Annotated in this window: 54 protein-coding genes, 1 tRNA gene, 1 other RNA gene and 1 pseudogene; 28 read left to right on the forward strand and 29 right to left on the reverse strand. The window is 57.6% G+C overall.

The window, feature by feature from the left end:
• Positions 1–244 precede the first annotated feature (244 nt).
• On the forward strand, positions 245–1,201 hold the full coding sequence (locus ACVWZU_RS04770) for an NAD-dependent epimerase/dehydratase family protein (protein ID WP_457443628.1): 957 nt from the start codon (positions 245–247) through the stop codon (positions 1,199–1,201).
• 103 nt (positions 1,202–1,304) lie between these two features.
• Here ACVWZU_RS04770 and cobW read toward each other — a convergent pair whose 3' ends face one another.
• From cobW to psbD, 3 genes are all read right to left on the reverse strand, one after another.
• Complete coding sequence (gene cobW / locus ACVWZU_RS04775) at positions 1,305–2,363, reverse strand: cobalamin biosynthesis protein CobW (RefSeq protein WP_457443630.1); 1,059 nt, start codon at positions 2,361–2,363, stop codon at positions 1,305–1,307.
• 131 nt (positions 2,364–2,494) lie between these two features.
• On the reverse strand, positions 2,495–3,874 hold the full coding sequence (psbC, locus tag ACVWZU_RS04780; RefSeq protein WP_457443632.1) for a photosystem II reaction center protein CP43: 1,380 nt from the start codon (positions 3,872–3,874) through the stop codon (positions 2,495–2,497).
• Between the two features lie 187 nt (positions 3,875–4,061).
• A complete protein-coding gene (psbD, locus tag ACVWZU_RS04785) occupies positions 4,062–5,120 on the reverse strand; it encodes a photosystem II D2 protein (photosystem q(a) protein) (RefSeq protein ID WP_414332488.1) in 1,059 nt (352 codons plus the stop codon).
• Between the two features lie 476 nt (positions 5,121–5,596).
• On the opposite strand from psbD, the gene petM reads away from it, so the two are divergent.
• From petM to ACVWZU_RS04815, 6 genes are all read left to right on the forward strand, one after another.
• Positions 5,597–5,704: a cytochrome b6-f complex subunit PetM gene (gene petM, locus ACVWZU_RS04790; protein WP_011432492.1), complete on the forward strand. Its 108-nt coding sequence runs from the start codon at positions 5,597–5,599 to the stop codon at positions 5,702–5,704.
• Between the two features lie 113 nt (positions 5,705–5,817).
• The gene (locus ACVWZU_RS04795) at positions 5,818–6,792 is read left to right on the forward strand and encodes a ketopantoate reductase family protein (protein WP_457443634.1); all 975 of its coding nucleotides are present in this window, start codon (positions 5,818–5,820) and stop codon (positions 6,790–6,792) included.
• Positions 6,793–6,985: 193 nt separating this feature from the next.
• Positions 6,986–7,753, forward strand: coding sequence for an SDR family oxidoreductase (locus tag ACVWZU_RS04800; protein ID WP_457443636.1), 768 nt, complete (start codon positions 6,986–6,988; stop codon positions 7,751–7,753).
• A 72-nt stretch (positions 7,754–7,825) separates the two neighbouring features.
• The gene (locus tag ACVWZU_RS04805) at positions 7,826–9,085 is read left to right on the forward strand and encodes a sensor histidine kinase (RefSeq protein WP_414419099.1); all 1,260 of its coding nucleotides are present in this window, start codon (positions 7,826–7,828) and stop codon (positions 9,083–9,085) included.
• A gap of 154 nt (positions 9,086–9,239) precedes the next feature.
• Positions 9,240–9,503, forward strand: coding sequence for a photosynthetic electron transport-dependent transcriptional regulator PedR (gene pedR, locus ACVWZU_RS04810; protein WP_011432496.1), 264 nt, complete (start codon positions 9,240–9,242; stop codon positions 9,501–9,503).
• 281 nt (positions 9,504–9,784) lie between these two features.
• On the forward strand, positions 9,785–10,045 hold the full coding sequence (locus ACVWZU_RS04815) for a hypothetical protein (protein WP_414343320.1): 261 nt from the start codon (positions 9,785–9,787) through the stop codon (positions 10,043–10,045).
• 79 nt (positions 10,046–10,124) lie between these two features.
• On the opposite strand, the gene ACVWZU_RS04820 is transcribed toward ACVWZU_RS04815, so the two are convergent.
• The gene (locus ACVWZU_RS04820) at positions 10,125–11,009 is read right to left on the reverse strand and encodes an acyl-CoA desaturase (protein WP_414383804.1); all 885 of its coding nucleotides are present in this window, start codon (positions 11,007–11,009) and stop codon (positions 10,125–10,127) included.
• 310 nt (positions 11,010–11,319) lie between these two features.
• Here ACVWZU_RS04820 and ACVWZU_RS04825 point away from each other — a divergent pair, with 310 nt between their 5' ends.
• On the forward strand, positions 11,320–12,009 hold the full coding sequence (locus tag ACVWZU_RS04825; RefSeq protein ID WP_457443639.1) for a TetR/AcrR family transcriptional regulator: 690 nt from the start codon (positions 11,320–11,322) through the stop codon (positions 12,007–12,009).
• A 20-nt stretch (positions 12,010–12,029) separates the two neighbouring features.
• On the opposite strand, the gene rnpB is transcribed toward ACVWZU_RS04825, so the two are convergent.
• From rnpB to ACVWZU_RS04840, 3 genes are all read right to left on the reverse strand, one after another.
• Positions 12,030–12,460, reverse strand: an RNA gene (gene rnpB / locus ACVWZU_RS04830) — RNase P RNA component class A.
• Between the two features lie 32 nt (positions 12,461–12,492).
• Positions 12,493–13,716: a C45 family autoproteolytic acyltransferase/hydolase gene (locus ACVWZU_RS04835; RefSeq protein ID WP_457443641.1), complete on the reverse strand. Its 1,224-nt coding sequence runs from the start codon at positions 13,714–13,716 to the stop codon at positions 12,493–12,495.
• A gap of 21 nt (positions 13,717–13,737) precedes the next feature.
• On the reverse strand, positions 13,738–14,091 hold the full coding sequence (locus ACVWZU_RS04840; RefSeq protein WP_414343313.1) for a rhodanese-like domain-containing protein: 354 nt from the start codon (positions 14,089–14,091) through the stop codon (positions 13,738–13,740).
• A 220-nt stretch (positions 14,092–14,311) separates the two neighbouring features.
• Here ACVWZU_RS04840 and ACVWZU_RS04845 point away from each other — a divergent pair.
• Both ACVWZU_RS04845 and ACVWZU_RS04850 read left to right on the forward strand, forming a co-directional pair.
• Positions 14,312–14,712, forward strand: a pseudogene (locus ACVWZU_RS04845) (BMP family lipoprotein); the annotation flags it as partial.
• Between the two features lie 249 nt (positions 14,713–14,961).
• Positions 14,962–16,482 (forward strand): right-handed parallel beta-helix repeat-containing protein, encoded by a 1,521-nt coding sequence (locus ACVWZU_RS04850; RefSeq protein WP_457443643.1) that lies wholly within the window; start codon positions 14,962–14,964, stop codon positions 16,480–16,482.
• 333 nt (positions 16,483–16,815) lie between these two features.
• Here the strand turns inward: ACVWZU_RS04850 and ndhI are convergent, their stop codons facing one another.
• The 4 genes from ndhI to ACVWZU_RS04870 are packed head-to-tail and all read right to left on the reverse strand — an operon-like array spanning position 16,816 to position 20,082.
• The gene (ndhI, locus tag ACVWZU_RS04855; RefSeq protein ID WP_414331863.1) at positions 16,816–17,448 is read right to left on the reverse strand and encodes an NAD(P)H-quinone oxidoreductase subunit I; all 633 of its coding nucleotides are present in this window, start codon (positions 17,446–17,448) and stop codon (positions 16,816–16,818) included.
• 38 nt (positions 17,449–17,486) lie between these two features.
• Positions 17,487–18,608, reverse strand: a complete 1,122-nt coding sequence (gene nuoH / locus ACVWZU_RS04860; RefSeq protein ID WP_414331864.1) for an NADH-quinone oxidoreductase subunit NuoH — start codon at positions 18,606–18,608, stop codon at positions 17,487–17,489.
• Positions 18,609–18,664: 56 nt separating this feature from the next.
• Positions 18,665–18,868, reverse strand: coding sequence for a hypothetical protein (locus ACVWZU_RS04865; RefSeq protein ID WP_414331866.1), 204 nt, complete (start codon positions 18,866–18,868; stop codon positions 18,665–18,667).
• A gap of 29 nt (positions 18,869–18,897) precedes the next feature.
• Positions 18,898–20,082: an NAD(P)H-quinone oxidoreductase subunit H gene (locus ACVWZU_RS04870; protein WP_041437160.1), complete on the reverse strand. Its 1,185-nt coding sequence runs from the start codon at positions 20,080–20,082 to the stop codon at positions 18,898–18,900.
• Between the two features lie 170 nt (positions 20,083–20,252).
• Here ACVWZU_RS04870 and ACVWZU_RS04875 point away from each other — a divergent pair, with 170 nt between their 5' ends.
• Entirely contained in the window at positions 20,253–20,576 is a 324-nt protein-coding gene (locus tag ACVWZU_RS04875; protein WP_457443645.1) for a DUF3288 family protein, read from the forward strand.
• A gap of 57 nt (positions 20,577–20,633) precedes the next feature.
• On the opposite strand, the gene ACVWZU_RS04880 is transcribed toward ACVWZU_RS04875, so the two are convergent.
• Entirely contained in the window at positions 20,634–21,191 is a 558-nt protein-coding gene (locus ACVWZU_RS04880) for a carboxymuconolactone decarboxylase family protein (RefSeq protein WP_457443647.1), read from the reverse strand.
• Between the two features lie 165 nt (positions 21,192–21,356).
• Positions 21,357–21,611: a hypothetical protein gene (locus ACVWZU_RS04885; RefSeq protein WP_041436298.1), complete on the reverse strand. Its 255-nt coding sequence runs from the start codon at positions 21,609–21,611 to the stop codon at positions 21,357–21,359.
• Between the two features lie 60 nt (positions 21,612–21,671).
• On the opposite strand from ACVWZU_RS04885, the gene ureG reads away from it, so the two are divergent.
• The 5 genes from ureG to ACVWZU_RS04910 all read left to right on the forward strand — a co-directional run bounded on the left by ureG (position 21,672) and on the right by ACVWZU_RS04910 (position 25,935).
• A complete protein-coding gene (gene ureG / locus ACVWZU_RS04890) occupies positions 21,672–22,334 on the forward strand; it encodes an urease accessory protein UreG (RefSeq protein WP_011432513.1) in 663 nt (220 codons plus the stop codon).
• Positions 22,331–23,134: an urease accessory protein UreD gene (locus tag ACVWZU_RS04895; protein WP_457387743.1), complete on the forward strand. Its 804-nt coding sequence runs from the start codon at positions 22,331–22,333 to the stop codon at positions 23,132–23,134. Before ureG ends, ACVWZU_RS04895 begins: the two co-directional genes overlap by 4 nt.
• Positions 23,135–23,185: 51 nt before the next feature.
• Positions 23,186–24,700 (forward strand): hypothetical protein, encoded by a 1,515-nt coding sequence (locus ACVWZU_RS04900; RefSeq protein WP_457405756.1) that lies wholly within the window; start codon positions 23,186–23,188, stop codon positions 24,698–24,700.
• A gap of 58 nt (positions 24,701–24,758) precedes the next feature.
• A tRNA-Leu gene (locus ACVWZU_RS04905) sits at positions 24,759–24,838 on the forward strand.
• 485 nt (positions 24,839–25,323) lie between these two features.
• Positions 25,324–25,935: a Ycf51 family protein gene (locus ACVWZU_RS04910; protein WP_457443649.1), complete on the forward strand. Its 612-nt coding sequence runs from the start codon at positions 25,324–25,326 to the stop codon at positions 25,933–25,935.
• On the opposite strand, the gene ACVWZU_RS04915 is transcribed toward ACVWZU_RS04910, so the two are convergent.
• Together ACVWZU_RS04915 and ACVWZU_RS04920 are read right to left on the reverse strand one after the other, a co-directional pair.
• Positions 25,863–26,780, reverse strand: coding sequence for an alpha/beta fold hydrolase (locus tag ACVWZU_RS04915; RefSeq protein WP_457443651.1), 918 nt, complete (start codon positions 26,778–26,780; stop codon positions 25,863–25,865). The genes ACVWZU_RS04910 and ACVWZU_RS04915 overlap by 73 nt on opposite strands.
• Positions 26,781–26,810: 30 nt before the next feature.
• Complete coding sequence (locus ACVWZU_RS04920) at positions 26,811–27,476, reverse strand: Crp/Fnr family transcriptional regulator (protein WP_011432518.1); 666 nt, start codon at positions 27,474–27,476, stop codon at positions 26,811–26,813.
• 416 nt (positions 27,477–27,892) lie between these two features.
• Between ACVWZU_RS04920 and surE the strand changes: the two genes are divergently transcribed.
• Positions 27,893–28,690: a 5'/3'-nucleotidase SurE gene (gene surE / locus ACVWZU_RS04925; RefSeq protein ID WP_457443653.1), complete on the forward strand. Its 798-nt coding sequence runs from the start codon at positions 27,893–27,895 to the stop codon at positions 28,688–28,690.
• A gap of 169 nt (positions 28,691–28,859) precedes the next feature.
• On the opposite strand, the gene ACVWZU_RS04930 is transcribed toward surE, so the two are convergent.
• The 5 genes from ACVWZU_RS04930 to hisH form a co-directional block, all read right to left on the reverse strand.
• Complete coding sequence (locus tag ACVWZU_RS04930; RefSeq protein ID WP_457443655.1) at positions 28,860–34,517, reverse strand: DEAD/DEAH box helicase; 5,658 nt, start codon at positions 34,515–34,517, stop codon at positions 28,860–28,862.
• Between the two features lie 43 nt (positions 34,518–34,560).
• Complete coding sequence (locus ACVWZU_RS04935; RefSeq protein WP_457443657.1) at positions 34,561–35,358, reverse strand: hypothetical protein; 798 nt, start codon at positions 35,356–35,358, stop codon at positions 34,561–34,563.
• Between the two features lie 540 nt (positions 35,359–35,898).
• Positions 35,899–37,476, reverse strand: coding sequence for a hypothetical protein (locus ACVWZU_RS04940; protein ID WP_457443659.1), 1,578 nt, complete (start codon positions 37,474–37,476; stop codon positions 35,899–35,901).
• Positions 37,477–37,667: 191 nt separating this feature from the next.
• The gene (locus tag ACVWZU_RS04945) at positions 37,668–38,129 is read right to left on the reverse strand and encodes an EVE domain-containing protein (protein WP_457443661.1); all 462 of its coding nucleotides are present in this window, start codon (positions 38,127–38,129) and stop codon (positions 37,668–37,670) included.
• Between the two features lie 22 nt (positions 38,130–38,151).
• Positions 38,152–38,796, reverse strand: coding sequence for an imidazole glycerol phosphate synthase subunit HisH (hisH, locus tag ACVWZU_RS04950; RefSeq protein ID WP_457443663.1), 645 nt, complete (start codon positions 38,794–38,796; stop codon positions 38,152–38,154).
• A gap of 68 nt (positions 38,797–38,864) precedes the next feature.
• Here hisH and hemW point away from each other — a divergent pair, with 68 nt between their 5' ends.
• Entirely contained in the window at positions 38,865–40,082 is a 1,218-nt protein-coding gene (hemW, locus tag ACVWZU_RS04955; RefSeq protein ID WP_457443665.1) for a radical SAM family heme chaperone HemW, read from the forward strand.
• A gap of 187 nt (positions 40,083–40,269) precedes the next feature.
• Here hemW and ACVWZU_RS04960 read toward each other — a convergent pair whose 3' ends face one another.
• The gene (locus tag ACVWZU_RS04960; RefSeq protein WP_011432526.1) at positions 40,270–40,761 is read right to left on the reverse strand and encodes a YajQ family cyclic di-GMP-binding protein; all 492 of its coding nucleotides are present in this window, start codon (positions 40,759–40,761) and stop codon (positions 40,270–40,272) included.
• Between the two features lie 117 nt (positions 40,762–40,878).
• Here ACVWZU_RS04960 and ACVWZU_RS04965 point away from each other — a divergent pair, with 117 nt between their 5' ends.
• Entirely contained in the window at positions 40,879–41,715 is an 837-nt protein-coding gene (locus ACVWZU_RS04965) for an SDR family oxidoreductase (protein ID WP_457443667.1), read from the forward strand.
• 128 nt (positions 41,716–41,843) lie between these two features.
• Complete coding sequence (locus tag ACVWZU_RS04970) at positions 41,844–42,209, forward strand: FHA domain-containing protein (RefSeq protein WP_011432528.1); 366 nt, start codon at positions 41,844–41,846, stop codon at positions 42,207–42,209.
• On the opposite strand, the gene ACVWZU_RS04975 is transcribed toward ACVWZU_RS04970, so the two are convergent.
• Positions 42,196–43,464 (reverse strand): lipopolysaccharide biosynthesis protein, encoded by a 1,269-nt coding sequence (locus tag ACVWZU_RS04975; RefSeq protein WP_457443669.1) that lies wholly within the window; start codon positions 43,462–43,464, stop codon positions 42,196–42,198. The genes ACVWZU_RS04970 and ACVWZU_RS04975 overlap by 14 nt on opposite strands.
• 125 nt (positions 43,465–43,589) lie before the next feature.
• On the opposite strand from ACVWZU_RS04975, the gene mrdA reads away from it, so the two are divergent.
• From mrdA to ACVWZU_RS05000, 5 genes are all read left to right on the forward strand, one after another.
• Positions 43,590–45,491 carry a penicillin-binding protein 2 gene (gene mrdA, locus ACVWZU_RS04980; protein ID WP_457443671.1) on the forward strand — a complete coding sequence of 634 codons (1,902 nt, stop codon included), beginning with the start codon at positions 43,590–43,592 and terminating at the stop codon, positions 45,489–45,491.
• Positions 45,492–45,806: 315 nt separating this feature from the next.
• Positions 45,807–46,112, forward strand: a complete 306-nt coding sequence (locus ACVWZU_RS04985) for an HU family DNA-binding protein (protein ID WP_457443673.1) — start codon at positions 45,807–45,809, stop codon at positions 46,110–46,112.
• A gap of 35 nt (positions 46,113–46,147) precedes the next feature.
• Complete coding sequence (gene cobD, locus ACVWZU_RS04990; protein WP_457395125.1) at positions 46,148–47,281, forward strand: threonine-phosphate decarboxylase CobD; 1,134 nt, start codon at positions 46,148–46,150, stop codon at positions 47,279–47,281.
• A 25-nt stretch (positions 47,282–47,306) separates the two neighbouring features.
• Positions 47,307–47,966, forward strand: coding sequence for a hypothetical protein (locus ACVWZU_RS04995; RefSeq protein WP_457443675.1), 660 nt, complete (start codon positions 47,307–47,309; stop codon positions 47,964–47,966).
• Between the two features lie 282 nt (positions 47,967–48,248).
• Positions 48,249–49,130 carry a hypothetical protein gene (locus ACVWZU_RS05000; protein WP_457443677.1) on the forward strand — a complete coding sequence of 294 codons (882 nt, stop codon included), beginning with the start codon at positions 48,249–48,251 and terminating at the stop codon, positions 49,128–49,130.
• Positions 49,131–49,139: 9 nt separating this feature from the next.
• On the opposite strand, the gene ACVWZU_RS05005 is transcribed toward ACVWZU_RS05000, so the two are convergent.
• Together ACVWZU_RS05005 and purN are read right to left on the reverse strand one after the other, a co-directional pair.
• Complete coding sequence (locus ACVWZU_RS05005) at positions 49,140–49,943, reverse strand: PIN domain-containing protein (RefSeq protein ID WP_457402108.1); 804 nt, start codon at positions 49,941–49,943, stop codon at positions 49,140–49,142.
• A 26-nt stretch (positions 49,944–49,969) separates the two neighbouring features.
• A complete protein-coding gene (gene purN, locus ACVWZU_RS05010; protein ID WP_011432536.1) occupies positions 49,970–50,632 on the reverse strand; it encodes a phosphoribosylglycinamide formyltransferase in 663 nt (220 codons plus the stop codon).
• A 406-nt stretch (positions 50,633–51,038) separates the two neighbouring features.
• On the opposite strand from purN, the gene ACVWZU_RS05015 reads away from it, so the two are divergent.
• From ACVWZU_RS05015 to ACVWZU_RS05025, 3 genes are all read left to right on the forward strand, one after another.
• The gene (locus ACVWZU_RS05015; RefSeq protein WP_457395133.1) at positions 51,039–51,491 is read left to right on the forward strand and encodes a hypothetical protein; all 453 of its coding nucleotides are present in this window, start codon (positions 51,039–51,041) and stop codon (positions 51,489–51,491) included.
• 17 nt (positions 51,492–51,508) lie between these two features.
• Positions 51,509–52,087: a leucyl/phenylalanyl-tRNA--protein transferase gene (gene aat / locus ACVWZU_RS05020; RefSeq protein WP_457443702.1), complete on the forward strand. Its 579-nt coding sequence runs from the start codon at positions 51,509–51,511 to the stop codon at positions 52,085–52,087.
• 320 nt (positions 52,088–52,407) lie between these two features.
• Entirely contained in the window at positions 52,408–52,908 is a 501-nt protein-coding gene (locus ACVWZU_RS05025; RefSeq protein ID WP_457443679.1) for a low molecular weight protein-tyrosine-phosphatase, read from the forward strand.
• Between the two features lie 354 nt (positions 52,909–53,262).
• Here ACVWZU_RS05025 and ACVWZU_RS05030 read toward each other — a convergent pair whose 3' ends face one another.
• The 5 genes from ACVWZU_RS05030 to ACVWZU_RS05050 form a co-directional block, all read right to left on the reverse strand.
• Positions 53,263–53,535: a hypothetical protein gene (locus ACVWZU_RS05030; RefSeq protein WP_414347213.1), complete on the reverse strand. Its 273-nt coding sequence runs from the start codon at positions 53,533–53,535 to the stop codon at positions 53,263–53,265.
• A 47-nt stretch (positions 53,536–53,582) separates the two neighbouring features.
• Entirely contained in the window at positions 53,583–53,921 is a 339-nt protein-coding gene (locus tag ACVWZU_RS05035) for a HepT-like ribonuclease domain-containing protein (RefSeq protein WP_414343083.1), read from the reverse strand.
• Positions 53,911–54,201 carry a nucleotidyltransferase family protein gene (locus ACVWZU_RS05040; protein ID WP_414329506.1) on the reverse strand — a complete coding sequence of 97 codons (291 nt, stop codon included), beginning with the start codon at positions 54,199–54,201 and terminating at the stop codon, positions 53,911–53,913. Before ACVWZU_RS05040 ends, ACVWZU_RS05035 begins: the two co-directional genes overlap by 11 nt.
• A gap of 203 nt (positions 54,202–54,404) precedes the next feature.
• The gene (locus ACVWZU_RS05045; RefSeq protein ID WP_414329508.1) at positions 54,405–54,740 is read right to left on the reverse strand and encodes a putative toxin-antitoxin system toxin component, PIN family; all 336 of its coding nucleotides are present in this window, start codon (positions 54,738–54,740) and stop codon (positions 54,405–54,407) included.
• Complete coding sequence (locus ACVWZU_RS05050) at positions 54,730–54,954, reverse strand: hypothetical protein (RefSeq protein WP_457443682.1); 225 nt, start codon at positions 54,952–54,954, stop codon at positions 54,730–54,732. The genes ACVWZU_RS05045 and ACVWZU_RS05050 overlap by 11 nt, the downstream gene beginning before the upstream one ends.
• Positions 54,955–55,401 lie beyond the last annotated feature (447 nt).

A 55,401-nucleotide genomic window follows, 5' to 3' on the forward strand; every position in this document is an offset into this window, starting at 1 on the left:
TTTGGCTCATAAGTTCATTGTACTTCATCAAAGCGCATTCCTCCCGGCACTGACCCTACGGGTACAGTGCGGGGCTCCTGCGATTTCTAGCTGACATCCTTGCGGCCAGATTTCCAGTGTGGGGTTTGCCAAGTCGAGCGGCTCTCTTGCAGGGGAATTGAGGGCTCAGGCAGTCCGGCAGACAGAAGCTGAAGCGGTACACTAGTCAGAAGCTTTTTTCATCGAGTCCCGTTGGGAAGACCTCTTGCGAAATCTGTTTCTTACCGGCGCTAGCGGCTGCCTGGGGCACTATGTGTTGGAGCGCCTGGCCCAGCAAAGGGATCCCGAGTTTCCTGAGCAGCCCGCCTACCACCTGTACGTTCTCATCCGCGAGACCAGCCGCCTGCGGCTGCCCCTAGAACGGTTGCCCGCCCCTATCACCCTAGTACCCGGCGATCTCCTGCGCATCCGGGAACACGCCGCTCTGCTGCGCCAGATGGATGGGCTGATCCACATGGCAGCGGCTTGGGGGGATCCCGCCCTGGCTTGGGCCGTGAATGTTACCCACACCCTGGAGCTCTTTCAGTTGTTGGATCCGGAGCGCTGTCAGCAGGTGATCTACTTTTCCACGGCCAGCCTTTTAAACCAGGACCTGGAGCCTTTGGCCATCGCCGGACGGGCCGGCACCGACTACATCCGCAGCAAGTACGAGATGCTGCTGCGGCGGCAGGAAAGCGGCTTCTGGCCGGAGCGCCTGCTCACCCTTTATCCCACCCTGCTCTTTGGCGGCAGCCCCCACCACCCCTACTCCCACATCACTGCCGGCCTCAAGGACGTTCTCCGCTGGCTGGATCTGATCCGCTTTTTGCGGGTGGATGCCAGCTTCCACTTTATCCACGCTGCCGATGTGGCCGAGATGGTCGCCCACTGGGTGGCCCATCTGCCTGGTGGTGGCGATTGGGTGTTGGGCAATCCCCCCCTCTCCTGGGATGAATGTGTGGAACAGATGTGTGCTTATTTCAAAAAACGGATCTATTTCCGAGTGCCTCTGCCCCCGGTTCTCGTTCGCGGCTTGGCCTTTCTATTTCGGGTGCGGCTTTCAGCCTGGGATGAGTTCTGTCTGCGCCAGCGCCATTTTGTTTACCCGGCCATTTCCCCAGAAACCCTGGGTTTGCGCTGCCACTTCCCCACCGTGGCCTCTCTTTTGGATACCTACCTCTAGACCACCTTTGAGTAACAGTAGAACTGGACGCTGCTTCCTTTCCCTCTGGGACGGGGGGATGAGAGCCGAGGACCCAAGGGATCCCACTCGCCTCCGACAGGGATCAGCCGGTGGGGGCCACCGTTTCTCTGATGGCCAAGGCCTGGAGCTGGGCGGCAATGCGCTCTCGGTTGAGGTTTTGCCCAATCAGCACCAGTCGGGTCAAGCGCGGCTCCTGGGGTTGCCAGGGGCGGTCGTAGTAGGTTTCAAATCGGGATCCCACCCCCTGCAGCACCAGGCGCATCGGCTTGTAGGGGACGGCCACAAACCCTTTTATCCGGTAAAGACATTCCTCTTGGGCCAACTGGCGTAGCTGAGCCACCAGGGATCCCGGCTCATAACCTCCCTCCAAGCTGAGGTAGAAAGACTCAAAAGCTTCGTGCTCATGCTCCTCCCCGTGATCGTGGTGGCTGGGGCGGCGCTCGAGCTGGTCTTCCACCGCTGCATTAAAGCCCAAGAGCACTTCTGGGGGAACCTGCCCCCGCTCACAAGGGAGGATTTGAACCTCAGGGCGCAAGTGGTGCCGCAGCCAGCTTTCCACCCGAGCTTGCTCCTCTTGGGTAATCTGATCCACCTTGGTGAGCACCACCAAATCGGCACAGCTCAACTGATCCTCAAACAATTCCTCAAGCGGAGTCTCATGGTCCAAACTTTCGTCAGCCTGCCGCTGCGCCTCCAGGGCCGCCGGATCCCCCACCAGTTGCCCGGAGGCCAGAGCCTGACCATCCACCACCGTAATCACCGCATCCACCGTGGCGCCTGTACGAATGGTGGGCCAGCGGAAAGCCTGCACGAGCGGCTTGGGCAAGGCCAGTCCTGAGGTTTCAATCAAAATGCAGTCTAGCTCCGCCCGCCGCTGCAACAGAGCTTCCATGGTGGGCAAAAACTCCTCCTGCACCGTGCAGCAGAGACAGCCGTTGGCCAGCTCCAGAATGGGGATGGATCCCTCCCCCTCACACAGTTGGCAATCCCGCAGCAACTCGCCGTCGATGCCCACTTCGCCAAACTCGTTAACCAACACGGCAATGCGGCGGCCCTGGTTGTTGAGCAAAAGGTGACGGATCACCGTGGTCTTGCCGGATCCCAGAAATCCGGTGATGACGGTAACAGGGATCTTGTGCATCTGCTCTGATGACTCAGCGCTCTTCAGTTTCCACCCCAAACTTTCTTTCTGCCAATCCTTGAGGGGGGGATGCCCAAAAAAAGGCCCCCGGCAAGGGGGGCCAAAGGTACATTCCAGAGGGACTTATGCCCTTATCGGATCGGCTTCATCCGGTAAACCGGCTCGTTCTCGCGGTTGATACCTTTCTCAAAACCGGCAGCAGCGGCGCGGGCGCGACCGGCATGCCACAGGTGACCCACGAAGAACAGGAAGCCGAAGATGAAGTTGTGAGCGGCCAACCAGGTGCGCGGGCTGGTGAAGTTCACCGTGTTGATTTCAGTAGCCACACCCCCCACCGAGTTCAGGGATCCCAGCGGCGCGTGGGTCATGTACTCCACTGCACGGCGGGCTTGCCAGGGCTGAATGTCGTTTTTCAGCTTATCCAGATCCAACCCATTGGGGCCCAGCAGCGGCTCTTTCCAGGGAGCCCGCACATCCCAGAAGCGCATCGTCTCGCCGCCGAAGATGATCTCGCCCGTGGGGGAGCGCATCAGGTATTTACCCAGACCGGTGGGACCTTGGGCTTGGCCAATGTTCGCCCCCAGGCGCTGGTCGCGCACGATGAAGGTGAGGGCTTGCGCTTGCGAGGCTTCTGGGCCAGTGGGGCCGTAGAACTCGCTGGGGTAGACGGTGTTGTTGAACCAGATGTAGCAGGTGGCAATGAAGCTCATCAGGGAAACCGCCGCCAAGCTGTAGGAGAGATAGGCCTCCCCAGACCAGATGAAGGCGCGGCGGGCCCAACCGAAGGGCTTGGTGAGGATGTGCCAGATCCCACCGGCAATGCAGATAATGCCGATGTAAATGTGGCCACCGATTACATCCTCCATGTTGTCAACGCTGATGATCCAGCCTTCCCCACCAAAAGGAGATTTAAACAGGTAGCCGAAGATCACAGCGGGGTTCAAGGTGGGGTTGGTGATCACCCGCACATCGCCACCCCCTGGAGCCCAGGTGTCATAGACACCGCCAAACCACATGGCCTTGGCCACCAACAAGAAAGCCCCCAACCCCAACAGGATCAGGTGGATCCCCAGGATAGTGGTCATCTTGTTCTTGTCTTTCCAGTCGTAGCCGAAGAAGGGGAAAGACTGCTCCAGAGTTTCTGGGCCGCGAATGGCGTGATAAATGCCCCCCAACCCCAGCACGGCGCTGGAGATCAGGTGCAGCACCCCGATGACAAAGTAGGGGTAGGTGTCAATCACCTCGCCGCCGGGACCAACCCCCCAGCCCAGAGTGGCTATGTGGGGCATCAAGATCAGGCCCTGCTCATACATAGGCCGATCCGGCGTGAAGTGAGCCACCTCAAACAGCAGCATCGCTCCCGCCCAGAAGACGATCAGGCCAGCGTGGGCCACATGGGCGCCCAAAAGCCGACCGGAGAGATTAATCAAGCGGGCATTCCCAGCCCACCAGGCAAATCCGCCTTGGGTGCGATCTTGCACCACTGCAGAACCAAATGTTGTCGAGGTCACAGAGACCAACCTCCAATGATAGTCAGGAACAAGAGACACCAAAAAAAGTTTAATTAACGCGAGCGCCTGCCGTTGGGCTCCCTGTCCACTGGGATCCGCGGCAGGGGATCCCTTGGGCAAGCGCTCATCCTCACAGAGCAGATCTCTAGGGATCTACCGCAGCTAAAGTCGAGCGAGCTCAGTGGGTTTAGAGCGCATTGCCGCGGGGGAGGACTTCTTCAGGGAACTCAAAGCGCTCATGGGGCTGGTCCTGCGGCGCCATCCAGGCCCGAATCCCCTCGTTCAGCAAAATGTTCTTCGTGTAAAACGTCTCAAACTCAGGGTCTTCCGCTGCCCGCACCTCCTGACTGATAAAGTCATACGCCCGCAGGTTCAGCGCCAACCCCACTACCCCAATGCTCGACATCCACAAACCCGTCACCGGCACAAACAACATGAAAAAGTGCAGCCACCGCTTGTTGGAAAACGCTATCCCAAAAATCTGGCTCCAGTACCGGTTGGCCGTCACCATCGAGTAGGTCTCCTCCGACTGCGTCGGCTCAAACGCCCGAAAGGTGCTGGCCGCATCCCCATCCTGAAACAGGGTGTTCTCCACCGTCGCCCCATGGATGGCACACAACAGCGCTCCACCCAAAACGCCAGCCACCCCCATCATGTGGAACGGGTTCAGCGTCCAGTTGTGGAACCCCTGGAAAAACAGCAAAAAGCGGAAAATCCCCGCCACCCCAAAGCTGGGCGCAAAAAACCAGCTGCTCTGCCCCAGCGGGTAAATCAAAAACACGCTCACAAACACCGCTATCGGCGCGCTAAACGCAATGGCGTTGTAGGGCCGCACCCCCACCAGCCGGGCAATCTCAAATTGCCGCAGCATAAAGCCAATCAGCCCCAGCGCTCCGTGCAGGGCCACAAAGGTCCACAGCCCCCCAATCTGGCACCAGCGGGTGAAGTCCCCCTGGGCTTCGGGGCCCCACAGCAGCAGCAGGCTGTGCCCCATGCTGTCGGCGGGGGTGGAGACGGCTACGGTCAAAAAGTTGCACCCTTCCAGGTAGGAGCTGGCCAACCCGTGGGTGTACCAGGAAGTTACAAAGGTGGTGCCGGTGAGCCAGCCGCCCAGGGCCAGGTAAGCGCAGGGGAACAGCAGCAGCCCGGACCAGCCGATAAACACGAATCTGTCACGCTTGAGCCAGTCATCGACGATGTCGAACCATCCTCGCTCCTGACGCACGCGCCCTACCGCTATGGTCATCTGAACTACTCCTTAAAGACATCTAAATGAATGAGGACGTTAATGAAACTACAAAGTTTGCTTCTTCGAAGCAAGAGCGGAGCCTAGGTATAAAGACTCAACCCTCGGGTCTTTTGCCTCAGTTTCCTTGAACGGCTCTTTGGCAAGAACTGCTCAGGAGTTTCCCGTTAAGTCAGGATCCCTAGCGCTTCAAGACCCTACTTAGAACCGTTTCCACAACTCGCGAGGCCCAACGGGCCATTCGAGAGCCACCAAACAAGCTTTACGGCTGTAGGCATTACAATTTAGCCTATGCCGGTAAAGACTTGTAAATTGCTTTCATTATAGAGGCGGATAGCCGGATCTCATCAAGTCTGGGAGAACGACTGTTTTTCGAGGAGTTGGGTTTGGGCCGCTACACCCTTGGAGTGAAGGCCAGGGCTGGGGATCCGATATCCTGAGAAGGCGATGTAACCCATGTGCGAGGAATCTAATCTATGGCTGGCGAGATCTTCACCACTGCTGGACTCTGCATTGTGCTGACCCTGGTGGGTGTGGCGCTTGGATACGGGATCCTAAGGGTGACCCAAGGGGGGGCAGAGTAAAGCTGTCGAGGATTTCTCCCGGGCCCGGTATCGGGCCTTGTTACAGCTCCATGTCAATTCCATGTCAATTGGCCACCTGGATATGAGGTGGGTGGCGGAAAGATGATAAACTCATGAAGATTTGTATCGTTGGCGCTGGGGCGGTGGGAAGTCACTTGGCCATATGCCTGGCTCGGTCTGGCTTTCCCGTCAGTGTCGTGGCCCGTGGAGCTCACCTGCAGGCCATCCGCACCCAAGGTCTGAAGCTCATCCGGCAGGGGGATCCCTCCCAAACCTGGGTAGAGCGGTTGACAGCCACCGACGATCCGGCTGCCCTGGGCCCACAGGACTGGCTGATAGTGACGGTCAAGGCCCACAGCTTGCCGCAGCTTGCCCCTCGGCTGGGATCCCTGTGTGGCCCCGACACCCCCATTGTGATTGCCCAGAATGGTATCCCCTGGTGGTACTTTTACCGGCATGGCGGCGAGTTTGAGGGGCATTCCCTGACTTCCGTGGATCCAGAAGGGGTTATCGCTGCTCATTTGCCGATAGAGCGGGTGATTGGCTGTGTGGTGTATATCGCCGTGCAGTTGGCAGAGCCGGGAGTGGTCTTGCACACAGGGGGTGGGCGCTACATTCTGGGGGAACCGGATGGATCTCTGTCAGGGCGGTTGCAGTCCTTGGCCGCCATCTTTGAACAGGCGCAGCTTGCCACCACTCTCACCTCGCAGATTCGGGCCGAGATCTGGCAGAAACTGTGGGGCAATGCCGCCTTCAATCCCATCAGCGCCCTCACCCGAGCTGCTCAAGATGAGATCGCTCAGTACCCACCCACCCGTGCTTTGGTTTGGTCGGTGATGCAGGAAGTTGAGGCTGTGGCCCAAGCTCTGGGGATCCGGCTGCCGGTCTCTTTGGAAAAGCGGCTAGAAGATGCAGCCCGCGTGGGATCCCATCGCACCTCGATGCTGCAGGATATTGAGCTGGGGCGACGGACGGAGATCGAGGCCATTGTGGGAGCCATCACCGAGCTGGGGCGTTTGGTGGGGGTGCCCACTCCCCATTTGGATACTCTGTATGCTTGCGTCAAGCTGCTGGAGCGCTCTCTTTAGGCTCTTGCAGGGAGCGGTAGGGTCGCTACCGAACGGCAGAGAAACGATTCGTTTGCTGGATCCCAGGCTCCCCCCTGGGGAAGTGGCTCGAACTCTAGAATGGCTGTAGCCTCGAACTGACGAGGAAGCTGAAGGTGGCTGTCCATTTTTCTCCGACTCAACCCAACTGAAATCACAGCATTTGAATTAGCAAATGATGCTTGAAAACTCCATCGTGCTCATCACCGGAGCCAGTAGCGGCATTGGGGCCGCTTGTGCCACCCTTTTTGCCCGTTCTGGAGCCCGCCTGATTCTGGTGGCTCGTCGTCAGGATCGGCTGCAGGAACTGGCTGGGGAATTGCAGCAGGCTTACGGCACTCCTTCCTACCTGCTGGCTTTGGATGTGCGGGATGGGGCAGCCGTGCAGCAGGCGCTTCAATCTTTGCCCTCGCCGTGGGCCAACATCGACATCTTGGTCAACAATGCAGGTTTAAGTCGTGGCTTGGACAAGCTCCACATGGGGGCCTTGCAGGACTGGGAAGAGATGATCGATACCAACCTCAAGGGTCTGCTCTATGTTACCCGCGCCGTTTTGCCCGGCATGGTGGAGCGAGGTCGAGGCCATGTGGTGAACATCGGCTCCATTGCCGGTCGGCAGACCTACCCAGGTGGCGCTGTGTATTGCGCTTCTAAGGCCGCCGTGCGGGCCATCTCTGAGGGGCTGAAGCTGGATTTACTGGGCACCCCCATTCGCGTCACCGAGATTCAGCCGGGCCTGGTGGAAACCGAGTTCAGCCAAGTGCGCTTCCGTGGGGATTGCGCCCGCGCGGCAGCAGTGTATCAGGGCCTCACCCCCTTGACGGCGATGGATGTGGCTGAAGTGGTGGTGTTTGCGGCAACCCGTCCCCCCCACGTGAACATCAGCGAGATCTTGCTTGTGCCCACCGACCAAGCCAGTACCACCCTCGTACATCGTCGATAAGAGGCCGGCAACCGGGCTTTCGCCTCCACTCTTGCTTCCCTGAGCGACAATGGCAGCAAAGGTGGTGGGAACATGGGACTGGAAGCCGGGATCCTGATCGGGTTGGGAATCGGTTTGCTTTGCACGTTGCTCCTGCTGTGGCAGACTCGGCGCCGTTTCAGACGCGAATTGCAGCGGTTGGGATCCCTGGTGCATCTGGCCATGCCCCTCCACTCCCTGGAACAGATGCTCAGCTTGCTCAGCCGTTATCTTCGCCAACAAGATCTGGATTGGGCCAACCAAAAACAGCAACTGCAAAACTGGCAATACCTGAGTCAGCGGCTCCCTTGGGGATATCTGCGGGTAGACGAAAACAACGTGGTGCTGGAGTGCAATCCTGCCGCCCAGCGCCTGCTGCGCATCAGCCAATGGCAGCCGGGCATCAAGCTCTTGCTGGAATGGGTGCGCTCCTATGAGTTGGATCAGCTCATCGAGGCTACCCGCCGACAGGAGACCGCTGCTCCTGTCCAAAGTCGCGAATGGATTTTCTACCCTTCCGGTGGGGATGGCAAACCGATTCCGCTGCGGGCTTGGGGGTTGCTCCTGCCGCAAGCGCACGTGGCCATTTTTTTAGAAGACCGGCTGGAAGCAAAAATGCTGGCCCAACAGCGGGATCGCTGGGCTTCGGATGTGGCTCACGAGCTGAAAACCCCCCTCACCTCCATTCGCTTGCTGGCCGAAACTTTACAAAGCCGGGTCGATGCCGCTCAAGCAGTCTGGGTGGAACGATTGCTAAATGAAACTCTGCGCCTGAGCCATTTGGTTCAAGACTTGCTCGAACTCAGCGCCCTCAATTTGGGAGCCGCATCCCGCTCCCAATGGCGTTGGGTGGATCTGGCAAGTTTGGTGCGCGAGGCCTGGCAAAGTGTAGAGCCGTTGGCCAAGCCTCGACACCAGGAACTGCACCTGAGCGGATTGTCCCAGATTTACCTCTGGGGAGATGAGCAACGCCTATACCGCCTCATCCTCAATCTCTTGGACAACGCCGTCAAGTATGGCAAGCCCGACTCTCCTATCCATGTGGTGCTTTCGGAGCAGGGATCCCAGGTGCGGCTAGAGGTGTACGACCACGGCCCCGGCCTGCCAGAGGATCAATTTGAGTTGGTCTTCCAGCCCTTTTACCGCACCGACACTGCGCGGGCCCGCAGCAAAGGCGGAACCGGCCTAGGGCTGGCAATTGTGCGGCAGATTGTCGAGGTTCATGGGGGCACCATCCAATTGCGCAATCACCCACAAACCGGTGGGCTGTGGGTTCAGGTGGAACTGCCCCGGAAGCACTTGGATCCCTTGTGAAACCCGCCCGAAGACGCTCGCGTCAGTGGCCCGCAGCCAGAATCTGGACGAGAATCGCCTAAGATTTCCCTGCTGCAGGGCTATCCATCTCAGGGGTGATCCCCTAGAATTGGGGTAGGTAATCTTTACAGTTCATCTTAAGCAGGCATTCGGAATGGGTACTGACTATCATTCCGCAGACTTGTTGTCCGAACGGGAACTGCAAGTCATTGAGTTGATTGCGGCAGGACTGACCAATCAGGACATTGCGGAACGCTTAGAGATCAGCAAACGCACCGTTGACAATCACATCAGCAACATTTTGAGCAAGACCCGAACGGCAAATCGGGTGGCCTTAGTACGCTGGGCCTTGCAATGGGGAAAGATTTGCCTGGATCAGGTAAACTGCTGCACTTTGGTCGATGACAAAATTGCTTAGTCCCATCCCATTTTGCCGGTCAAGTGTCCAGCAAAGAGTGTTGAGCGGGGGGGTTTTGGTGACTGTATTGCCCAGAAGTTATAGTCATTTCAATGAGGAATGAAACTGTTCCGTTGCAGTGCTTCCTAGCTCTTCTCTCTCTTAGGGAGAGGGATTGGGGGGCTCGCGGAAGTGATGCGGAGCATTTGGGCGACACCGCGGAGTAGTTAGGAAGCGTCTTAATCTAACTTGAAGTGACTATACTTGAGTTATTTTGAGCTACGTTGATTGGGTTGTCATACGTGAGCGTCCCCAAGCTGAAACGCTACGCTGTTCGCTACGATTCTATGCCCCTGATGGTTTATCGGGAATTGGCTGCCCATTTGGCTTGTGTTTCAGGGGTGAAAACGGAGCTGGAGTGGAAAAAAAACTCCACCTTTCGCTACCAAGACAGCCAAATAGAGGCATTGCATATTCATCAAGAACCCGATGCCGACATAGAACAAATTAAGCGTATTCTTGACCACTATGGAGCGTGGCAGTATAGCCCCTTAGAAGACTAGCTCTCTCTGCAACCCAAAAGGGATCCCTAGGGATAGGGATCCCCGGATGATTCCTCTGCAAGGTCTGGGAAAAACCAGTTCAGCGAGCAGCTTGGCCTTGGGCAGGCAGGTGCAGCTTACGAGCCAGGCCCAATCTCGCCAACAGCCAAATGGCCCAGTAGGTCATGTCGATCTCCCACCAACGCAAACCGGCCTTAACGCACTTCGGGTCGGCATGATGGTTGTTGTGCCACCCTTCACCATAGGTCAGAATCGCCGCCCACCAAAGGTTACGGGCATTGTCGTTGCTCTCGAAAGTCCGGTAACCCCAGAAGTGGCTGGCCGAGTTGATCAACCAGGTACAATGCAGCAGCAGCACTGTCCGCACAAAGATACCGTACACGACGAATGACCAGCCCCCCAGCAGGTAGAGTATCGCGGCCAACGGCAGTTGCAAAAGCAGAGCATACCTATCCAGCCAGCGGTAGAAGGGATCCCGAGCCAAGTCGGGCGCAAAGGCAAAATACTTCTCAGGGTTAAAAAATTCTTCGCGGTGGTAGATCAGCCAGAGTATGTGGCTCCACCAAAAGCCCTTACGAGCAGAATAGGGATCCCTCTCCTCATCTTCGGTAAAGGCGTGATGCTGACGGTGGCCACCCACCCAAAAGATCGGCCCCCCTTGAACGGCCAGGGCACCGAGAGTCGTGAAGACATATTCCAGCCACTTGGGCACCTGGAAACTACGATGGCTGAGCAGGCGGTGGTACCCCAAGCAGATGCCTAAGCTGCCGAAACACCAGTGGAGAAATAGGGCTACTCCCAGAGCGGGCCAGGAGAAGAAGAAAATGCCTCCCACCAAAGCCACCACGTGAAAAATGGCAAAGAAGAGCACATGTTCCCAAGCAAACCGAAAGGACTCTTGGGGCTCGGGCCGATTGAGCGGAGCGGGATGATTCAGCGATTGGCGAGAAAAAGAAGTGGTCATGAACCCACAAAACCTCAGAAGAAGAAGTAGACTAGACTGACTAGGAAAGAGCCAAAACACAAAGCCCAAGTTAAGGCCGCCGGATAACAGCGGCCCAACGTGAAAACGGAGTCAAACCCCTGAAGACACCGCCATAGCCAGCGGTGACTTGCTATGTGCTCCGCTGTGATGAACTTGGCTACACAGGAAGAAGAGGAGCAGAGGCAACGCTGCCGACATCCTCTCGCTTGACATTAAGCCTAGCGGTATTCCACCGTAAATGCAAGCGTCACTTGCAGCCCGCCGCAATTCTTCAGGTTTTCTCCTCACTATGGCACGTCCTTCTTCTCGGCAAAGGCTGCTGAATGCGGCTCGGGAGCTGTTCGTTCGTCAGGGCATCACCCAGACCACCACCCGTCAAATTGCGGATTTGGCCGGAGTGAATGAGGTCACCCTGTTTCGGCACTTCGGCACCAAGCAGGGGCTACTCCTGGCCGTATTTGGCGAGTTGGGGGTTTTTTCCGGCATTGCCGATCTGCCTCTGAAGGCGGATCCCGCCCCCTCTCAAGGTTCTGGGTTGCAAGCCATTCTCCTGCGCTATGTCCACACCTGTTTTCGGGCTTTGGCCGACAATCCTGAGCTGGTGCGCTCCCTGGTCGGAGAGGCTGGCCTTTATTCTGAGGAACATCGTCGCGCCTTGCGGCTGGGTTTTTCTCAGGCCCAAGAACAGCTGACAGAGTATTTGCGGCGATTTCCCAACTCTGAGTTGCAATCTGTCGAGCCGGATCGCCTTAATGCAGCCGTTGGGGTTTTGCATGTGATGATCCTGGGAGCAGCCATGCTGGCAGTCACCGCCGAACTGCCTTCCGTTGGCGCCGACGGAGCTGAGCTCTCTGCCGAGAAGCAAGAGGAGGAGAAGCCGGCGGATGAAAAACCAGGAGAAACCGCCGAGCCTACCAGGATACCTCCCCTCCTGCAAGCCTGCGTAGAGCTGTGGATGGCAGGCGTGGTCAATCTGTGACCGATGTAGAGACCAGATAGAAAAGAGAGGAGGTTGTAAGCCGGGTTCTGTAGTGCAGGGTTGCACTGGCGATCATCTATCTGGGAGTGATGTTGCCATCACCCTCTAGCGGCTCACCACCATCGAGAGCACCCTTCCCCAACTGTGGGTACCGTGACCTCGATGCAGCCGACAGGGGCGAAGAACAGCCATAGTCCTGCGGCTGCGGCCTTGCTTTCCACCGGGGTTTACCGAGCCAACGCCTCTCGACGTTGCTGGTGGGCTCTTACCCCACCTTTGCACCCTTACCTGTGCTGGGATCCCAGCCATCGGCGGTATGTTTCTGTGGCACTATCCTCGCGGTTACCCGCACTGGGCTTTCCCCAGCGGTGTGTTCTTCTGAAAGCCCGGACTTTCCTCATCCCGCTGTCTGGTGGCGACAGCAAGGACGCGATCGCCTGCCCCTCCTCTCTCTTCAGCTCGATCCTACTGCATCTCCCAAACCTAGAAAATCCCGGAAATCGGTACAAACTCCACGTGATCGGGAATGTTGGGGGCCAGGTGTAAGATTTGCCGGTTCAAATCCATCACCACAGCCGCCACGCTTTCGGTGCGATCCCAGGCGGGCAGATGGGGATCCGGATGGCGGCAGATGCAGTGGGGGGCATTCGTCCGGTCCTGTAGGATTTTTTGAAGAGTGACCGCCTCTAGGGTTCCGGTTTGAGCGCTCTGGCGAAGCAAATGATAGGCCCGTTCTAGCCTTGTGGAGGATCCTGTGTGGGGGGGCAGCCCATCTTCTCGCAAGGCCGGATCCAGGAAATGATTGGTGTGGGCGAGGATCCCTCCTTGAGGGAGATGCAGGCCAATTCCTCGTGGACTGATTTCAAAGCTGATTGCACTAGCGGGCTGTAGGCCTACCGCCTGTCCTGCGGTACCCGCAACGCTGACACAAGAGGACGCGGTGTAAGGATAGGATCTCACCCTCTCCACAGCTTGCTGCCACTCCTCACACTCCAACAACAAGCGCAATAGCAAATGCACCGGCATTCCCTCGGTTTGCCCATCTAGGGTAGAGCGCAAGAGGTTGAGGGCCACGGCCAACCCTGCTCGGTTGAGGCCGATTTTGGCCAGGATCCCAGCTTCGGTCAGGGTGAGGTAGGCAGGGTGGGTATCGGAGTGAACGCGCAACAGCACACAGGCCCTGCGCTGCTCCCCAAGCCAATCCCAGGCTTGGGCCAGATAGGTGTGGTGGGTGGAGGTAACCTGGGGCAAGGCCGCTAGGGTAGTACATTCTCCCCCATCCGGGTTGGCTTGGGCTGGATCGATGAGATCAATCCCCTTGAATTCATGAGCAGGATCCGGTGGGTGCTGGGGCACCCCGTTTTGGAGATTGTGTTCCAGAGCAGCGGCGCAGTCGGGATGGGATCCACCGACAACCGATCTGGATAAAATTTCGGTGCGCAAATTGAGGGCCAGAATCTCGGCAAAACGAAAGCCACTCCCCGCGGCAATGCCTTGGATTTCTTCCAGCAGGTGGGGCACGTGGCGCTCTAGCCAGGGCAGGGATCCCTCTGCTTGGGTCTGGGCCTGCTGCCAGGTGAGACCACAGCGGTAGGCAAATTGGCGGGCGTAACTAGCAATGCTGTGGCGAATGAGTTGGACCGCCTGGGATCCATACTGTTGGCCTCGTTGTTGGGGATCCCCCTGCAGATGAAGAATGGGGAACATGGTGCTGGTTTGCCCGTGACCTCAATAGGTGGGCAGGGAGGGATCCACCTCACAAGCCCAAGCGTGAATGCCGCCGCTGATGTTATGAACCTGAGTGAACCCGTTGGCCTGTAGCCACTGGCTCATCTGAGCAGAGCGGAGGCCATGATGACAGAGCACAAAAGTTGGCTGATCTGGATCCAGCTCTGTGAGGATCCGTTCCCTCCATTCCTCGTACTGGCTCAAGGGGTAGTTGCGAAAGCCCAGGGCATTTAAATTCACCAGCTCCAGCTCTGCCGGTTCCCGCACATCGATCAATTGCAGAGGGCCGGCCTCGGGATCCTGTAGGTATTGGGCCATCTGTTGTGGTGTAATGGAGCGGATGGAGAAGGACATCGCCAACTCTGGTCTACAGGGATCCCTTTTCAAGATACACCGGCTCAGCAGCTGCCCTGAGACTGCCCGCAAAGGTTAAGATGTCACCCTGATTTGGGCTTAGCCTGGGTATGGCTGTGCAACGCTTTTTGATCGACACGGATACGGCGGGAGATGATGTTACCTCGCTGCTCTTTGGGCTGCTCTGGCCCAACAGCATCCTACAGGGCTGCCCGCCGGGGTGAGTTTCATTCGAGATCCCTTTGCGGAAGTGCCCAAACCCGCCGATTATGCCAGCATCTGCAGCGGAGATACCCGTCCGCTGTTCTTTATCGGTGTGGATGCTAACCAAAACTACCTGGGGGATACCGATAACAACCCTGCCACCCTCAACCACGGTCTCACCTCGATGCTGAAGCGGGTGGATATGGCCACCTATGAAGTGATTCGCAGCGTGGTGGAAGGCAACTTTAAGGCAACTTTGTCGGCGGCATTCAAACCTTTGGCCTGGAGAACGAGGGTGTGGGCTATGCCCTGGATGAATACAACCAAGCCTTGCTCTCAGCGGATTTGGTGGCTGCTGTGGAAGCGGTGAAGCAAGACATCCTCGCCGGAACCCTCGAAGTACCTGAAGAGCGCTAGATTTTTGAGATTTTTGTTGCCGATTGATTGCGGATCCCTGGCGAAGCCTTGACTAAACAGAGGATCCATCAGAGGATGCTTTTGCTGAGGGCATTGGATCGCAACTTGGCCATCTGCACTTTGACCTCGTGGCAGTTGTTTGTTGCTCTTGTTTGTTGCTGTAACAACCTTAACCGCTAAGCGCTTGTAAGGGGCTTTCCACCTATGCTTGGCCAAGTATCCAAATCTGGTTGGGGGATCTGTTCAGCCTTGCTGCCTCTGTTGGCGGGGGTTGCCCTCGGCTGTGGGGGTGGCGGCGGCAGTTCTCCACCTCTTCCTCCGCCAGGTGGCGGGCCCATCATCCTGAGAGTGGATCCGGCCAGTGGCCCCTTTACCAAACTGGCAGACGCAGTTGCAGAGGCGCAGCGACTTCAGACTGCCACGGCGGGCCTGGAGGTGCTGATCGAGATTTTGGGGACGGGCAGGGAAACTTTGCAAAGCAACCTGGCCCTGGATGGCGGCGATGGCACCAACGGCGGTCGCATTCGCATCACCAGCTCCACCGCCTATGAGATCCTGACCGGGCTCTTTGACGTGATTGTAGCCAGCCAAACCAGCCTGCAGGGGGTAGATGTGGTGCTGGGGGGTGGACGGGTGCAGGTGAACAACGGCACTTTTCAGCCGCGCAAGGTCACCCTCAACGACCCTCGCTCCAACATCTTGGTCAACGGCAATGCTGCGGTTCTAGAGGGAGCCTTGAACCAATTGGCCGAGATTTTGTGCCAGCAATTTTTGGATCCCTGTGTGCAGATCTCTGGGAATGGCCGGGTCAGCCGTGTCTCGCCGATTGTCAGTAAAACGGGTGGGGTGGGCATAGGCACTGTGCCGGGCAGCAATCCCATCCTTGAAAACAACACAATTCTCCTGCAGGCTTTGGGGGCTTTGGCCGTTCGCTATGGTGACAACTCCGGCGGGATCTTCCGCAACAACCAAATCGAAGGGGATCCACCCACGGCTGGAGCCGGCTTGGTACTGCAGGCGCGGCAAGCAGGTACGAGTGGCACTACCGGGATTCAGCTGGATGGGGCAGGCTCAATTCCATCCATTCAATCCAACCGGATCGGCGTGGGCAGGATAGCCGGCAGTGTCGGCATTCGTATTTTGCAGGGAACCCAGGCCCGCACCATTTCCGGGAATACGTTCCTAGCTCGGGGCGAGGGCGTAGGAGTGGCAATTCAGGCGGCCCCCGGCACCCCAGATGCGGTAGTCGCAGCCTACCTGGCTGGCAATACTTTCCAAGGAAACTTTGCTCAGAGGGTCACTGGGGAACCTGCGCCCACGCCAACTCCTGCACCGACACCCTCTCCCACCCCCACTCCTGCACCGACACCCTCTCCCACCCCCACACCTCCAGTATTGGGCACCGGCCCCATTCAAGTTACCTTGAGTTGGAACACCATCGATGACCTTGACCTGTATGTTACGGATCCCACGCAGCAGACCGTGTTTTTTAACAACCGAATTGTCCCTTCTGGAGGACGGCTGGATGTGGATGCCAATGCCGACTGTGTTGCCGTAACCCAAAATGCTGTGGAGAATGTCTTTTGGGCTTCCACCCCGCCCTCAGGGCCATACTTCATCGAGGTGAGATTGTTCCGGCGCTGCTCCCAATCAACTGCTCCCATTCCCTTTACCGTAACGGTTCGCAAGAGCGGAAACGTCGCGCAGACTTTTAGCGGCTTGGCCACATCCCCTGGCTTGGCGGGTAGGTTTACGTTTTCCTTCCCCTGAAGTTAGCCAAGGCTGGCAGCCATCTGCCCTGCCCACGTATGGCCATTTTGGTTCAGACTAGGACACCACACCTATACTCATACTCAGATCTTTGATTGCAGATCGCAGGGTTCAGAAGACCTTATTTCTGCGCCCCAGGCATCTCCTTCCCACTAAGGACAGCTCCAACTTCGCGGCCTCGACGCTTTTTCTGGCCATCACCTTGCGGCAGCGGGCGATGCTGGAAGGCAGTCCCACAAGTTCAAACAGTCACATCCCCTGGGAAAGGGGCTAGGGGTGGCGGACAGCGGCGCGGAGCGCTTTGCGTCAGCATGAGTGCGGGAGTATGTCACGCTATTCCGCAGCAGCCTTGGCTGCTTTCGCTTCGGCTTCCTTAGCAGCTTTGGCCGCTCTCATTTCCGCCAGAATCTCCTCCGGTCGTTTGCCAGCCCGCTGGGATCCAGCAGGCAAGTCGTGGGGATCGATTACCCCTTTGGGCAGATAGGCAAATTCTCGCAAGGGGGTCACCATCGGGTCTTCGGTAACCTTAGAGGGCAGACGGCCCATCGCCACCTGATGGTAGTTGAGGTCATGGCGGTCGTAAGCGGCCAGCTCATAATCCTCGGTTACCGAGAGGCAGTTGGTGGGGCAAAACTCCACACAATTGGCGCAGAAAATGCACACCCCAAAATCAATGCTGTAGCTGTAAAGCTCTTTTTTCTTCAGCTCTGGGTTGTAGGCCCAATCCACCACTGGCAGGTCAATTGGGCAAACCCGAACGCAGATCTCGCAGGCAATGCACTTGTCGAACTCGAAGTGGATGCGTCCCCGAAAGCGCTCAGAGGGGATCAGCTTTTCGAAGGGGTATTGCACGGTTACCGGGCGCCGGCCCATGTGGTCGAAGACAACCCCCATCCCTTGGCCGATGTACTTGGCGGCTCGGAAGGCATCGCCCACATATTCTTTGACACGCTTGAGAAACGTCATGACCTATGTTCTCCCTCTCTTGCCTCTTTACTTCTCATTCAACCCCCAAAAAAGGTGGGGAAGGCGAGCTTTAGGGCTGCCGTCAGCAGCAAGTTAACAAAGGATACGGGCAGCAAAAACTTCCACCCCAAGTCCAGCAGTTGGTCAATGCGCACCCGCGGCAAGGTCCAGCGCAGCAGGATGGCCAAGAAGATGAAGATAAAAGCTTTGACCATCGTCATGACAATGCCTAAGGCCGCCGCGCCGATCTGCAAGAAAGGGTTATCCAAAGGAATCCCGGCAAGTGCAGCAATCGTTTCCACCGGCACCACAAACGACCAACCCCCCAAGTACAGCACTGCCGCAATCAGAGAAGCCAGCAGCAAGTTGGCGTAGGATCCCAGATAAAAGAGGGCAAACTTCATGCCGGAGTACTCCGTTTGGTAACCGGCTACCAGCTCTTCTTCTGCTTCCGGCAAGTCGAACGGGATCCGCTCCGTTTCCGCCAGAGCCGAGATCAGGAAAATGACAAAGCCAATGGGCTGCCGCCAGACGTTCCAGCTCAGAATGCCCAGGCCACTCTGCTGTTCGACGATCCCCACCGTGTCCAGACCGTTGCTCATCAACACCACGGCCAACACTGACAGGGCCAGCGGCAGTTCGTAGCTGATCGATTGAGCTGCCGCGCGTAGCCCACCCAGCAAGGAGTACTTGTTATTGGAACCGTAGCCCGACATCAACAAACCGATGGGTTGCACGCTGGAGGTGGCGATCAGGAAGAACACGCCAATGGCAATGTTGGAGATCAATAGGTTCTGGCCAAAGGGAACCACCAGGTAGCACAAAAAGACGGGCAGGAAAACCAATATCGGCCCCAGCGTAAACAAGACTGGGTCGGCCAAGATGGGCAGAACATCTTCTTTGGTCAGCAGCTTGATGCCATCGGCAATCGGGATCAGCACCCCCTGAGGGCCGGCCATGTTGGGGCCAATCCGCTGTTGGGCTGCTGCCGAGATCTTGCGCTCCAGCCAAGTCATGACCATCACCCCCAAGGTGGCGGCGATGATCAGCAGCAACATGGGCAGGGGCATCCAGAGGGCATGGGCTGCACCTGCTCCCAAGCCTAGGTTCTGTAGGGCAGTCTCGAAGCCAAGTTGTAGGTCGATACCAGCGTTTGTCATGGGGGTGAGTAGCTCCCTAGAGATGGCGGGTTGGGTAGGGTTTGGGATCCCTGTAGCTAAGTTTTCCCGTTGGGATCCGATTGGGGGGGACGGTTGCGGCGGCGTAGCTCCTGCTGGATGATGGCCTGAAGGCGAGCATCAGATAGCTCTTCCGCGCGGCGGCGCCTTTCCTCTTGGTACTTAGCCCATTGCTTGGGGCCAATAATCGCAGCAATGACAGACACAATCAACAGCGGCAGAACCAAGATCGCCCAGGCCATTGCCTTTGTCCTCGCTTTCCGTAAGTATCTTAGCGATCCACCTCGCCCATGATGATGTCAATGCTGCCGAGGATGGCGATCATGTCGGCTACCTTCATGCCGCGAATCAACTGAGGCAGTACCTGCAAATTGACAAAGCCGGGGGGACGGATCTTCCAGCGCCACGGGCAGACGTTGTCGTCACCAACAATGTAAATGCCCAGCTCCCCCTTAGCGCTCTCCACCCGCACGTAGGCTTCCCCCTTGGGGATCTTGAAGTTGGCCGAAGGCTTTTTGCTGATGAACTGGTAGTCGCCTTTGTTCCACTCCGACTTCGGCCCCTCCAGCATGCGCTTGGCTTCTAGGTTTTCAAAGGGGCCGCCCGGCAGAGCCTTCACCGCTTGCTGCACGATCTTGCAGGACTCGCGCATCTCTTTCATGCGCACCCGATAGCGGGCTAGGCAATCCCCTTCGGGATAAACGGCCACCTCCCAGTCGAAGTCGTCGTAGCATTCGTAGTGATCCACTTTGCGCAGATCCCAGTTGACGCCGCAGGCCCGCAACATGGGACCCGACAGACCCCAGTTGATGGCGTCTTGCTTGGAGATGGCTCCCACCCCTTCCAGCCGTCGGCGGAAGATGGGGTTGTCGGTCACCAGCCGTTCGTACTCATCCACTTTGGGCAGGAAATACTCACAAAAGTCTAGGCATTTTTCCGTCCAGCCGTAGGGCAAATCCACTGCTACGCCGCCTACCCGGAAATAGTTGTTGTTGATCAGGCGCATGCCGGTGACGGCTTCAAACAAGTCTAGGATCCACTCCCGCTCCCGCATGGCGTAGAGGAAGGGGGTTTGGGCGCCCAAATCCGCCAAGAAGGGACCAAACCAAAGCAGGTGGTTGGTGATGCGGGTCAGCTCCAGCATGATCACCCGCAGGTAGCTGGCCCGTCTGGGCACGCTGATCCCGGCCAGTTTCTCAACGGCATTGACGGTGATGGCCTCGTTGAACATGCCGGCCCCGTAGTCCCAACGGGAGACGTAGGGCAGGTATTGCACCACCGTGCGGTTTTCGGCGATTTTTTCCATGCCGCGGTGCAAGTAGCCAATCACCGGTTCGCAATCGACGATGTTTTCACCGTCTAGGGTGACCAGCAGGCGCAAAACCCCATGCATGGAGGGATGGTGCGGCCCAAAGTTGAGCAACATCCGGTCGGTACGGGTCTCGATCATGGGCATGGGCATAGCCGCCGCCTCCGCAACTGAAGAATGTTCATGGTCTGCAACATTTGCAGTATAGCGGTTTTCTTCTGCCTTCTCGGGATCCCATGCCATCAAGGATCCCAATCCTCGATATTGAAAGTCTCCAGGGGAACTCAACTAGAGTGAGAGAAAAAGGAGGAAGACCGATGGCTATATCCCGTTCACCCTCGAATGGCTCATCCCGACGAGAGCAGCAACATCCGCAATATGCCACCGACCGAGCTGCGCTCGATGAGCTGATGGTGCAGGCTCAGGAGAGGCCCCTCTCCGAGTGGGTGCTGGCGGAAGTCGCCCGTTTGCGCATCCGTTACCACGGCTTCCCCGGCGCCTGGGATCTGCAGCGGGATTTGGATCAAATCCTGGAACAGTGGGGCCTGAGCGAAGAAGAGCTGTTCGCCCGGACTCGCCAGATCCATGCCCGCGGCCAGGTGTACGACCGCAGCTTTAGCACGCGAGACGACTGGGCCTAGTGGAGGGTTTGGGTCGGGATCCCTTACCCCCCTGAGAGAGGGGAGTTTGCCGGTTGTTCATGAGACGTGAAGCTGCTCGGCAAAGATGGGATCCAAAGGCACATCCAGGGCGGCAATCACCTTAGTCCAGAAGTTCATGAAGCCAATCCAAGCCGATAGCTCCACCAGATCTTCATCTGACCAAATGGCTTTTAGCTGGGCAAAGAAGCTATCGGTCACCACCATGCTGGGCACGGTCATCCGCTCAGCGTACTCGATGGCCAGCTTTTCCGCCTCGGTGTAGAGGGTGCTGGTGCGGGCCTGGGCCACCGCCGCAATTTTGGCAGGGGAGGCGCCGTACTTTTGCGCCTGCAGGGTGTGGTAGGGAAGGCAGTAGTGGCGGCAGCCGTTGATTTGGGCAATGCGGATGCTGACCAGCTCCTTCAGCTCTTCAGGCAAGTTGGGGTTTTGGGTGCGCAGCGCCCCGTAGAGGTTCATCACGGCTCGCATCAGTTGGGGCTTGTGGGCCATCACCTGCAGGGGGTTGAGGGCGGTGCCGTAGGTTTTTTCCAGGCTTTCGTAAACCTTTTGCAGTTGCTTATCGGCTTTCTCTGGGGTAACAGGAGGGATCCGCATGGACAGTCTGTAAAATTGCAGCATTCTCGACTTTAGCGCGTCTGGGGGATCCACCCAAGCCTGGGGGGCGCTTCACGGTCTGGGGGAGGGATCCCTTCTCCCGTTGAGAAGGGGGCCTTGGTCTTTTGGTTTCGTTCCAGACACTCCTGCAGGGCTTGCAACCTGTCAAGGATTGCCCAAGGATTGCTCAACGGCTTCCACCTGCTGCTGGGTGGCTGTGGCCCCTTGGTTGAGGGTTTGCTGGATCTGTTCCCGAGATTGGTAAATCTGCAGCGGCCCACCTTGAGGGATCCCTTGCTGGGCAGCTTCTGGGCTGGCTTGCTCTGGTCTCGGCTCCGAACTCAGCGGGTTGCGATAGAGGCGGTTAACCAGCAAAAATCCCACCAGCACCACAGCAGTTGCCACCAAAAGCCGAACCATACTCGGATCCCTTGCAAGCTTCTGATTCTAGAATGCCCTCAAAGAGCATTAGGTGGTCAGATGTCGGGCAAAGTTGCGCAAACTTCCCAGCCGGTACGGGTTGGCATTGGCGGCCCGGTGGGATCTGGAAAAACCGCTTTGGTGGAAAAGCTCTGCTTGGCGCTGCGGGACCACCTGTCTTTGGCGGTGGTGACCAACGATATCTATACCCGCGAGGATGCCGAGTTTTTGGTGCGGGCCAAGGCCCTGGAGGCAGAGCGGATCATTGGCGTAGAGACCGGCGGCTGCCCCCACACCGCCATTCGGGAAGATGCCTCCCTCAACCTAGACGCCATTCAGGAGCTGGAGCGCCGCTTTTGCCCCCTGGATCTCATCTTGGTGGAATCGGGGGGGGACAACTTGGCAGCTACCTTCAGCCCGGAGCTGGTGGACGCCTGCATTTACGTCATCGACGTGGCCGAAGGGGACAAGATCCCGCGCAAAGGCGGGCCGGGGATCACCCGCTCCGACCTGCTGGTGATCAACAAGATCGATCTGGCTCCCTATGTGGGAGCAGACTTGGGGGTGATGGAACGGGATGCCCGTCGCATGCGGGGAGATAGGCCCTTTGTCTTTACCAACCTGCGCACGGGTGAGGGGCTGGAGCAGGTTCTCAGTTGGCTGGAGCGGGAGGTGCTGTTTCGCCCCATCAAGGCCGACCCCCCCTCGGTGAGCCGCCTGTGAACTTCGGTAAGGCCATCTTGAAGGCAACCCGCCGAGGCGAACATACCCGTATTTGGGAGTATTCTCAGGCTCCCCTGCAATGGCTGGGATCCCCTGGGGAGCCACCTGTGTACTACCTGCGCAACCCCAACGGCGGCCTGCTGGGTGGGGATCGCCACCGGATCGAGATCGGGCTGGGGCCAGGCTCGGCGCTGGAAATTCGCACCCAAGGGGCAACGCGGCTGCATCCCGGCTTGATTCGGCAACAGGTCAAGGTCAAGCTGGCCCCCACCAGCCAGTTGATCTGGATCCCTCACCCGACCATTCCGGGGGCAGGGGCAGACTTTCGCCAGCAGGTGCAGATCGAACTGGATCCCACAGCCCGCCTGGCCTATGCCGAGATCTGGACTGCCGGACGGCTGGCCATGGACGAACGCTGGCAGTTTGAACATCTTGCCAACTGCTTGCAAGTTTGGGTCACTGCTGGGATCCCATCCTCCCCCGAGGGGAGAAAACTCTGGCTGCAGGAACACATAGACCTGCACTTTCCCCATCGGCAGGTCTCCGCCGCGTCAGTGCTGGGATCCCATCTCTGTTGGGGATCCCTGTACTTGCTGGGGGATTGGCCGGAACCCACTTGGCTGACCGTTCACATCAGCGGAACGGAGTCCCCATACTGGCTGGTCAAGTCTCCGGATCCCATCTGTAAGGGTTGGATTCTGCGCCAGGTGGGGCCACAGGCAGAGGCCATTTGGCGGCATTTTGGCCAGGTTGCACTACAGCTTGCTCAAGCCAAGGGTGGCTCACCCCAGGGGTGGTAGACTAAGGCTGACTCAAACCAACTGGTTGACCCAAGGCCGGGACGGAGTCCTTTGAACGCTGCTCAACGGATTCTCAGACGCTCTGTCCTCAGGGGGCGAAGTCGCTGGCTGCTCCTCTACGAGAAGGGGATGGCCCTGCTGGCCCTGAGCAACCTGTGCTTGGTGCTCTTCGACATGAGCTATGTGCCTGGGCGAGATTTTTGGCTCCAGGGTCGGGTGCAAATTTTTGGCGCCTTTGGTCCTCCCATTCCGCTGCCGATTCTCTCCGAAGAAACCAGCCGTTCCCCGGTGACCGACCTATACGATCCCATCAAAGGTATCGAGCCCAACCCCGAAACCCAGCGCTACTTGGCCTTGGTGGATGAGCTGCGCCAGGTTACCCTGCGGTTTGGCGTGGAGTCGGAAGCGGCAGCACCAATCCTGGCCCGCTTGCGGGAGCTCAGCGACGAGATGATTGAGACCAATCCCTTTCAGGGCGCCAACAAAACTGGCCAGTTTGTGCGTATCCTCAATTTGATGCGGGAGCACATCCCAGAAGCCGACTCTGCCAGAGCCGCCTTTGCCCGCTTTTGGACTGCTGAGTACTTGGCCAGCGCCGATCCCGCAGATGGAATTGAATTTTTCCAGACCCGGCTGCGCCCCCTCTTTGAGACCAACTATTTCCGCCCCATTGGTGAGAGCGGTAACCCTGTTGACTTTTTCCCGGTGCTGGATTTTCCCTTCGTGCTTCTGTTTGGGCTGGAATTTTTGCTGCGCACGGTGGCCATCAGCCGCCGCTACACCGGCGTCAATTGGCTGGATGCCATGCTCTGGCGTTGGTACGATGTGCTGTTGCTGCTGCCCTTTTGGCGCTGGCTGCGGGTGATCCCCGTCACCATCCGGCTGGGACAAGCACAGTTGCTGGATCTGGAGCGGGTACGCGCCCAGGTGAGCCAGGGCTTTGTTACCAACTTCGCCGAGGATCTGACGGAAGTCATTGTCGTGCGGGTGATCAACCAAATCCAGGTATCCATTCAGCGGGGATCCCTGCCCCTGCTGCCGGCAGCGCGTACCCAGCGCGACTACATTGATATCAACAACACCAACGAGCTGGAGGCGATTGCCAACCTGGTTTTTCGCATTGTTCTCTACCGCGTTTTGCCCCAGGTGCAACCGGAATTGCAACAACTGCTCCGCTACAACCTGGATGGCCTGCTCAAGCAGTTGCCTGCTATGCAAACTCTAGAACAGCTTCCCGGCCTGGGATCCCTGCCTGGCCAACTGACGGAGCGCCTGGCCAACGAGCTGACCACCACCACCTACAAAACCCTGACGGGCAGTTTCGAGGATCCCGTTGGCTCCAAGCTGGCAGCGCAACTGATGCAGCGGTTTGGTGAGGTCTTGGCACGGGAACTCACCCAGGAGCACGCTTTGGAGGAAATTCGCTCTCTCCTGCAAGACTTGCTGGAAGAGATCAAAATTAACTACGTCGAGCGGCTATCCCACGAGGATCTGGAGGAGGTGATGGAGCAAACCCGCCAGCTTCGGCAAAAGGCCCAGCAACTGGAGAAAGACCGCCGCCGATAGAGTTCGGGGGATTGGTTGACGAGGTTTCGCCAGTTCAGTAGGATAATGGTTCCAAGTCGGGCGAGTGGCGAAACTGGTAGACGCACCGCACTCAAAATGCGGCGGGAAACCGTGTCGGTTCGAATCCGACCTTGCCCATGCTCCTCAAATCTGTAGGGCTCGCCGCTTTCTGTGTTTGGTAGGTTGATCCCTCTCGCCTCTTCTCACCAAAGACCCAGTGATAGAAACGGCCAAGCCCTTCTGGAGTAGGTTGTAGGGCATCTTGCGTCCAGATCCTGAATAAGCTTCGTCTTGACTTGAGACAAAGGCAGCCTTTCGCGGCAGCGGGATGGAGGTCTTTTGGGTAACCTGTCACTACGAGCCTACCGGCTAGATAAGGAGGGCGTGAAGATCTGAAACAAGTGGTACCACGAGATAGACCAAGCTATGTTGGCCCGGCGATGTTCTGAGGGCTACTCTGCCCAACACCGTTCGCGGCAGCAGGACGGGATCCCTAGATAGGGCAGTTAGAATCGCGCTTACCCTGCACTTAGAGATGAAGCTCTAGGGGGTGACATACTCCCGCACTCATGCTGATGCATAGAGGGCAGGGCTTCCCGGCAGTCTAGCTAAACTGGGGAATTATGGATGGAACTTTAGAGTCTTTCTTTGCCTCTGCCACCCAAATTGGGCTAGGTCTAGCAGGCTTGCTGGCTGTGCTCACCCTGCTGGCCTGGATCCGCAATTGGCCCTTGAAGTTTGCGCTGGTGGGCTACACGGCGTTTGCGCTGGTTTTAACAGCGGGATGTTTTGCCCTCAGCTTGGGGCCGATCTTTCGCTCCCGCATTCCCGGTGCTGCCCCCTACACCACCGTCTATGACCAAGGGGCGGATCGAGCGGTTATTGCTGTCAGCCCGGATATCACCCCAGAGCAACTGATCCTCACCCTGAAGCAGGCGGCCAGCGATTTGGGATCCCCGGGCCGCTTCTCCACCGGTTCGCCGGTGTTCACCTTGCGGGCCCGCACCGTCATCCATCCCGAGCCGGGAGTTTCCGAGCCGTTGCTCTTGGGCACGCTGCAACAGCCGTTGGGAAAGCGCCTGCGCACCCCAGAAGAACAACAGCAGCAGCAGATCCATCTAGAGGAAGAGGCCTTTGCCCGGCTGCGGAAGTTGGCCCAGGGTCAGGCTTCTGCCGCCTTGTCTGCAGAGGGAGCGGAAGAGCCAACCACCGGGATCCCACTTGCCCAGTCTTGAGCGCTGAGCCAGCGGCGCAGATCCTGTCCCACCCGGTCGGGGATCTCCCAGGGAAAGAGATGAGCCACGTTGGGATAGACAATGCAGGTGCAGTGGGGCAGGGCGCGGGCTGTGGCCAGGCTGCTGTTGGCGGTGATGTGGCGATCCCGCTCGCCGGCCATAAGCAGTACCGGGATGCGAATTCGGTGCAGCTCTCCCTCGCGGTTGTAGCCCCGTTGCAGAGCAGCGCGTAGAGCTTGGCGAGCCTGGGGGGAGGTGTGCAGATAGGCGGGCAAGGCCATGTGCGCCAAATACCGATAGGCCGTTGGGGTCTGTTGCTGCATCAGGTAGCGGTAAAGGGAGCGACGGCCAAAGGTCTCGATGTTCCATTCCCAGCCGGGCCAAAGCCAGTTGAGCAGCGAGGCAACGCCGGTGTTGACCTGATCCCAAAAATCGGTGGGGGGATGGTTGCTGCGGGGGCAGGCGGCACTGGCCACCAAGACCAAACCCTTTACCCGCTGCGGCAGCCGCAAAGCCAACTCCAGGGCCAGGATCCCGCCCAAAGACCAGCCCAGAACCAGACACGCCTGCCAGCCCAGGCGATTGAGCAGCCGCTCCAAGTCCTCTAGGTGATCCTGCATCTCGAAGGGATCCACCACCTGCGAACGTCCATAGCCGCGCAGATCTGGCGCCACACAGGGGTGCATTCCCGCCACTGCCTCTGCAAATACCGCCATGCAGTCGGCATTGCCCGGATGGCCGTGGAGCATCAAGATTGGGAGGGAGGGGATCCCTTTTCCCCAAGTACGGTAGTGGAGCTGCAGGCCCATCGCGTCAGCAGTGCAGTTCCCGACTGCTGTAGGCATAACACTCTGGATAGCATCTAGACAGCAGGGTTAGGCGCTGGCCGCCTTCTTCGGAGTGGGCTGGAGCTTTACCCCGTTGGGAATGCAAATTAAGTTTTGATCCAGCACCTGCACAAACCCTTTCGAACGCAGGGATCCCAGAAGACGAGTCACCGTCACGCGGGTGGCCCCAATGGCATCCCCAATCTGGGCATGGGTAAGGGGCCAGGGGAGATACATCCCTTGTTCACAGGGCTGTCCATACTCTTCGATCAACAGGCTCAAGAAGCCCTTGAGGCGATCGATGGCGCGCCGTTGGCCCAGATTTCCCAACCACAGCAGCTTCCGTTGCAGTTGCTGGCGGAAGTTTTCCTGAATCTTCTGGTGCAGATAGGGCCACTGCTCCAGATCCTGCCAGTAAAACCACATCACCGTGGTGCGATCGGCGTGGGTGCAGGCTTTCAACTCAAAGCGCTCTGGGTTGCTCAGCTCAAAAGGAAATCCAGCCGTGATGAACCCAACAAAGACCTCCCGCCGCTCTGGAGTTTGGCTGACCAGGCGCACCACTCCCTCTTGGGTGATGTACACCAATCCCGGACGAGTGGGAATGCGCACGTCTTTGGGAAAGGTGCGACAGCGGTAGTGCTCCTCGGCCCACTGGCAAAGCTCACGCCATTCCTGAGCCTCTGTTGCCGATGTGATGGAAACAAGTGACATGAGATCAACTTCCTGTCGCTCGAGCGACCTGATGGGTTTTACAGACTTTCCAGCTTTACCCGGCTGTAGGCTATGCAACGCTTCCGCGTTCGCGCCGGCGGTGCGGAGCACCTACACGTCAACGGGACGGAGTCTTAGGAAGATGGGGACGGAGAAACAGCAAGATACACACAAGAAGGCAAATACAAAGAGGAAGGAAACCGCAGGGTTTACTTTACCTTAGCTTCATAATGGCACTTGACCTCATAGGGTGACATTGTGTTCCTACTGATATTGTTCAAAAGGCTACGTCCAATAATAACCCCAAGAAGCCGTAAATTTTCAGATTCTGCCGCTGAACTCGGCTACCTGGGGGATCAGCGCAGATCATTGGGTCAGACTGGTGTATGTCTAAGGGCGGGTGTGGGGTGGCTGGGATGAATATTCTCATCAGCAACGACGATGGCATCCAGGCGGCAGGGGTGCGGTGTTTGGCGGCAGCGCTGGCCCAGCTGGGGGGGCACCAGGTAACGGTGGTCTGTCCGGATCGGGAGCGCTCGGCCACCGGCCACGCCCTGACGTTGCACAAGCCGCTGCGGTTGGATCCGGTGCGGGAGGGATTTCCTCCAGAAGTGCAGGCCTGGGCCTGTTCGGGCACCCCTTCCGACTGTGTCAAGTTAGGTCTGGACGGGCTATTGGATCGTCCTCCCGATTGGGTGATTTCCGGCATCAATCAGGGAGCCAATCTGGGCACGGATGTGCTCTACTCCGGCACCGTCTCGGCGGCAATGGAAGGGCTATTGGAAGGGATCCCTAGCCTGGCAGTAAGCTTGGCCAGTTTTACCCATCAGGATTTTCAACCAGCGGCCCAGGTGGTGCTGAAGCTACTGGAGAAACTGAGCCTGAAACCCCTGGGGGAGCCGATGCTGTTGAACATCAACGTGCCCCCCCTAGCGCTGGCTGAAATACGCGGCATGGTCTTGGCCCGCCTGGCCTGGCGCAAGTACACAGATCTCTACGAGAAACGGGTGGATCCACGCGGCAAGGCCTACTACTGGCTGGCAGGAGAGGTGGTGGAAGAGGAGGTGGATCCCTGTTCGGACGTGCGGGCGGTTGCTGAGGGCTATGTGTCGATTACGCCCCTGCAGCCAGATCTAACGGCTTATGCTGCCTTCGATAGCTTGCAGCAGTGGGGGCTCTCGGCTTTTGGCTCTGGATTGGAGGGAGCTCTGTAGGGATTGGCGCAGTTCAGAGTCAGAGAATAGAAAGGCTATTAGGCCCTGGAATAGAAAGAAATCGCCTCTGCCAACGTGTTTAGCCCGTAGAGAGAGCGTCGGCAGTGTTGGACTACTGAGTCGCGCTGCCCTCTTCCACCGCAGGCTAAAGAAACTGAGCGAAATAAAGTCAGGCAGCACCAGGACGCTTAGAGCGGGTAGTTTTTGTTGACTTTGCCAAGACATCCCCTGGTCGTCGCAACGTCAAAAAAGGATTGATTGCCTGAATGTGGGCCTGGGGATAGGCCTGACGGACTTGCTCAACAGTTTGTTGCCAGATGGGATGCTCATCAGTCCAAATAGGATGGCGCACAATCCGCACTTCCCGCCCCCGGTTTCCCGTCCACACCGGCAGGAGAAAATCCTGAGACACTTGCTGGAAGCCTAGGTTTTCCAGCAGTGGCGGCAGTACCTGCTCCACCAAGCGCCGCCAGGGATTTTCCTGCTCTTCCCCCCAAGGGCTCTGCAAATCGACCGGTGCCCTAGCATTTCGCAGAAGGCGCGCCATATCCAAGGCTAGTCGCCAATCCAAGAGCCCGTGGTAGGCTAGGTTGGAGTAATCGCGCAAGCAGTTGTTGCAGGACGTGTCGCAGGTCTGCTGGTGCTGCAGCCAACGGAAGGCCAAACTGTTGGGTTGAGACAAGTCCTCTTGTTCCAGCAGCTTCGAGAAGACCTCCGGCTGAGCGAGGTAGAGGCAATACCCCGCGCCATTCTCCAGCTTGTCGAACAGAAAAGCCTGACCCACCACTCGGCCAGCCTCTTCCTTTGTCTGAAAGCTGGCTTGCAACTCGTCAGGATCGACATCCAAAAAGGTGCAGGCAGCCGCTCGCAACCAGAAGGCGAAGGAATACAAAGCTGCTCGCCCTTCCACAGTTGTTGGGTCAGCAAACACGCCAGGCGGCCAAGTTTGAAGGCTGACCAGCAGCACGTCAGTGCGTCGCTTAGACAGTAGGGCAATCCGATAGGTATTGCCGCTCCCTTTGACGTGTCTCCCTTGGGCTTGCGAATTGGGATCAAGACAGACATAGGCTCCTGGCTGCCTTCTGCCATAGACTGTAGCTTCTTTTTGCAGTAAGAAACCGCCCTCGCCGCCGTGATCGTTAACGATCAGGATGTTGCCGCTGCCTCCCCTCAGGTAAGCGTTGCCAACTGTCACTCCAGGCTCTAGCTCAGATACCCCCAGGAGGGGCCGGCTAACGCGGGGTTGCCACTCAAACTGACCCTCAAAATCCCGCGGCTCCAAGTTGGTGAGAAAGCCTGTCGGCTCTCGGGCATCAATACAGCGAAGAGTGGGTTGCCTGCATACAGGGCAAGTTTGCTTCGCCAGCTTGAGGTTCGCCGGGGGAGGAGAAGGGAAGTCTCCCTGAGGCTGGTAGTCCTCAATCATGGCTTGGCAATTGCGGCACAAGCCCAGCCAGCGGTTAGGTTGGTCAAGAGCCGGCACCAGGCCAGGACGCGATCGCACGTCCCCTTTGTGAGGCACCAACTCCACCAGTCCACAGGCGGTGTACACCGCCCGATCTTTAACGATTTCTGAGCCGGGGGCAAATTGTGCGATTGCTGTATCCAAGTCGCGATCGATGGTGCCTTGGCTAGCCGACCAGCGGGTATAGAGCAGGCGCACCCGCGTGGGAAAGCCAAACATGGGCAAGATGCCAGCATTGGCCAGGCGTTCGCTGAGTTGGGATTGGCTGTAGGCATTGGAAGTGGCAATCTCGCTAATCTTATTGACCAAATCGTTGCAGATGTAGTGATGCAAGGCTTGTCGATCGTCAGCCGAGAGATGAGTTTGCTGGCAGAGTTGGGTGATCACGGTTTGGATTTCTTGGTCGTGGCTAGCAATCCATTGGCGAACCAACGGCTCCACCTCCTGCCACTTTTCGGCTAGACCAAATTCGCCGTGGACGCTGGTCACGTCTTCAAGATGGACTGCAGCGGATTGATCGTGTTGCGAGACTTCCTGAAAAGCTTGTCGCAAAACTTCTTTGGCGACGACGCGCCGAGCAATGGTGAGGCTGCGCAGGTCAATGTAGGGCGGGGGTGGCGGATCGCCGGTAATGGCCTCAGGGCGCTGAAAGTAAAAATCGTCATGGCTGCGACCCCGGCAAAACGTAACTGCCAAGGAGACCCCGGCACCGCGCCGACCAGCCCGTCCCACCCGCTGCTGGTAGTTGAAACGCCGAGGCGGCATGTTTGCCATCATCACTGCCAGCAGGCCGCCGATGTCTACGCCAGCCTCCATAGTGGTCGTCACGCTTAACAAATCAATGCCCTGAGCCAGCGGTATTTCTCCCTCTAGGAACACTTCCTGGAACCAGCGCTGCCGTTTGAGGCGATCCTCCTTGTCGGTTTGCCCTGTCAATTCGGCAGCATTCATCCGAAACGGTTCGTTTTCAGGGTCGGAGAGGTAGGCGTAGTAATCCAAATCGCGCGGCAAGCTGCTCGGCTGCAGTCGGATGGCCTGCGGGTCAGAGCGTTTGCTGGTGTTGCGACCGCCACTGCACTCTGGGCACCATCCCCCCGCAGTGTGCAAGTAAAAGGCCCCGCATTGAGGACAGCGGTAGCCTTGAAGACCTTCGCGAGAGACGGGCACAAGGTAGAGGCGATCTGGATCCAAAACCAATCCGTTCTCGCTAGGGGTACCGATTTTGTTCAACTCCCGCTCGATCTGGGATTTTAAGTCTGGCTTGCCCTGTTCCTCTAATTTTCTCAAGTATCGCTCCACGTACTGGGGTAATTCCCGCCTAGTACCCGGTCTGCAGAATTTGGAGTATCGATGCCGCTTGCGAATTCCCAATTGGCGGATAACCGCGCTGGCAACGTCTTGCAGTTCCGGAGGAACTTGAGCTGTAACATAGCCCTGTCCAAAAGACTCAATGTTTCTAACCGCATGGGCAAACAGCGCGGACATCATTTCATTAGCTAAATAGTTGTCGAGTCTGTTGAAGTGTCGGTCTTGCTCTGTTGTTGGAGGGTTAATTTGTGTTATTTGCTTACTTTGCCAGTTATAGAGCTCGGTCCAGGGATGCCGATCCTTGTTGACGAAATAGTAAAGGGCGCTAAAGGACGTACCACCAGGGCACAATCCCAACTGCAAGAGTTGGTTGGCCAGAGTGCGTCGAAGCACGCGGAGCGGGACTTTCTCACCGTAAGACTCGAGCATTTCCAGCCATTGTTGGCGGATCTCATGATTGGCCGGTTGCATGTCCTGCGACCAACGCCATGCCTCGTCATTGAGGAAGAATTGCAGACCACTGACGAAGCGCTTGTAGCGATCCAGATCCTCATCCATCCCCTCAACCTCTCGCAGCAACCGAGGATAGTCACGCAACCGCTGCCGTTGTTGTTCTGGGCTAGGCAAAATGCTGCGCAGAAAGGCCCGCAGGTCTTGCCTATACTCCTCTGCTGATCGCACTAGCAGCAAGCGCACCATATCGCGATAGTGATCCATTTCCATACCGGCGGCTAACTTGGCTGCGTCCTGGCGGCTATCGGAAAAAACCACCAGCTTGCGGGATTGCGGTGTTGGCATTTCCCGCAACAAAGCTCCGGCAATCACCTGACAGGCTTTTTGGAATCCAGTGCGGTGCACGCGCAAAGGAGTGGGATAGGCCTCACGGAGAGCGCGATCGGTATCGCAGCGAGGGCAGCGGCTCGGCAAGGCGGGCTGATTCCCATCCCCCTCTTTCACTTGGTACACCCAGCCGGGAACCTCGCCTTCTCTAGGGGGGCTTTTATCTTGTCGGAGTTCACCAGTAGCGGGGTTGAGCTTGGCTTCAACCCACCCCCGCTTCGCCTTGCCAGCAGTCCACTCCAAATATTGCGGCTGGGTCGCCCAAGGTTCCGGGTCGTGGGGCAGGGGCCAAAAAACGCGATAATTCCCAGACCTCTGCGTAAGGTTCACCAAATCAGGAATGCCTTCCAAGTCAGGTTGATCGGGAGTGAGGATAAGGGACTCGCCGGATTGGTATGCATAGCCCCCCAGGAATACCTCCCCGCAAACTTCGCAGACGATCAAGTCCAGGACACGCGCCCCGCAGTCGCAACTGAGACGGTGTTGGCTGTGCAAAGCGCCAATGGGTGAAGGCGGCTGGTTGTTCTCCGGAGAGCGTTGCGCAACGCTGCAGTGAGGGTTGCTGCACGCCCAGAGACCTTGCAGGTTGTGAAAGAAAAGGTGACCGCGCACGGGCTGGGGCGATCGCCCGTCTTCTCGCTGAGCTACCGCCGTCGCCATCAACAATCCTCGCAAGGCCTCGGAGACCAGACCGCCTTGGGGCACGGCCGCCCCCGGGAACAGTTGCTGGTCAACTTTTTGGATGGGGGTGGCGCGCACGCTGCCACTAGCTTGCCGACAGGCCTCCCGCAGGGCATCGCCAACCTTGAGTTCTTCGAGGCACTCCCCCAAAGCCTGCTCCAGTGGTTTTGAGCTGGGATCGCCCCCCAGCTCTTGCACCAGCTTGGTCAGAGCTTCTTCGGGGATAGGGAGAGGTCGCAGGGGCTGGAGGGGATCCGCCTGCACATCTCTGGCAAATTGAGCAAAAGCAACTTGATACTGACGCACTCGCGCTGGGGCTTCGGGATCCGGAGCAACTTGTTCTCCAGCAATCACCGCAAAGTTATCGCGCCCAAAAAACTCCCGGAGAAACCGGCGGCCCGCCTCGCCCTCTTCCAAGCTGGCGCTGGTCGCCAAAATTTGTAGCTGTTCTGAGTTGACTGTTAGCCCCAAGCGGTACAGCAGCAAGCGCAGCAAATAAGCTACTTCTGACCCTGGTGTCCCGCGATAGGTGTGCAACTCATCCACAATCAGCAAGAATTTATTACCTCGATCCGCTTGCAACCACGCTTTCGTTTGCTCGAACATCCCAGCCTCAATTTGCCGCATCAGCATAATGTTGAGCATGGAATAGTTGGTAATCAGGATATCTGGGGGATGTTCTTGCATGTCCCAGCGTGAGCGCATTTCTCCCCCATCTAAGCGAGGGAAATAAAATACTAAATCCGAATCTTTATCCGAATTCTTGCTCCGAACAGCAACTCTTCCCTGCTGCTCCTGAAGATCTCTCAATAGCTTGGCCAATTCTTTGACCTTTTCAGGGGTCTGACGACCGGGGAGGGGTGTCTGTCCCGTATAGCGACCGAAGGTGATGCGATTGCCGCCGCGCTCGCGATCGAGCCAGGCATGGGTTTCCGGACTGTCCAACACCTTGCGCAACCGTCGCAATTGATCCTCCACCAGAGCATTCAAAGGATAGAGAATCAAGGCCCGTATCGCCGCCGGTCGTTGTTGCCCTTGGCGCTGTGGTACCCACTTTGGATTGTCTTCCTGCTGCCACCAGAACGTATCGCCACTCTGAGGGGACATGGGATCCCAGGTGCGGGATTCTCGAGCAAGGTAGGCTAAAATTGGTAGCAAAAAGCATTCGGTTTTGCCTGAGCCGGTGCCCGTCGTTACCACAATATCCTTCTGGTGAACGATGGCTGCTTCCAAGCTCCGCCACTGATGCTCATAGAGAGGGAAATTTGGAAACAAAGACCGACCAAGATGTGCCAAATCTTCGTAACCATCAGGTAACGCCTGTGCTGCTGCCTCAAGGGTCTTGCCGGAAGAAGGATAGACCGGTGTCGGCTCTAGCAAAGGAGGAACGCTTAGCAAGGGATGTTCAGGGCTGGACTGCAAGCAGCAATCGCGCTCAGCGCTAAGAGCCGGATACCGCAAGGGAAAAGCACTCTTGATGTAAAGCCGATAGACCCAATCTAACCGTTGATAGGCACCGACGAGATCGTACATGGTTTTTCCTTGGCGTTCCGTACAACTGTAATCTACAAATTTGCTATTCCCTTGCGCTGAGATGTGGCAGTCGCTCGCCAATTAATTGCCATACAGTCGGCGTGATGTTTCGATAAATCAGCTCTCCAGTGTCAGGATTGTAGTCAGGCAAACAACCCGATTGCATGACCAAATAGCGTTCGTACGCCAACGGCCAGCGCTGGCTGCTGGGAATTGTTAACTCTTGAGAATTTGGGTGGTAATTGACCACCAACTCTCCTGGCCGGAGACAGGTCAAAGCCAAAAAACGCAGGCCGTACCACTCGCTGCTGTACCAAGTGTTTTGCTCGCGGTCGTAAAACAGAGCGTGTTGCCGTTGGGATCCCTCCTCGTGCAGCTCGTAGAAGCCTGTTTCCTCAGCAGTCGGCACGTCTGCGAAGGTGCTCCCATCGTAACGCTTTAGCCGATAGCGGTGGAGCGGCACCCAATCGACAACCGAGAGCCCGGCCACCCAATCTGCCCACTGTGGAGGAGCCTCGACTGGGCAAATGGTCAGAGTGGGATAGCTGACCTGCAACTTGGCGATCGCGGTGGCAACATCAGCCTGAGGCTCGAACTGCCAGCAGGCAGGAGCATTCCTTCGAGGTTGAAGGATCTCCTCAAGGCGACCCAATTGCCGAAGATCTTTCTGGAGAGCTGCATTCCGCTGACCGTATAGCACGTAGCGATTTTCACCCACTGGCTGCAAGGAAGGCGGCTGCATGTACCAGCGTTTGCCATCCTGAGCCACCGTGAGATGCCCTAGCAGTTGCAGCCGACGCAACAATCGACGCGGTTGGGGTAGGTCTAGGCGGTCGCACACGGCTTGGAAGGTTTCCCATGAGCCAGAGCCGGCTGCTGATAGCCACCATAGCAACCGTTCGCACGCCTGGGAGCGATCGCCTTCCGACGACTCAGCTATGGGTGTTTCCAGACTAAGTGGGTTGACTTTAGGCGGCCGTGCAACCGAGAAATATTTTAGGGGTTGGGTATCCTCCCCCAAATCATATGCAATACCCACCATGTGTCGAATGTCTTCCCAGCAAAATCCTTCTCTTCCAATCCTAACTATACTGATACCTCTCACTGTTTTAATCAGTTGCTCAAGGGTGTTTTGTGTGGATGACCAATCAGAGCGCGCATTTGTCTTAATACCCAAGTAGAAGTAATACTCTCCCCTACTTCTTTCCTTAATGCCCTTCTCAATACGAACATGAGACACAACATCGGCCAAGTTTTCTTGAGTAACCCGCTTTTGTAAGTAATTCAGCAACTTTTGGGGTTTGTATCTGGAGGTATGGGTGCGAAAGCCCCAGTAAGTTTGCTCTGACCGAGAAGATTTTTTCGACATAGAGTTATGCCTCTACTCTAGGGAAGCTAATGACAAATCACCCCAACTCAGGATCTTCAAAAAGCGTTCCTGGTGGGCAGTTCCGCCCCGTACTTGGATTTGGTAAGTACCGGGAGGTAAGTCTGCGGGCAAATCCCAAGGCTGGTTGGTAGAGCGATGGTCTTCTGGAAGATATATGCTCCCGGTACGCACTTCAGTTAGAGTCACGGCTACCGTAGGCTGAAACCCGTACACAGTCACCTTTGGCAAGTGACCCTCGAGCCAACCTTGTCCTTGCGGTACCCGTAGCCCTCCACCCAAGGCAATGTGCAGACGATCGCGTGGTTGTAAGGCCTCTTTCAGCTCAGGATGTTGTAAAAACAAACCGTCCCATACCGGTGCCAGCACCTGACATTCTTGGATTTCCCACCAGTCTGATTTTTCGGCAAAGGCACGCTGACGCTCACCTGACCATTGCAGTAGACTTTCTTCCTGCAGCCGCTGCAAATCCGGCCACAGCGCCTCCCGAAACAACAGCGTGAAATGACTGCCAAGTTGGGGTGCTCCCCAAGTAGCCAGAGCACCGGACTCTGCATTTTCAGGATCGGGCACCAACACCCAAAAGTCTTGGGCGAGCAGTTGGAGTTCCCGCAAGTAGGCATGACCCCGGATGGGCCAGGATCTTCCCGTTGTTACATCCCTAGCAGAGAGCGGCGCTCCAACGGGGCAAAACCAACCCGCGCGCTCGGAACGCAGGCTACCTAGGTTTTCTACCGTCACCTCCCCAACTGCCCAGTGACGTGGAGTTTTGGGGTAGAGGTAGAATTCTGGGTTCCCCCACCGATCTTCGGTGCGATACAGCCCTGCGATCAAGCGCGTAGGAGGCTGACACGCTCGGCTAAATCGTTTCGGTTCTGGGCATCCTGCATCTAGCCACTCTTGATGGACAGCTAGGATTTCGGCGCCCAGTACTTCGTGTCGCTGGCGATCGTCCAGCAGCTCCGCGAGATGTCGGTTGAGGTTCTCTTCGCTTGCCAAATCCACTAGCAACTTGGTTTCGCTGCGGGCGGTAGTCCACTTTCTCTCATAAAACACGCGACACAACCGTTGAACATCTGCCTTCCGCAGCAGAGCTTGGGAAATGGGGTAATTCACGTACTTGCGCGAGCCCTCCCCTGGTTTGGCAGTGGCAATCCATCCCCTTTCCTCTAGCCACCGGTTCCACTCCTGCCATAGGCGTTCTTCCTTCATCCCTATCGGACGGTTGTCTCCAGATACACCCAGCCGTTTGCAAAAATGGGTGAAGAAGTCCTTGGCATCCAGCTTGTCATCCCTCATCATGTCGTGGGCGGCAAGCACCATCAGCGTCAAGAAGGCCACTCCTGCCGGTTCAGGTGAGCCGTGGTTTTGCAGAGCCGATAACTGCACCCGATCGCCAACAACCACCTGGGATCGCACCGCTTGGCAGAAATCCTCAACTGTGCCTAGGCCTAGACCTGCTAAAACTTCTTCATCTACGCTGAGGTAAACTGGCGTGCCGTGAGGAACTCCCCGTGTTGCCCATTGAACAATTGCTCGGTTCCAACGGCCATAGTCGTTGCACAGCGCCACACTAACCTCGCTCTATGGTGTGTGTCTTTCCTCAATCCTAGGCAAGTGTTGAATAGCCAGTTTCCTACTTTTCGAATTCGTTAAGGAGCTCCAGCTACCTGCTTTTTAAGCGATGAGGAGGAGGGAGCCGAATAATCAATCGACTGGCAGCCGAAAAAGCGGAACGGTTGAGAAGCTTAGCTTGTCTTGGGTCAGGAGGAGAAGAGTGCCAGCGAGAGCAAGCGCTCAGCAACCGCTGGGGCCACAGGCATCACCGACAGTCGCGTGCCCCGCCGCACCACCTTTAGCTCTGCAGGGGTAAAAGTGGCCCGCAACTGGGCCAAAGGGATCAAGCGCTCAAAGGCAGCAACGAATCGCACTCGCACCGTGTACCAGCGGGGAGCTGCAGGGGTTGACTTGGGATCGTAGTAGGGGCTGGTGGGATCAAACTGGCTGGGATCCACCACCTGGGTTTCCACGATCTCCATTAAGCCGGCTATGCCGGGAGGGTTGGCGTTGGAGTGGTAGAAAAAGGCGCGATCCCCAGGCTGCATAGCCTTCAGGTAGTTGCGGGCTTGGTAGTTGCGCACGCCGTCCCAGAGAGTTTGGCCCTCCCGCTGCAGATCCCAGATGCTGTAGACGCTGGGCTCCGATTTCATCAGCCAGTAGTTCATAGGGCTTGGGAAAAACCGAGGTCTAGGTGCGGGCCAGGGATCCGGCCACAAAGTCCACGAAGTTTTGCAAGATCTTCAAACCAACCGGACCGGACTTTTCCGGGTGAAACTGGGTGGCCAACACGGCGCCCTGGGCAATGGCGGCCACACAGGTTTGGCTGCCGTGCTGAGTGGTGGCGGCCACCCAGCTTGGGTCGTGGGGCACCGCGTGGTAGGAGTGAACAAAATAGACCCAGGCTTGGTCAGGGATCCCTGCCCAAAGGGGAGACTGGGGCTGGGTGAGGTGCAACTGGTTCCAGCCCATGTGGGGGATGCGCAGGCCTGGCTCTGGTCGAAAGCGTTGCACCCGTCCTGGCACGATGCCCAGCCCTGGCTCGTTTCCCTCTTCGCTGCTTTCAAACAAAACCTGCAGCCCAAGGCAGATGCCCAGGAAGGGCTGCTGCCGCTCCACTGCCGCTCGGAGGGCTTCCACAAAGCCCCGCGCCCGCAACTGCTGCATGGCTGGGTCGAAAGCCCCATCTCCCGGCAGGACGACGCCATCAAAAGCCTCTAGGCCGTCCGGCTCTGTTACTAGCTGCACCCCGGCCCCGGCCCGCTCCAGCCCTTTGCAAGCTGAATGCAAGTTGCCGGCATCATAGTCGATCACCGCCAGGCGCACGGCTTTCATGGGATCCCTCCTCGTGAGGAGTTTCGGAGTCTATCAGTATAGTGGTTCTATCCCGTTTGAGCTGACCCATGGCTGTGGCAACGGCTTTGCACAATCCCACTCCGACCGATACTGCTCTGCAATGCTGCCGCGACCAGGTTGATTGGCCTGAAGCAGCTTACCTGCACATCCCTTTTTGTCGGCAACGCTGCCACTACTGTGATTTTGCCACCGGCCTGGGCACCCGCAAGTTGATGGAAACCTACGTGCAGATGCTCTGCCGGGAGATCGGCGGCGCCTACCGCTACCGCCATCTGGCTGGGGATCCCAGACCGTTGACCAGCATTTTTTTCGGGGGTGGCACCCCTTCTCTGCTGACGGTGGAGCAACTGGGGCGGATCTTGACTCAATTGAGGGAGAGGATCCCGTTTCATACCGACTGCGAGATTTCTCTGGAGGCCAACCCCGGCACCCTGACGCGGGAGCAGTTGGCGGGCTACCGGGAGCTGGGGGTCAACCGCATCAGCCTAGGGGTACAGGCATTTCAGCCAGAGCTGCTGGCCGCTTGTGGTCGCCTGCATGGAGTGGAGGAAGTTTACGAAGCCGTGGCCGACTTGCAGGCGGCGGGCTTTGAGAATTTCAACCTGGATTTGATCTTTGGGCTGCCCTACCAGACTTTGGAACACTGGCAGCAGTCTCTACGAGCTGTTCTTGAGATTAACCCCACCCATGTCTCCGTCTATGATCTGACGATTGAACCGGGAACCCGCTTTGGTCGGATGTACCGACCGGGAGCAGCACCTTTGCCCAGCGAGGAAACCACAGTTGCCATGTACCTAATGGCGCGGGAGCTGCTCACCGAAGCGGGCTACATCCACTACGAAATCTCCAATTTTGCCCGCCCCGGCTACGCCTGTCGCCACAACCGAGTGTACTGGGAAAATCGCCCTTACTTTGGCTTTGGCATGGGATCCGTTGGCTACGAGGGTGGACGGCGCATTCAGCAACCCAAAACCCTTTACCACTACTTTGAGCAGGTGAAAGCTGGAGTCTACCCCCTCCCTCCTGAAGCATCCCCAGAGGAAGTTTGGATGGATACTTTGATGTTGGGGTTGCGTCTAAAGGAAGGTCTGGATTTGTGCCATTTACAGGAGCGTTTTGGCCACCCAAAGGTCGAGCAAGCTTTGGAGAGGCTGGATCCCTATTTTGAGAAGGGATGGGCCAGTTGTGAGGCAGGCCGGCTACGGCTGATTCCGCCCGATGGCTGGCTATTTTCCAATGAGATTCTCAGAGACTTGCTGGCTTGATTCCGACGGTTACTTTCACAAGATTTCTCACCAGAGCCCCCTATCCCAATTGGCCGAAAACTCAAGCTTTGAGGAGCGTAGGCCATCACCATTTCCAGCAGCCATTAAACCCAACATTTCACAGATCCTGAGATCTCTAATCTTGCAAGAGGGGTTGAGGGGAAAGATACGGAAGCCCAGAGGATCCCTATCGATAGTTGACAAATTGCAGCGCCACCGGGTAGTCCTGCTGCCTAAGCATTTGAATGACTGCCTGTAGCTCGTCTTTATCCTTGCCGGAAACGCGCACCAGATCCCCTTGAATGGCAGGCTGCACTTTCTTAAAGTTGTCGCGGATTTGCTTGGCGATCTGTTTGGCCAGTGTGGCATCAATGCCCTTTTTCAGGTGAACCACCTGGCGCACTCGGTTGCCGCCGGCGCTCTCTGGGGGTTGGAAGTCGAAGATCTTCAGGGATAGACCCCGCTTGGCCGCTTTGGTAAGAAGCAGATCCCGAATGGAGTTGAGGGCCATGTCGTTGGCGGTGGTGATGGTCAGGGATCCCTCCTCCAGCTCAATTTCCGTCTGAGTATCCTTGAGGTCGTAGCGCTGTTTGATCTCCCGTCGGGCTTGATCCACAGCGTTCACCAGTTCCTGCCGATCGAAATCGCTGACGATATCAAATGAGTAGGTAGAGGCCATACACCCTATCCTCGCTATCGTTCAGTATCTTAAGCCCTCAGCCAAGCAGGGATCCCTAACTCTCGGAGAAGCTACAACAGGTAGAGGGATCCCAGTCCAGATTTACGGAGAAGCAGGATGGCCGATGTTGTTTTAATTACAGGCGCTTCTGAAGGCATCGGCAGAGCTACTGCCTTTACCTTTGCCCGTGGGGGTTACCGATTGGCGCTGGCTGCCCGCACTGCCGAAACCCTGAAGCAAACGGCCATCGACCTAGAGCAAAGCCTCAACGCCGAGGTCTTGGCCGTTCCCACCGATGTCACGCAGCCAGAACAGGTGCAAAACCTGGTGGAGAGAACTCTGGAACGCTATGGCCGCATCGATTGCCTGATCAACAACGCCGGCATCTGCATGAGTGGCCCTTTTTTGCAAACCACCCCGGAGCACTGGCAGGCTCTGATGGCGGTCAATTTTTGGGGCTACCTCCACACCATTCGAGCCGTGCTCCCCGACATGTTGAAGCGCAAAAAAGGTCAGATCATCAACGTGGGATCCATTGGCGGCAAAATGCCCCTGCCCCAGATGAGCGCCTATTGTGCCAGCAAGTACGCGGTCAGTGGGCTGACGGAGGCGCTGCGTCTGGAACTACAACCCCAAGGGATCCAGGTGATCGGCGTCCATCCGGGCATCGTCAGCAGCAATTTCCTCAAGCGAGCCATTTTTCTGGATGAGGTGGGGCCAGAGTCCTCTCCCGATGGCCACTCCCAAACCTCAGGTGGCAAAGCCCGCGAGCAAATGCAACAGGCGCTGGAGAGTTTTTGGGTCAGCCAGCCGGAAGAAGTTGCCGAAGCCATTTGGGATGCCGCTCGCCAGTCCAAGTCAGAGGTGGTGGTGGGCATAGCCCAATGGGCGGTAGGAGCTTACACCCTCTTCCCCGGATGGGTCGGCTCATTGCTCCAGAATGTTCCTCGCTAGCCCACTGGATCGGTCGAGAGTTCTGGGGCGCTGGATGAGCGATTCTGCAGACCCAGCGATAGCAGGAAGAAGGCTAAACTTCGGTATAGTTTGAGGTACGGTTAAACACTGGTATTGACAGCGGAAGTATGGTTGAATCTGTGCCTTCTCCTTCCGGTACCCACCAGCACATCTTGATCGTGGAAGACCGAGATGGCCGCCGTACCCAGGTGCTGGGATCCGCCAAATACTTCATCGGTCGGGACTTGGCGAACGACATCTGTCTCAACTCTCAGTATGCCTCCCGCTACCACGCCATGCTGCTGCGGATTCCCGCTGAACGAGAGGGGGAGTATTGCTACCGCATTTTGGATGGGGATTTGGAGGGTCGGCCCAGCACCAATGGCTTGTTGATCAACGGCCAGAAATTGACCACCCACCAGCTCAAGTCGGGGGATGTGATTACCTTCGGCCCCGATGCCAAGGCCACCTACAAAATCGTTAAGGCGCCCTAGGCCCAGCTCTCTGCAGAGAGCGCAGCTGCCCCCGAATCAACAGCAGCAAGGCCAGCACCAAGGCCACCTCTGACAGCAAGGTTGCCAGGGCCGCCCCTTGCCAGCCCCACCTTGGGATCCAAGCCCCGTTTAACAGCCCATTCAGCCCCAGAGCCAGCAGTTGCAGGCGGCTGCGGGGCCTTTGCAACCCTGCTCCAGTGAGCAGGTGAGATAGCAAAAGGTGGATCCCTTCCAGCAAAATGACCGGGCTGAGCCAGCGCAGGATGAGGGCCGTTTCCCGGTAAGCCGATCCCAGCACCCAAGGGATTCCGTAGGATCCCAGCGCCAGCCCCAGGGCGGCCAAACTGCCGTAGCCCACCACCCAAGGGGAAAGGTGACAGGCGTAGCGCCAGCCTTGTGGGAGTCCTTTTTGGCCTTGGCGGCACAGCTCGGCAAAATGGCTGGTGAGCAGAGCAATCATCGGCGTTTGCGAGAAGTTGATCACCCGATAGGCAGCGCTGTAAAGACCCCCCGCTGCTGCTGAGGCCAAACGGGGCAAGAGCAGCTTATCCAAATCGGTGAAGGTTTTCACCGCGGCCAGCCCCACCGCAAAGTCCCAGCCCGCTGTCAGCCGTTCCCGCAGATCTCTCCAGCTCAGGGCCAAGGGGAGAGAAGGCTCGCTCCACCGTCCCATCCCCCTCGCGATCAGCAGCAGCACGACCAACACCATCAGGCCGTACAGAACAGCCCATTGCACCAGGGATCCCCAGCCTAAGGCCACCGCCAACAATACTGCCCCCAATCGCCCCAGCGCCATGCCCGTGTCGATGAGGGCCACGCCGGCAACCTGCTCTCGCCCAACCAGGATCCCTCTGTACACCTCTGGCACTGCGACGAACAGCAGATCGCTCAAGAGCAATACCCCCACCACCGCTGCCGGCGTCCCGGCCAGCCAAACGCTCAAGAGGGGCCACAACACCAGCGCCATCCCCCCACAGCCCAATCCCGCCAGCCATAAGCTGGGGCCAACCCCCTGGGTGCAAGTCAGGGATCCCTGCCGGCTGAGGCGCTGGATCAGCAGTTCCGATTGGCCCAAATAGCCAAACGGGGCGGCCAGGTTGCTGCAGGCCAAGATGGCGGAGAAAACCCCGAAGGCTTCCGGCCCCAACAGCCGCGCCAAGAGGATGAAATAGGCCCCAGACAACCCCAGGCGCAGGCCATTGCCCACCATCAGCCAGGCAGCCTGGCGTAGCCGCTGTTGTTCTGCTCTATCCACGCTGCCACTCCTGGACGAGGCTTGCCAGAGCCAGGGATACTGGATGGATGCTGAGAGGGCCCGCCCAAGAGCGGGCATCTCCTCTCGATTTTGGGTGTATCGGTTGCAATTCTTCTGGCAAGTTCATGGCCAAACTCTACCCTGTCAGCGACGCCACGCGAAGCCCCAACACCTTGACCGGACGGGATCCAAAAGCCCTGTTCTCCCCCCATTCCAGGCCGCCTGCCCCTCGCCGGGTGCTTCCCCCACCCCCGCCGGACGGCGGTAGTCCTCGTTGGCTGGGATCCCTGCCGACCAAAACGGTGGGGCAGGGCTATCGGGCCGTTGTCTTGCTCTTGCTGGCCAGCCTGCTGCTGTTCGGAGGGCTAGGATCCCGTCTGGCCTACCTGCAGTTGGCGCGCACCCAGTATTACCGCCAGTTGGCCGATACCAACCGCATTCGCCTGTTGCCCCAGCCGCCAGAACGCGGGCGCATTGTGGATCGCAACGGTGTATTGCTGGCGGGCAGCCGATTGTCCCACTCGGTCTTCCTCTGGCCTCTGGTGCAGTCGCGGCAGCGCTGGCAGGAGATGATCCCCAAGTTGGCAGACTACTTGAACATCGCCCCTGAGGAGATCGCCCAAAAGCTAGAACAGGCTGGATATCGTTCCCCTTTTCCCGTGCGCATCCTGCGCAACGCCAGCCCCCAGGTGGTCATTCAACTGGAGGAGATGAGCCGCGAGCTGCCGGGAGTGATGGTGGAGGCGGAGACGGTGCGGTTTTATCCCCACGGCGACTTGGCCGCTCATCTGCTGGGCTATACCGGCGAGATCTCGCAGGAACAACTGCGGGCGGATCCCAGCTATCGCCTGGGGGATATTGTCGGCCTGATGGGAGTGGAGGAATTGTTCGAGAACCATCTGCGCGGCCAATGGGGCGGGCGACAGGTGGAGGTGGACGCCATGGGAGAGGTGCTGCGGGTGCTGGGGGAACAAGCGCCCCAACCGGGCAACACCCTGCAGCTCACTTTGGATGTGCGGCTGCAGCAGGCGGCAGAGCGAGCCCTCGGCCAGCAAAAAGGAGCGGTGATCGCCATGGATCCCAGCGATGGCTCGATCCTGGCCATGGCCAGCTATCCCACCTTTGATCCCAACCTCTTTTCCAGCCGCATCACCCAAGCCCAGTGGGAGAGCCTGCAGCAGCAGGATTTTCCCTTCCTCAACCGCGGCCTGCGGCCCTATCCCCCCGCCAGCACCTACAAAATCATCACCACCGCTGCCGGGATCGAGTCGGGAGCCTTTCCCCCGAATACGGTGCTGCAGACCGGCCCCTACATCCAGGTGGGAGGGTGGCGCTTTTGGGACTGGAACCGGGCCGGCTTCGGGCGGCTGAACTACCGGCAGGCGATGGCCTACAGCAGCGACACCTTTTTCTACCAAATCGCCCTCGGCACCAAGGCTGCCCCCTTGCAAGAATGGTCGCGCCGCTTTGGGTTGGGACAACTGACCGGGATTGGCCTCAAAGGGGAAGCCGCGGGTCTGGTGCCGGATGCTGAGTGGAAGCAGCGCCACTGGCGCGAGCCCTGGTATGTGGGCGACACGGTCAACATGTCCGTCGGCCAGGGATTTATTACCGCTACGCCGCTGCAAATGGCGGTGGTAACGGCGGCAGTGGCCAATGGGGGCTGGCGGGTGCGCCCCTTGCTCTCGCACCAGGTGATCCCGGAAAGCCCTGTGCCGCTGCGCCAAAAGGTAGGTCTTTCCCCTGCCACCCTGGAGATCCTGCAGCAGGGGCTGCGAGATGTCGTGGTTTACGGCACTGGCGGCAACGCCAACCTGGGGCCAGGATTTCCCCCAACGGCTGGTAAAACCGGCACCGCAGAGGATCCGCCGCGGCGATCCCACGCTTGGTATGTTGGCTATGCTCCCTACGACCGGCCCGAATTGGTGGTCGTGGTCTTTCTGGAAAACAGCGGCGGTGGGGGTGGATCACGGGCCGCTCCCATCTTTCGAGAGGTGATGCGGGCCTACTTCCGACCCGAGTCGTGAGCCCTAGCTTTCTGTCGGATCCGAGCCAACTGGGTATATGCAGTCTCTTGTCTCCCAGAAAATTGCGTTAAGATCCCCTAGAACCCCTTTCCCAGCGGGCTTCTGCCCTAACTTAGCTGTAGAATATGTCAGTGATTTGGAGCTCAACTGCCACAATCCTGCCATTCGCGCCAGTGGCGCCTTGGCGCATTGCAGGGCAAGCCCCGCTCCCACACACTGAGAACACTCTGGGCCGTGGCCGCTCTGCAACGCCTGAGCGAATCCGCGATCCAGGGAACACTCTAACTTTATTGCCTAACTCAGAAGGAGATCAGGATGAACAAGGCAGAACTTGTTGATGCCGTCGCTCATCGCGCCAATGTAACCAAAAGAGAAGCGGAGGCTGTCATTTCCGCCGCACTGGAGATCATCGTCGAAGAGGTCGCATCCCGCGATGAAAACGGTGAACCCAAGGGGAAGGTGACCCTGGTGGGCTTCGGCTCCTTTGAGGCTCGCAAGCGCAAAGAGCGGGAAGGTCGCAACCCGAAAACCAACCAAAAAATGGTGATCCCAGAGAGCATCGTCCCCACTTTTAGGGTGGGCAAGTCATTCCGCGAAGCAGTAGCAGGGGGGAAATCTTAATTTCGCCGGGTTGGGACTCGGCTGCTGGGTAGGGCGTGGAGCAGCCTCGACATGGTGGCAATTGGGCTTGGGGAGCAGCAATCGCTGGCTGCTCTCCCCAGGAGATTCTGGATTTTTCGGCCAGCTTGAATCCGCTGGGCCCACCGGAATCGGTCTTGCAAGCTCTGACTCAGGCGCTGTCTGCAGCAGACCCGGTTGTAATCAGCCGCTACCCGGATCCCGACTATCGGGACTTGCGCATCTGTTTGGCCAACCATTGGGCCGTCGATCCTGAGTGGATCTTTGTGGGCAATGGGGCAGCGGAGTTGCTCACCTGGGCAGCCCGGGATGCGCAAGGGCGGGAGGTATGGCTGCCCCAGCCTGCTTTTGGGGATTATGCGCGGGCTCTGCGGGCAGCAGGGGTAACCATCAAGCCGCTGCCTTTTTTCCCCGGCCAGGGATCCGCCGGTTTTACCCTTCTGCAGGAACCCCTTCCGGCGGCAGGCAAAGGGAGCCGAGTGCTCTGGCTGAACAACCCCCACAACCCGACGGGCCAGCTCATCCCGCAGCAAGACATCCTGCCTCTCCTGCCCCAGTTCAACCAGGTGGTGGTGGACGAGGCTTTTATGGACTTTTTGCCGGGGGAGCCCACCCTGAGCTTAAACTCCAGCCCGTCGGCAATGCCCCGCAGCCAAACCTTGATCCCCCACCTGGCGGCTCACCCCAACACCATCGTCATCCGTTCCCTCACCAAGTTCTTCACACTGCCCGGCTTGCGCATTGGCTTTGCGGTGGGGCATCCGGATCACTGGCAGCGCTGGCGACAGTGGCGGGATCCCTGGAGCGTCAACGGATTGGCGGGAGTGGCAGTGGCGGCAGCTTTGGCCGATGAGGACTTCCGCCGGCGCACCTTGGCCTGGCTACCCGTGGCCCGAGAGCATTTGTTCAGGGGTTTGCAAGCGCTGCCCGGCTGGGATCCCTGGCCTGGTCAAGCCAACTTCGTGTTGGTGCGCTGCCCTGGCTCTGCCACGCAAATTCAGCGGGCGCTGCTGCAGCGGCACCGGATTCTGGTGCGGGATTGCCTGAGTTTTCCCGAGCTGGGAGATCGCTACCTGCGCATTGGCCTGCGCACCCTGCCGGAGCAGGAGCAGTTGTTATCCGCCTGCCGGGAGATCCTGGAGAATAGCTAGGGATTTTTCTGCGGGAGAAATTCTCATGCCCGAAGCTACCGCCTTTTGGCCGGAATGCAACGCCCCTATCGTGCGGGGGGTGGCCCATTACAGCGATCTGGAGTTGCTGCGGGCCTTTCAACGGCAGCCGGAGGTGGCGCGCTACTTCATCGGCCTGTTTTGCCGCTACTGCAAGTGGGTGGACGGGATTCTTGCCGAGCATCTGCCGCCCGAGCAGTGGGCTGCCTATCGAGAGCAGGTTTGGTTGCGGCTTTACCTGCGCCTACAGCGCCTAGATGTCCACAGCCTTGTGGAAGAAGCGGCTGGCGAAGGGGATCCTGTGCTGCGACCCTGGCTGGCGGAGCAAACCCGTGAGCTGATCCAATCCTTGGATGGGATCCCCACCCGCCCTCAAGCTTCTTGCAGTCTCGACTCCACCAGAGGCGGGGCGAAGTCCTCTCTTTCACCGGCACTGGCCTGTTATTTGACTGCTGGTTTGGATACCTTGCCGGGGGATCTGCGCTTCATTCTGCTGCTGCGGGATCGCTTTGGCTGGCCACCGGTTCGCATTGCCGACCAACTCAAGGCTGACGGATATTACCTCGCCCCAGAAGACGTGGATGCCATCGTTGCCTCTGCCCGCCAGATCTTGCTTCAGAACCTACCGACAGATGTGCGTGCCCTTTATCTGGAGGCAAAGCCCTAGAAGACTGCCATAGCCCTGTGGCATGGTGGTTTATGGCAAGGTATGGGGCGCTGGCAATCCTTGTTCCCAAGGTGGGTTCTCCTGTTAGGCTGTTTCCGGCTGTAACAGTGGATCGGCATTGTTTGCTCTCCGACTTTACATCAAGTTGAGTGTGGGCTGTCTATGAGTCCTTCTCCGCTTCCCCCAGACCCTACCCAACCCCTGTCTCCGGCACAGCAGTCCCATTCACATCCAGTTCCTCAACTTGCTCTTCAGGAGGCGCTGAGCCATCTGCATTTGGATGTGCTGAAAGAACTGGAGCGATTCCGCCTCTGGCAGCGTTTGCAGCGCATGGACTCTGTCCCGCCCCCACGAGCAGGTCAGCTTGGGAATACCAGCTCTGTACAGCGCCCTTCACCTGTGCTCATTCAAGAGGTGGTGGAAGACTTGGAAGAGGAAGAGATGCCGCGGCCCTCCGGGGCCTTTTCGCCCCTCTGGGTCTTGCTGCTGTGGGTGCTTTCCTGCGCGGGGATTGGCTTTGGGGTGCGCTGGCTGATCTGGCCGGAAGAACTGTCCCTGCCCCAAAGTGCTGCCAGCAGGGCGGAAGAAGGGATCCCTGCCCAGCTGGATTTGGCCCAGTTGCCCCTGATCCCAGTGGAACCGGTGGAAGGGCAGGTGGGAGAGGAGTTCTATTTCGGTGGCTTGGATCCGGATCGGCTGGCGCTGGGCTTGACGGCCACCCCGGACTTGAAGGACGTACAGGTAGATCCTCTTCAAGGCGTTCCTAACCTGCTGGACAGCCTGCAGACCGACTTGGCCTTGGCTTCCAAGGAACCCTCTCCCCCCAGCTTGCAAACGGTGGAGCAGTTGGCAGCCAGCCTGGAGCGCCCGTCCCAACCTTCATCGCCTACTTCTGCGGGATCCCAGAACGTGGTGCCCCTAAGCGAAAACAACATAGACTCCCTGGGGCCGAACCGCGGCGAGGGAACCTTCTTGGTGCTCACTACCTACTCGGGAGATGAGAGCTTGGCACGTGCTCGAGAAGTTTCTGATGGGGCCTTTGTCAAAGATGTGAATGGCCAGAAGTTTGTGCAGTTGGCAGCATTTGAGCAACTGGAGTATGCCCGCTATCATGCGGAAACCCTGAAAAATAAGGGCTTTAACGTTACGATTGCTGAGCAGTAGCTTTGAGGACTACAGATCCCGAATCCAAGGGATCCGAGAGAGAGGTAGCCGCCGCCAGATCCCTTCACTTCCTTCTGGATCGAGCAGGCGCCAGGCCAGCAACCCGGTTGCCGAGAGGAAAACCAGGGCCAGCAACAACGCAAGGGCATTCTGTAGGCTTTTCAAAAAGGGCCAGAGGCGGGCTGTGCTCGGCCCCACCTGAGCAGCTCCAGACCGCTGCCGCGCCTGGGCGGGGGGGTTCCCGGAAGCTGGAGAGGAACTCAAGGGACGGGCAGGTGGAGCGAGGGTAGAGGACGTCAACTGGGCGGCAGGAATGGGTGGCCCTGGTAACCGATTCAAAGCCATAACCACAGCCTGAGGGCGCTGCTGCTGACGCATCCACCGGTTCAGCTCTGCCAGAGAGATGGCACAGAGGTTGTTGAGACCCAGACCCTGAATTTGCCCCACCAAAGGCCGGTCGTTGCTGACCAAAACCACCAGCGTTCCCGGCTGCTGCTGGGCCAGGGCATAGGCGCATTCGGCAATCGCTTCTTCCAAACGTACCCTCATGGACTGATCGCCGGCACCAGCACCACCCACCAGGGCACGGGCTTCTGAGACGGCAAACCCTAGACTGGGCCAGTGGCGCAAAAACTCGCGGGCTGTCGATTCTTCTTGGGGATCAATAGCCTGCCGGCTCAGGCGTTCTAGCTCGGCCATCACTGCCTGCGGCAGCACACACACCCCAAATCGAGCCCACTCTTGCCATAGAGCCAGACGACCGGCCAGGATCACCGGGCTATCGAAGACGAGGAGAGGCGGGATCTCGGCCATAGAACATGCCAGCGCTGGACTTAACCTCAATTGTGTAGCTTCCCCGAAGACTTGGGTAGCAGGGATCCCTCTGCCAGGCAGAGGCGGATGGCCAGTGGGTAGAGGCGGTGCTCCTGGGCCTGGATGCGCCGGTAAAGGGATTCCACGGTATCTTCGGGCAGAACCGGCACGGCTGCTTGGGCCACGATGGGGCCACTGTCCATTTCCAAGGTGACCCGATGGACAGTGCAGCCGGCAATTTTCACACCGCACTTCAGGGCTTGTTCAACGGCACGCAGGCCCTTGAAACTGGGCAGCAGGCTGGGATGCAGGTTCAAGACGCGATCCGGGTAGGCAGACAACAACACCTGGGTAACCAGGCGCATCCACCCGGCCATGATCACCCATTCCACGTGATGCTGCCAGAGCACTTGGAGGATAGCTGCATCCAGGTCTTCGCGACAGGGGTAGTCTCGGTGGTCGAGCAAAACGCAAGGGATCCCTCGCTTTTGGGCCCGCTGCCGCACATAAGCTTTGGGATTGTTGGTGATGACCACAGCAATCTGAGCCTGCAGTTCCCCAGCCTCAATGGCTTGGGCAATAGCTTCGAAATTGCTGCCATTGCCGGAAGCCAAAATGCCAAGGATCCCCGGTTGAGAGGGCACTGGGATCCCGTCGGGATCCGGCCAGAGTAAGCTGGGCGAGTTCATGAGCGTTTGGTGGGAAAGTCTGCAGCCCCGCTATTTTAAACCCAGACAGCCTCCCCTCTGGTTCTGGCCAGGTTGATCCAGAGAGGGATCCAAAAACTTGACCGTCGCCGGCTTTGACAGGCGCACCCGCGCCATCGAGCGCTGCACGGATCAAGAGGAGCTGCGGGAGATGCCTCAAGAAATGCGGAAAATGCAGCAGGAGATCCGCGATCTCTCAAGCTCCTCCAAAAATAGGCCAAGTCGATCAAGTCGATCCCAGCAGTTGAGGCCGGATCTTATGGACTCCGTCCCACTGTGGCGAGCGGCCAACTGATCTAGAGTGGGTCTAGAGTGGGAAAGCATGGGCAGTGGGTGTGAGAGCATGGCTCCTTTGCAACGACGACGCCGGCGGTTTTGGATCTGGAGCATGGTAGTCATCCTGTCCGGGTTTATGGGATCCCTGCTGGCGGGATCAGCGCAGAACCTGGGAGCACAAGCCCAGCAGGGCCTGACTCAAGCCCAACTGGAGCAAGCTCAATATGTGCGCAGTTGTGGCAGTTGCCATGTGGCGTTGCCCGCCCAAGTGTTGCCCACTGAAACCTGGCGACGGCTGCTGCAGGATCCCAACCACTATGGCCAGCAGATCCAGCCCCTGAGCGGTGTGGCTTTACAACTGGCCTGGGGCTATTTGCGGCCCAACTCCCGGCCCCTGCGACAGGGGGAACAGGTGCCCTATCGCTTGGCAGATTCCCGCTATTTCCGCGCTTTGCATCTGCAAGTGGAGTTTCCCACTCCTGTGCGGGTGAGCGGCTGTGTGGATTGCCACCCCAGGGCCAATGGGGGAGACTTTGCCAGTCTCTCTGCAGAATGGCAATCTTGAGGAGCGCAACTGAGGCGATGCAGGTGGATCTGGCCACCATTCTGGCAGGCTATGCCCAAGGCTACTTTCTGATGGCCGACGAAGAGACGGGATCCCTGGCCTGGTACGGCACCGACCGGCACGCGGTGATCCCCCTCGATGAGCGATTCCACTGCCCCCGTTCATTGCGGCCCTTGGTGCGCAGCAATCGCTTTCAGGTGCGGCTGAACTGCGCTTTTGAGCAGGTGGTAGAGGGCTGTGCCGCTCGTCCCCAAACCTGGATTAGCCCCGAGCTGAAGCAGATTTACGCAGCTCTGCACCGGTCTGGCTTTGCCCACAGCTTTGAAACCTGGCAGGGAGAGACCTTGGCAGGCGGGATCCTGGGTATTGCCCTTGGAGCGGCGTTTATCGGCGAGTCGATGTTCTACCGCATCCCCAACGGCTCGAAGGTGGCCCTGGTGAAGTTGGTGGAGCACTTGCGAGAGCGGGGCTTTCGCCTCTTCGACGCTCAGTTGATGAACCCGCATCTGGCCCGTTTCGGCGCCTTTCTCATGGAGGGACAAGAATACCTGAAGCTGCTGCAGCAATGCCTGGGGATCCCTTGTCGGTTCAATTAGACCTGTGATGCTCAAAGCGACAGGCTTCCCAATAGCTGCTGTTAGATCATTGCAGCGGCTCTTGGTGGGAAACTTGGTGGAAAATGAGGGAGGACTCCACTCTGCTGCTGTGAGCGAATACATCCCGTGGTGGGCCAGCACATGGGATCCGCTCTGTTCCCGTCAGTGGCAGATGAGACTGGCTCGCAAACACCGTTCGTTGCCGTCTGTGCTCTTCTGCGCTCAGAACGAAGAACTATTATGCTCAGACCAAAGAACCATTAGATTAGATGGGCATTGTTATAAGGTGAGAGGAGTTCTCTACTGCTGTTGAGATTGTCATGAGCCAAAAGCTTCTGTTTGTCTGTCTGGGTAACATCTGTCGCTCTCCCACTGCTGAGGGCATCACCAATCACCTTTTGCGCAGCAGTGGCCATAAGGAAGCAATTATCTGCGACTCAGCAGGTACGGCAGCCTATCACATCGGCAGCCCCCCAGATAGGCGCATGCAACAAGCAGCCCGATGCTATGGCCTAGAGCTACAAGGCAAGGCCCGCCAGATTCGACCTGCCGACCTGCGCGAGTTTGACCTGATCCTGGCTATGGATCGACAAAATTACCGCGACATTCTCAGCTTGGATCCCCAGGGAAAATATGCCGAGAAAGTGTGCCTGATGTGCAGCTATTGCCGCTCTCATTCTGACGAAGAAGTTCCGGATCCCTACTACGGGGGTGAGGCTGGATTCCATTACGTGATCGAGCTGCTCTGGGATGCCTGTAGCGGCTTGCTGGAATCCCTGGTTCCCGGGATCCAATGCCCACCGTTGCCCCCCCGTGCTTGAGAGCTTGTGTGTTTATTTACAGTCAATTCAAATGGCGATGAGACGGTAGCCAGTACAATAGCTCCGTTCGCGATAGTCATTCCGAATAAGTCTGGGACATTTGCCCTGCCTTCGATCTCTAACCGGCCAACACAAACATACCCCTTATCTGTCTCCCAAAGCAGACTAGGGGAACCTGGGATCCCCAAGTTGCTTTCCTGCAGTCTGAAACAACCATATATCCTGGCCCAGAGGGATCCTCATCTAACTTAATTGCCTCTATTTCCGATGCTGCTCCGGCAATTTGTCGGATTCATCCTCATCAGCGTTTTGTGCAGATTGGGATCCACATAACTCCAGACACCGCGCCTTTGCTTAGGTACGGGCTGAGAAGGGAACTTCCGGCTCCTCCGAGCCAACGATGTACGGGTCGTCTCCAAACGAAGTGTATTCGCTGTAGAGCTCGTCAGCAGTCATGCTGGGCCGCAAAGCCTCAATCAAAAACTCGTCGACGATACGCTTACAAGCGGCAATTGCGGCTTCGAGGGTCTCAAACTTTCCGTACTCGTACTCTTTATATTTCTCCACATAGTGGAAGTTGTCGGCAACCACCACAGTAAATGGGCGCGCTGGATCGGAGCCGGGCATGAGGTGAGGTCTAATGCTGCTGTTACTTCCGACATTATACATTTCTCTTAAGGGTTTATCAATTGTCGAAGAGAGGTTTCTAATAAAATAAGATCTTCTTGAATCGTTTGCCAGATGATGGACAAACTCACTTGAAAATACTCATGGATCACAATATTCCGCATTCCCCGCATTTCGTCCCATGGAATTTCAGGATGCGAAGCCTCCACCTCTGGTGGAATGCCGCGAACTGCTTCACCAATAATTGCAAGATTATACAAAACTGCCCCAACTGTCTTTCGATCGACTTGAAATTCATCGAACGTGATGTCTTTTATAAACTCTCGGATCTCTTCAATCGCAGCTAGCACGTCTCTTACTCTGTTCTGCCAATCTCTAGAAGGCACGAACCACCTCCCGGAGAACGGATTCTTGCAGATAGGGCTTGAGGGAGTCAGGCGTACCTAGATCAACCGGACTCTCTAAAATTTCCTCTAGATATCGTTTCAAGCGTACAAAAGTGAACAATCCAACTGGACGGTCAAACTCTACTAGCAGATCGATATCACTGTCTGTTTGCGCTTCATCCCTTGCTACTGAACCAAAGAGCATTAGAGACTTTACGCCAAAGTCCTTCAGAGTGTTCTGGTGATTTGCCAGTAATGTAAGGACTTCCTGTTTTTGCATTACCCAACCTGCAATGAAAAGAAAAGTCCATTAGGAATTATAGCTCACCTATTTCCTCTCAATTACGACTCAAACAAAGATTCATAACGCTTTGCAGGTCGCAGGCACAGTTGAGCCGAGGCACACCTTGCAGAGGACAGGGATCCCTGGGTTCCCGCAATGAGGGCATTTGAGCTTGCTCATCATCTTGTCTCTGGGTACATCTAACGGCACGCACATCTTGCCTTGCCATTAACAGCCAGTTCAAGAAACTTGTCGTCTTTGGGATCACGACACGTCGCCACGCGCTCTACAATCTCCACCAAGACGCCATCTCTAACAAAAGTGCTCAAGAACTCCATCCGTTCTTCCTCGGTTATATACCTTTCAAATCCTTTGCGCCGCAGGACATCGCTCAATTCTTCAACGGTCACACGTGAGATAAGCAATTTGCCTCTCTGTGTTGCCCTGTCAAAGACTTGACGAGTGACAGAACATCTCAACAGGAGCGCACTGATAACAACATTGGTATCAAAAACAAAGCATGGTTCATTCGACATTCAGCAGAGATTCCAGTATCTCAGGAGTTAAGCCACGCTCCTGTGCTTTTTGGCTGATTTCATCTGTGACAACCTGAAGGGGACGCGGTGGTACGATGAGGTCGCGCAGCCAAAGGTTAAGTAACAACTGAAACTTTCTTTGCAGGTCAGCAGGAATTTGACTGTAAAGTCTCGCTGTATCTGCATCCAGAGGAATGGTAATCACTGTGTTCATCTTTCCAACTCCTCGATGTTGGATATTATTACACTTGAGATTAAGTCGCGCTGGCTAACGGCTAAGCTCACCTGCTACTAACAGCTTTAGGAACTGCTCAGAACATAACACTGGGTCAGGTGCAGCGACTTGTTATGTTGTGTAACTTCTACGCCTATCGCCCCGGACTTTCACCGATTCCAGCGCACGGGTCGCCCCACCAACTACCAACGAAGCCGAAAATCTAGAAGCTCGCCCCGCCGACCATCTCGCTATTGCGCTGGCAATATAACGGCTGAACTCACCCGCCACCCCAAACCAGGGATCCCAGCCCATAATCTATCCCAAGGTCGGGTGCAGTGACTTGTTATGTTGGGTGACTCTCTCTACCTAGATCTACCTGGATCCTCAGTGACCAGCCCCCAGGGATCCTTTGACCCAATCATCCACAATCTACCGGGGCTGGCA

It is taken from the genome of Thermostichus sp. MS-CIW-26 (assembly GCF_054059115.1).

Excerpts from the sequence above, each read along its gene's own strand:
- cobW (WP_457443630.1), bottom strand. The coding sequence starts at position 2,363 with ATGCACAAGATCCCTGTTACCGTCATCACCGGATTTCTGGGATCCGGC.
- psbD (WP_414332488.1), bottom strand. The coding sequence starts at position 5,120 with ATGACCATAGCGGTAGGGCGCGTGCGTCAGGAGCGAGGATGGTTCGAC.
- petM (WP_011432492.1), top strand. The coding sequence starts at position 5,597 with ATGGCTGGCGAGATCTTCACCACTGCTGGACTCTGCATTGTGCTGACC.
- ACVWZU_RS04795 (WP_457443634.1), top strand. The coding sequence starts at position 5,818 with ATGAAGATTTGTATCGTTGGCGCTGGGGCGGTGGGAAGTCACTTGGCC.
- ACVWZU_RS04800 (WP_457443636.1), top strand. The coding sequence starts at position 6,986 with ATGATGCTTGAAAACTCCATCGTGCTCATCACCGGAGCCAGTAGCGGC.
- ACVWZU_RS04805 (WP_414419099.1), top strand. The coding sequence starts at position 7,826 with ATGGGACTGGAAGCCGGGATCCTGATCGGGTTGGGAATCGGTTTGCTT.
- pedR (WP_011432496.1), top strand. The coding sequence starts at position 9,240 with ATGGGTACTGACTATCATTCCGCAGACTTGTTGTCCGAACGGGAACTG.
- ACVWZU_RS04820 (WP_414383804.1), bottom strand. The coding sequence starts at position 11,009 with ATGACCACTTCTTTTTCTCGCCAATCGCTGAATCATCCCGCTCCGCTC.
- ACVWZU_RS04825 (WP_457443639.1), top strand. The coding sequence starts at position 11,320 with ATGGCACGTCCTTCTTCTCGGCAAAGGCTGCTGAATGCGGCTCGGGAG.
- ACVWZU_RS04835 (WP_457443641.1), bottom strand. The coding sequence starts at position 13,716 with ATGTTCCCCATTCTTCATCTGCAGGGGGATCCCCAACAACGAGGCCAA.
- ACVWZU_RS04840 (WP_414343313.1), bottom strand. The coding sequence starts at position 14,091 with ATGTCCTTCTCCATCCGCTCCATTACACCACAACAGATGGCCCAATAC.
- ndhI (WP_414331863.1), bottom strand. The coding sequence starts at position 17,448 with ATGACGTTTCTCAAGCGTGTCAAAGAATATGTGGGCGATGCCTTCCGA.
- nuoH (WP_414331864.1), bottom strand. The coding sequence starts at position 18,608 with ATGACAAACGCTGGTATCGACCTACAACTTGGCTTCGAGACTGCCCTA.
- ACVWZU_RS04865 (WP_414331866.1), bottom strand. The coding sequence starts at position 18,868 with ATGGCCTGGGCGATCTTGGTTCTGCCGCTGTTGATTGTGTCTGTCATT.
- ACVWZU_RS04870 (WP_041437160.1), bottom strand. The coding sequence starts at position 20,082 with ATGCCCATGATCGAGACCCGTACCGACCGGATGTTGCTCAACTTTGGG.
- ACVWZU_RS04875 (WP_457443645.1), top strand. The coding sequence starts at position 20,253 with ATGGCTATATCCCGTTCACCCTCGAATGGCTCATCCCGACGAGAGCAG.
- ACVWZU_RS04880 (WP_457443647.1), bottom strand. The coding sequence starts at position 21,191 with ATGCGGATCCCTCCTGTTACCCCAGAGAAAGCCGATAAGCAACTGCAA.
- ACVWZU_RS04885 (WP_041436298.1), bottom strand. The coding sequence starts at position 21,611 with ATGGTTCGGCTTTTGGTGGCAACTGCTGTGGTGCTGGTGGGATTTTTG.
- ureG (WP_011432513.1), top strand. The coding sequence starts at position 21,672 with ATGTCGGGCAAAGTTGCGCAAACTTCCCAGCCGGTACGGGTTGGCATT.
- ACVWZU_RS04910 (WP_457443649.1), top strand. The coding sequence starts at position 25,324 with ATGGATGGAACTTTAGAGTCTTTCTTTGCCTCTGCCACCCAAATTGGG.
- ACVWZU_RS04915 (WP_457443651.1), bottom strand. The coding sequence starts at position 26,780 with ATGCCTACAGCAGTCGGGAACTGCACTGCTGACGCGATGGGCCTGCAG.
- ACVWZU_RS04920 (WP_011432518.1), bottom strand. The coding sequence starts at position 27,476 with ATGTCACTTGTTTCCATCACATCGGCAACAGAGGCTCAGGAATGGCGT.
- surE (WP_457443653.1), top strand. The coding sequence starts at position 27,893 with ATGAATATTCTCATCAGCAACGACGATGGCATCCAGGCGGCAGGGGTG.
- ACVWZU_RS04930 (WP_457443655.1), bottom strand. The coding sequence starts at position 34,517 with ATGTACGATCTCGTCGGTGCCTATCAACGGTTAGATTGGGTCTATCGG.
- ACVWZU_RS04945 (WP_457443661.1), bottom strand. The coding sequence starts at position 38,129 with ATGAACTACTGGCTGATGAAATCGGAGCCCAGCGTCTACAGCATCTGG.
- hisH (WP_457443663.1), bottom strand. The coding sequence starts at position 38,796 with ATGAAAGCCGTGCGCCTGGCGGTGATCGACTATGATGCCGGCAACTTG.
- hemW (WP_457443665.1), top strand. The coding sequence starts at position 38,865 with ATGGCTGTGGCAACGGCTTTGCACAATCCCACTCCGACCGATACTGCT.
- ACVWZU_RS04960 (WP_011432526.1), bottom strand. The coding sequence starts at position 40,761 with ATGGCCTCTACCTACTCATTTGATATCGTCAGCGATTTCGATCGGCAG.
- ACVWZU_RS04965 (WP_457443667.1), top strand. The coding sequence starts at position 40,879 with ATGGCCGATGTTGTTTTAATTACAGGCGCTTCTGAAGGCATCGGCAGA.
- ACVWZU_RS04970 (WP_011432528.1), top strand. The coding sequence starts at position 41,844 with ATGGTTGAATCTGTGCCTTCTCCTTCCGGTACCCACCAGCACATCTTG.
- mrdA (WP_457443671.1), top strand. The coding sequence starts at position 43,590 with ATGGCCAAACTCTACCCTGTCAGCGACGCCACGCGAAGCCCCAACACC.
- ACVWZU_RS04985 (WP_457443673.1), top strand. The coding sequence starts at position 45,807 with ATGAACAAGGCAGAACTTGTTGATGCCGTCGCTCATCGCGCCAATGTA.
- ACVWZU_RS04995 (WP_457443675.1), top strand. The coding sequence starts at position 47,307 with ATGCCCGAAGCTACCGCCTTTTGGCCGGAATGCAACGCCCCTATCGTG.
- ACVWZU_RS05005 (WP_457402108.1), bottom strand. The coding sequence starts at position 49,943 with ATGGCCGAGATCCCGCCTCTCCTCGTCTTCGATAGCCCGGTGATCCTG.
- purN (WP_011432536.1), bottom strand. The coding sequence starts at position 50,632 with ATGAACTCGCCCAGCTTACTCTGGCCGGATCCCGACGGGATCCCAGTG.
- ACVWZU_RS05015 (WP_457395133.1), top strand. The coding sequence starts at position 51,039 with ATGGTAGTCATCCTGTCCGGGTTTATGGGATCCCTGCTGGCGGGATCA.
- aat (WP_457443702.1), top strand. The coding sequence starts at position 51,509 with ATGCAGGTGGATCTGGCCACCATTCTGGCAGGCTATGCCCAAGGCTAC.
- ACVWZU_RS05025 (WP_457443679.1), top strand. The coding sequence starts at position 52,408 with ATGAGCCAAAAGCTTCTGTTTGTCTGTCTGGGTAACATCTGTCGCTCT.
- ACVWZU_RS05030 (WP_414347213.1), bottom strand. The coding sequence starts at position 53,535 with ATGCCCGGCTCCGATCCAGCGCGCCCATTTACTGTGGTGGTTGCCGAC.
- ACVWZU_RS05040 (WP_414329506.1), bottom strand. The coding sequence starts at position 54,201 with ATGCAAAAACAGGAAGTCCTTACATTACTGGCAAATCACCAGAACACT.
- ACVWZU_RS05045 (WP_414329508.1), bottom strand. The coding sequence starts at position 54,740 with ATGTCGAATGAACCATGCTTTGTTTTTGATACCAATGTTGTTATCAGT.
- ACVWZU_RS05050 (WP_457443682.1), bottom strand. The coding sequence starts at position 54,954 with ATGAACACAGTGATTACCATTCCTCTGGATGCAGATACAGCGAGACTT.